Raw genomic sequence first — 57671 nt, 5'->3', positions numbered from 1 at the left:
AGCAATCAATCGATGGACATGCTTCTCACGAAGGATATCGTGCGTGAAGGGGAGTCTATTTTGCGTACGAAAGTCGAGCCGGTATGCTTGCCACTGTCTGAAGAGGATCTTCAACAGATGCAATGGATGCTGGATTATCTGAAAAATAGCCAAAATGAAGAGCTGGCTACCCGCTATGAGCTGCGTCCGGGTGTAGGGTTATCTGCGAACCAGGTAGGTCTGAACAAAAGAATGTGCGCTATTTATTATGAAGATGGGGACAAAACGGTAGAGTATGCGTTGTTTAATCCGAAGTTAGTCAGCCACTCCACGTCCATGATTTATTTGGAACAGGGTGAGGGGTGCCTGTCTGTAGATCGGTACGTAGCCGGATATGTACCGCGTTACGAAAAAATTCGTATTAAGGCCACTTTACCGGACGGAACACAGGAGCTATTGACGTTCAAAGGTTATGCGGCGATTGTTGTGCAGCATGAAATGGACCATTTGGACGGCATTATGTTCTATGACCGTATCAACCCGGAGGATCCGCACAAGCTGCCGCAGGGAGTGCATATCGAACCTTTTGTACGTAAATAGTTCATGATCCGTAAAGTGTGGTGACTCTGTTCGCCACATTTTTTAAATTTTGCAAAAAATATAGATAAAGAGGTTACGAAGCATTAAACTGGATACATACATATAGGTCGAGATGGAGGATGTGATAAGGCGCAAAAAAATGTAAGCGCTTATTTTGTGGGAGGGATGGCATGAATCGTGGAGTATGGCTTCTGATGAGTAATATGCGTATGCGGAATAAGCTGCTGTTCTCCTACGTACTAATTGTCATGATTCCGGTGCTGGTGGTTGGCGGCTGCGTTACTTTTTATTTGCGAGAGCAGGCATTGAATAGTGCAATTGCCCAGACGGTAAACAATGTGGAAAAGGTCAAGAGCCAGACGGCAAATTTACTGCGTGTGCCAACGGATATTTCAAATGGGCTCATGTTCGATAAAAGGCTGAGGGAGATGGCGAACCGACAGTATCCGGGTATGGTAGAGCTGATGAATGCGTACCATCAATACAAGGATTTTAATGAGTATACTCAGCAATATAGAGAAGTTGCTACTATCCGGTTCTATTCGTATAATCCGACGCTTGTCAATAATCTGGAGTTTATTCCAGTGGATTCTAACATTGAGCGGCAGCAGTGGTTCCAGACGGCTTTGCAGGGAACGGCGATTAACTGGTTTTACATTCAGGATAAGGAAGATAACCCGGTTAATCGCCTGAGCCTGGTACGGCAAATTCCATTTCCCGAATACAATACCAAGGGAGTTCTGATGATATCGCTGAGTCAGACCGAGTTGAATCATATGCTGAGCAAGGAGCCTTTTGAAACATTGATTGCAGATCGTAACGGGATTGTGGTCGCAGCTACTCGTCCGCAGTCGGTGGGCCAGACGTTGAGCGATTTACATTTGGGCTTTGACGTCCAGCGTGCGGGTAAGGGAATATATGAAGCGAAAATCAACGGAATGCCCTCCAACATCATCGTGGATGAGCTGCTGCCCGCCTCCAGTGTGAGCGGATTTACGATTATTTCAGTGTTTTCGACGGAGCATATTGTACAGGGAGCCAACCGAATCAGCCTGATTGGTGCTTTATGTGTTCTTGCAGTGCTGGTTATGGCACTGATTCTGATCACCATCATTTCCTGGCTGATTACCAAACGCCTACAGCGGTTGAGCTATGAGCTGGGTAAGGTAGCCGCGGGCGATTTTCATGTGGTATCGAGTGTGGAGGGAAGGGACGAGATCGGGGATTTATCCCGCCGTTTCAACTATATGGTGAGTAGTATTCGCCAACTCATGGCGCAGGTCTATGAGACGAGTGAGCACAACAACAGGCTGGAATTGGCACAAAAGGATATCAAGTTAAAAATGATGGCCAGCCAAATTAATCCACACTTTCTGTTTAATGCATTAGAATCTATTCGAATGAAAGCACATCTGAATGGGGAAGCGGAAATTGCAACGACGGTGCGTTTGCTTGGCAGGCTGATGCGCCGGAATCTGGAGATTGGCAGTGGTAAAACGACGGTACTACAGGAGCTGGATATGGTGCGATCCTATTTGCAAATTCAGCAGTTCAGATTTGGAAATCGCTTGATCTATGAAGTGAATTTGGAAGAAGATGCGACGGACATGTCGATTCCTCCCTTAATCATACAACCGCTGGTGGAAAATGCGGTCATTCATGGACTGGAAAATAAGGAAGAGCCGGTTACCGTGAAGGTAAATATTGCAATAGAACAAAGAAAGTTGAAAATTAAAGTAGAAGATGACGGGATCGGCATGGAAGCTGGGCAACTGACCCGTCTGCTAGCTCGGATCAGGGGGACGGATGAGCCAGAAGGGAGCAGTATTGGCCTGCGTAATGTACATCAACGTCTGACATTGATGTATGGTGAACGTTATGGATTGCATATTGAAAGCGCATTACAAGTAGGAACAACCGTATACTTTTCCATACCAAGGGAGGAAGAGTCGAATGTATAAAGCGATGATTGTAGATGACGAGCCAGCGATTCGTGAAGGATTGTCCTCCATTATTGACTGGGGGGATTGTGGCTTCCGTATTGTCGATACGGCAGGGAATGGACGCGAGGCTCTGGATAAGTTCGGAGAGCATCGGCCGGAGCTAGTCATTGTAGATATTCGTATGCCCGGGATGAGTGGACTGGAGGTTATACGTAGTATACGTGAAAAGAACGGGGAGCCGTATCATTTTCTCATATTAAGCGGATATGCAGACTTTGATTATGCACGGCAAGCCATGGGCTTCGGAGTAGATGGCTATCTACTGAAGCCAGTTGATGAGGAAGAAATGACGTCAGAGTTGAAACGGGTACGGCAAAACATTGAGGATGAGAAAGAAGTCGGCAAATGGGGAAGTCCACCTTCCCATGAGCGTAATTGGATCGAAGCGCTATTGTTTCCGGTTCATCGAGAGCATGCTCGTAATGCTGTGGAAAGCAGCGATTATCTGCACAGAGCATCCAAGCAAGCTGAACATCAAAGCGGTAACGGAAAACATGAACAACAGCCCGCGTTACCAGAGTTGGACTGGAGTAGCTATCAGGTTATTCTGCTGGATTTACGTATACCTGACTGGGATCGGCAAGCACGGCAGTCGGCAGCAAAGCAGCGGCTAACAGAATTGTTCCATGAGCAGGGCAGAGGTATCGTGTTTGAGGCTGGAATATATATGGGTCTTTTGCTTCCCGCCACGTTAAAAACGGAGAGAGATGCTGTTCAGTTACTGGCTGCTTGGCGACAGGAGCTAAAGGCGTGGGCTACGGAAATTTATGTGGCTGCCGGTGATCCTGTAGCCAGTCTTAGCGACATTCCCAGATCTTTTGAGCAGGCACTACGATTGTTAGAGCGTACGTTTTTGTTCCGGGCAGAAAGAGTCATGCTTTCCGGAGACCTACACAAATTGGAGACAGTCGAGACTGAAATGAGTGGAACGTCTGATAGTGTCACAGATGATCCCATACGTTATGCAGAAAAGCTGTACTATGCGCTAGATATGGCTAATAGTGAAGCTGCAACCCGTGTCATTAAGGAAATGGAAGGCCAATTTCCACGTATTTATCGTACAGAATCCGCAATCAAGGCGGCGTTCGCCCAAACATTCACACTGGCGTTGAACAAGTATGCAGCCGGACAGGATCACAGCCGAACCGTGCTGGAGGAGCACTCCAGCTTTATAACCGATGTATATGCTTATTCCACATTGGGCGAGCTGGTGGATCACTCGCTGGAGCATGTGTTGCAATGGATTGGACAGACTGATCCCGGTGGCAAGGACATCATCATGAAACAAATGATTGACTTTATTCATAGTCATTATGATGAAAATTTGCGATTGGAGTTACTGGCAGATATGTTTAATTACAATAGTGGCTATTTGGGCAAATTGTTCAAAAGTCATACTGGCGAGGCCTTTAATGCCTACCTGGATAAGGTGAGGATTGAGCGAGCAAGGGAGTTGCTTGCACAAGGAATTAAGGTACACCAGGTGGCGGAACGCGTAGGGTATGCGAACGCAGATTATTTTCATAGTAAATTTAAAAAGTATGCTGGAATGTCACCTTCCTCCTATCGTAATCGGGTTCAAAAGAACGGAGGAACAGATGGCTGTTGATAGAATCCCTAGGTTTAACGCTATGAAGTCTCTCTTGCAGATGTCGGAGGTACGACCTCCGAACGAAGAGAGGCTTTTTTTATGGCGAAAAAACAGATAGATCAATCGAAAATGTCACATTTATTATGGAGTTTAGGTCGTTTTCATCAAATCGCCATCATTATGACACAGCTTTGACACGATGTTCACATTTTCGATTCTATTTCATTTAAATTTATTCTATATAATGGGGATAATCTGAAGCCGGATCATGATAACCATAGTGAAGGTAGTTGAGTGAGTCATTTTCTAAAAAAGTGACCGCTGCATATGTAAGAATGTGAATACTATCACAAATGTAGAAGACTTCAGATTACAGACACTATAAATCAATGTTAAGAGAAGTGTAGGGGGAGGAGCAACATCATGGACGTATTGGATTTGGCACGGTTGCAGTTTGCAACCACAACGATTCTTCACTTTGTTTATGTGCCGATCTCCATTGGATTGTCGTTATTGGTGGCAATTATGGAGACTATGTATGTTATTAAGAAAAATGACTTGTACAAAAAAATGGCTCAATTCTGGGGAACGTTTCTGCTGATTAACTTTGCACTGGGCGTAGTCACTGGGATTTTGCAAGAATTTCAGTTCGGGATGAACTGGTCGGACTTTTCCCGTTTTGTGGGTGATGTATTTGGTACGCCGCTGGCGATTGAAGCGCTGCTTGCATTTTTCCTGGAATCGACCTTTATCGGATTATGGGTATTCGGTTGGGAAAGATTGTCCAAAACGGTCCATTTAATTTGTATGTGGTTGGTATCTATCGGTACGATGTTATCGGCATTGTGGATTCTAGCTGCTAATTCCTTCATGCAGCGTCCAGTAGGCTATGAGATTCAAAATGGACGTGCAGAAATGAAAGATTTTGCTGCTCTGCTAACGAATGAACAACTGTTATGGGAATTCCCACATACATTGTTTGCTGCTTTTGCGACAGGAGCATTTCTGATCGCGGGTATCAGTGCATGGAAGCTGATGCACAAAAAGAATCTGGACTTTTTTAAACCTTCTTTCAAATTGAGCATTATTGTTGCATTAATTAGTGCCATTGCTATTCCGTTGTTTGGTCATGGACAGGCTCAATATTTGGTGAAAACACAACCGATGAAGATGGCTGCCAGTGAGGGCTTATGGGAGAACAGTGGTGACCCCGCTCCTTGGACCGTTATCGCATGGATTGATCCTGGAAACAAGGAAAATTCCTTTGAGATTAAAGTTCCTTTTGCTTTGAGTTTTCTATCCTATAGTAAATTTACCGGCTCTGTGCCTGGTATGAATGAGCTGCAAGCCCAATATGAAAAAACGTATGGTCCGGGCGATTATATCCCGCCAGTACGTACCACGTTTTGGAGCTTCCGCATTATGATTGCGGCTGGATGTGGCATGATTGCACTCGCCTTATACGGGGCTTACCTGACGTTCCGTAAAAAGCTGGAAGGTTCACATCGCTGGTTCTTCCGTCTGATGATATGGGGGATATGCCTTCCATTCATTGGGAATACTTCAGGTTGGATCATGACTGAAATAGGTCGCCAACCGTGGACGGTATTTGGTTTGCTTCAAACGAAAGATTCTGTTTCGCCTACAGTTGTGGCAGGAGAAGTGCTATTCTCGTTCATCTCATTTACCACATTGTATTTAATTTTAACAGGTGTGCTGGCGTTTCTGTTTTACCGTACGGCTCGCAAAGGTCCAGATATTGAGCCACATCAGCAAACGGTAATTCATGATCCTTTTGCTCAAGGGGGTGACACCATTGTCGCTAAATGATTTATGGTTCTTATTGATCGCTGTGCTGTTTACCGGCTTCTTTTTTCTGGAGGGCTTTGATTTTGGCGTAGGAATGGCCACAGGATTGGTGCCGCGTAACGACCAACAAAAACGTTTGATGATCAATACGATTGGTCCATTCTGGGATGCCAACGAAGTGTGGCTGATTACAGCAGCAGGTGCAATGTTTGCCGCTTTTCCGCATTTTTATGCGACTATGTTCAGCGGATATTATCTCGTATTTGTGTTTATTTTGCTAGGTTTGATCTTGCGTGGAGTTTCTTTTGAGTTCCGCGGCAAGGCTGAAGGAAAATGGTGGACAGGAACGTGGGATGCCTGCATTCTGATTGGCAGCTTTCTACCGCCGATGCTGTTCGGTATGGCTTTTGCGGCTTTGGTGAAAGGTGTACCTATTCAGCAAAACATGGATTTGAAAGCTGGATTTCCCGATGTATTCAATGGATATACCGTATGGATTGGACTGACAGTGGTCGGAATGTGCCTAATGCACGGACTGACGTTTATTTCTCTGCGGACGATTGGAGAAGTACGGGATCGTGCTCGCGTGATTGCGTCCAAATTTCTTCCGGTATTGGGCATTTTACTTGCGGGCATGGTGGTATGGACTTATTTTGCAACGGATTTATTTGCGCGTCGCGGTCCCTTTATGTATGCTGCGGTAGCAGTCGGAATTGTCGCCTATGTGCTGACGTGGTACTTCCTGAAGCAGCGCCGCGAAGGATGGGCCTTCGGGATGACAGGTGCAGTGATTTTGCTGACCTTCGTTTCGTTATTCGTCGGTTTGTTCCCAAGATTTATGGTGAGCTCGATTAACAGTGCTTTTGATTTGACGATTTATAATGCAAGCTCCAGTCATTACACACTGAAAGCCATGACGATTGTTGCAGCAACGCTTTTACCCTTTGTGCTGGCTTATCAGGCGTGGAGCTATTTTGTTTTCCATAAGCGTCTCAGTGAGAAGGATCATTTGGAATACTAATGGATAAGGCATGGTTTGAATTAAAGGGCATTCGGCCAGTGATGCTGCTACTGGCTGCCCTTTCCCTGCTCCAGGGGGCCGCAGTGATTGCACAAGCAGTCTTCTTGGCAAAGGCTGTTACGATTTTGTTTGAACAAAATCCGCTGGTGATGGCTTGGCCGTCGCTGGCGTTGTTTTTCGCTGCTTTTGCAACGAGGCATACGGCGATCTGGCTGCAACGCCGGACAGCAGGCCGTTTTGCTGAAGCTTCAGGCGCTTCCTTACGGGAGCGTCTGCTTGCACGTTTGTTCGAACGGGGACCGGGTTTTGCAGCGCAGGAAGGTAGCGGCAAGTTGGTGACGCTAGCGCTGGACGGCATGGATCGTTTTCGCACGTATTTGGAACTGTCCATTCCTCGTATGATTGACATGATGGCTGTCACTATACTTGTACTTGTGTATGTTTTCACATTGGATGTCATTTCAGGTGTGATTTTGACGACTACGATGCCGATTCTGGTAGGCTTCTTTATTTTACTCGGCTTGGCGGCGCGGAAGCAGGCAGACAAGCAGTGGCGTTCCTATCGTCTGTTATCTCATCATTTCACGGATTCGCTGCGTGGACTTCAGACACTAAGGTTTTTGGGTCGTAGCCAAGAGCATGGGGAAACGGTTGGGAAGGTCAGCGACCAATACCGCACGGCAACGATGCGCACGCTGCGGGTAGCGTTTCTTTCCTCATTTGCCCTTGATTTTTTTAGTATGCTATCGGTCGCATTTGTTGCGGTAGGCTTGGGTTTGCGCCTGATTAGTGGCTCGGTGGGTTTGGAGGCAGCGCTTGCGGTGCTTATTCTGGCCCCAGAATATTTTATGCCCATACGCCAGTTGGGATCAGACTATCATGCTTCACTGGATGGTAAGGAGGCTTGGGGAGCAATCCGCTCCATTCTCAGTAAAGAAGATGACGCGACCGAGCCGAATAAACAGGCAGCTAACGATAAAGGATTGGACATCACGGGACAGGACATTCTCGAGCTGTTCGATGTGTGCCTCCTTAATGAAGACGGTTCGGCTCGGCTTGAACATGTGTCTGCCAATGTTGAACCGCACATGAACATGATCGGCATCGTTGGAGCTAGTGGAGCAGGTAAAACGACGCTGCTTAGTCTGCTTGGCGGTTTTGCTGATCCCACTTCGGGCGAACTGCTCCTGAATGGATGCAGATTGGCTGGGGATGCAAAAGCTGAATGGCAACGGCATATTGCGTATATTCCACAGCATCCATACCTGTTTAGCGCTTCTCTGGCAGATAATATCCGTTTTTATGAACCGGAGGCATCCAACCAGCAGGTGGAGTGGGCGGTTGACGCGGTTGGACTGCGTGAACTGGTAGACGGTCTTCCGGGTGGAATGAATGAGCCCATTGGTGAAGCGGGTAGGACGTTGAGCGGAGGACAGGCGCAGCGGATTGCATTGGCGCGGGCGTTGCTCAGTAACCGTCCGGTCATTTTATTGGATGAGCCTACGGCGCATCTGGATATTGAGACAGAGTGGGAGCTAAAACAGACGATTTTATCGGTTTTGAAACACAAAAGAGTGTTTCTTGCCACCCACCGGCTACATTGGATGCCAGATATGGACTGTGTCTGGATGATGAATCAAGGTCGTCTGGAAGAAGTAGGTTCCCATAAACAATTGATTGCCCGTAAGGGGGCATATTACCGATTGCTGACGGGGATGTCGGAAGGAGGGAACGGACGATATGAGAGTAACGGATAATAGCAGACAAGGCTGGTTTGTGACGTATCTGAGACAATATTTTTGGGCCTTTCTGCTAGCTGCTCTTTTAGGCGCGCTGGCCATTGGATGTGCGGGCGCGTTGCTTTTTACGTCCGGTCATCTGATTACCCGTTCGGCCTTAAAACCGGAAAATATATTAATGGTGTACGTTCCAATTGTGCTTGTGCGAACATTTGGTTTTAGTAAAGCGGTTATTCAGTACCTGGAACGCTTGGTAGGACATGATGCCGCACTGCGTCTGGTGTCCCGTATGCGGGTACGCTTATATCGGGCAGTAGAACCGCAGGCGCTGATGATCCGCAGCAAATTCCGTACAGGGGATTTATTGGGGTTGCTGGCAGAGGATATTGAACAGCTTCAAAACATCTATCTGAAGCTAGTTCTGCCTGCGCTATCGGCTTTGCTGATTTATGCAGCAGGCATCTCGGCGCTCGGACGGATGGACGGAACCTTTGCCTTGCTTATGGCGCTATATGGAGGATTTTTGCTTTTTATTGCCCCAGCTATCTCACTATGGACCTCACTCGCCAAACGGCGAATGTTCAAGCAGGAACGGAGTAAAGCCTATCAGGACCTGACGGATGCTCTGTTCGGCATGAGTGATCTGGTGCTGAGCGGACGGACTGGGCATTTCCTGAGTACCTTTACACAACGGCACAATAGGGCTGCCGTGATGGAAAATTCACTTCGCCGGGGCGAGTGGCGTTCTCATTGGATCGCACAATGCGTTGTAGGTGGCGGGGTTGTGATTATGACTGAGTGGGCCGGAGGACTGGTAGCACAGAATCTTATAGAAGCCACATGGCTGGCATCCTTTGCCCTTGTGGCTTTCCCATTGCTGGATGCCTTCGTTCGCGCTGGAGAAGCAGTGGTGCATGCACCGGAGTATCAGGATTCCCTTCGACGGTTGAAGGATTCGGAGAAAGACACACCTACACCTGTGTCATCATCGCTTCCGGTTACTGTGGATGCAGGACACCCAGCAGCAGGCGGCACAGCTGACACTATAGATGAGCAGGCTGCCGCTCTGGGATTGGGCCACGGAGGAGACCTGCTGCTGAACAACGTAAGCTACCGCTATGCGGCAACGCAGGAATGGAGCGTGCGTGATATCTCCTTGCACGTACCGCAGGGGGGCAAGGTTGCATTGCTTGGTCGCAGTGGTGCGGGCAAGTCCACGCTACTGAATCTGATTCAGGGAGCATTGCAGCCTGATGAAGGGAGCGTCACTATCGCAGGGATTCCCGTATATACAGGTGGAGCATACTCCAGTTTATTTGCGGTGCTAAACCAGCAGCCATATTTATTCGATACAACGGTAGCGAACAATATTCGGCTGGGACGACCCGATGCTACGCTGGATGAGGTGCGTGCAGTGACGAAGCAGGTAGGGCTTGGAACTCTAATTGATTCTTTGCCGGAGGGCTACGATACCCGAATGCATGAGACGGGCCTTCGTTTTTCCGGTGGAGAAAAACAGCGAATTGCACTGGCGCGGATTTTGCTGCAAAATCACCCGATTGTTTTGCTGGATGAGCCGACAGTGGGGCTTGACCCGCTGACAGAGCATGAGCTCATGCAGACGATGTTTCGTGTGCTGAAGGGCAAAACATTGATCTGGATCACGCATCATCTCACAGGAATGGAGCATATGGACGAGGTGATCTTTATGGAGCAGGGCACCATTTCCATGCGCGGCAGTCATGAGCAGCTGTGGCAGGAGCAGTCTCGTTACCGTAATCTGTATGAGCTGGATCATCCGAGCCTGTGAAATGAGGTATTTAAAATTTTGATTAACTTTTATATACTGGTTAGAGTTGATGCGTCACATGCAGACATTCAACTGGAGAGGCTGATATGAATGAAAACACTAATCTCTAAGCATTGGCATTTGATGCTGATTGGTTTTGTAGCCCTGAGCATGGGCGGGTTTGTCTTGTTTTATTTTCAGGGGAGCGTGTCGTCGTTTCCGGCCATTCAACCTAAACAAGCTCAGGAAGAGCCAGACAAAACTAAATATGAGATTGTTACAGTGGGTGTAAAAGGGGACGGTTTCTATCCTAAAAATATTGAAGTGAAAGCCGGCGTTCCAACCAAAATCAATTTCAAGAAAATGACATCCTTCACTTGCATTGATGAAGTGCAGTCGTTGAAGATCGGAATGGACGTTTACCTGGATCACGAAAATAATTATTTTACCGTCGAGGACTTGAAACCAGGCGTATATGAGTACAATTGCGGTATGTACATGTACTACGGAACCATCACAGTAAAATAAATCAAAAAAGCTTTCTGGCACATTGATGCCAGAAAGCTTTTTTTCCTTCAATCAATCATTAGGTTAATTGCGACAGTGTGTATATACCATCCACCACCTGTGGTGCAGTATGCATTATCCTTTTTGCATTATGCTTTATCCTTTACCCTTTACCTCTGATCAGCTTACATTGCTGATCTTTTGTTTTTTACAAGACTTCTTTCAGGGAATTTACATTAGAACGGAACAGGCGGAATGTGCTGGACAAGCGAAGCGGTCGCCTTAAAGCTTTCTGCAGGAAAGCTCGCATCGCAAGCATAAACTGTCCCCGGCTTTCTACCTTTGTGTGCTTATTCAAGAAATCCGGGGACAACAGCGATGGGAAGCACCATCCGCATGCGTAGTGGCACGAATGTAATTTTTTTCATCCCATATATCTAATTTTGAACTGATTTTTCTCCTAATTCGTCGGGTATCCGCTTCCAAGCCAGCAAAGTATGATAATAGTATCTAGAGATGAGGAGGAGCTTGTTATGGGATCTTCAACTGAAACCGCTTCCAACAATAGTGCTTTGATTCCTGAATCCAATAGGGGAAGACCACGCAAGGCTCGCGGCCCGAAGCCTGACCGTGGTAAAAAAGGCTTGTGGGACAGTGTGAAGCAGCAAAAGTATCTTTATTTTATGTCCATTCCTTTCGTCATATGGGTGTTTGTTTTCAGCTATCTTCCGCTTTGGGGCTGGACGATGGCGTTTCAAAATTATAAGCCAGCCAAATCTTTTACGGACCAGAAATGGGTAGGGCTGGATAACTTTATTGAGCTATTTCAGGATGAACGATTTTATCTGGTATTACGCAATACGCTAGCGATGAGCCTGATGGGGATTGTATTTGGTTTTGTCGTACCGATCTTCTTTGCAATTCTGTTAAATGAGCTGCGTGGTATGCTGTTCAAACGGTTTGTGCAGACAATATCCTACCTCCCGCATTTTGTATCCTGGGTAGTTGTGGCCGGCTTGGTCACCAAGATGCTGTCCATTGACGGAGGCATTGTCAACGATGTATTGGTAGCGCTTCATATTGTGGATGAACCGATTCAGTTCATGGCAAAGGGGAGCTGGTTCTGGTATATTGTAACCGCTTCCGACATATGGAAGGAGACAGGTTGGAATACGATTATTTATTTAGCTGCAATCACCGGAATTGATCAAGAACAGTATGAAGCATCGCGCGTGGATGGAGCGAGTCGTTGGAGACAGATGTGGCATATTACACTGCCGGGTATCCGCTCGACGATTGCCATTCTGTTCATTATGGCGATTGGACATCTGGTGAGCAACGGTTTTGAAAAGCAGTTCTTGCTTGGCAATAGTCTTGTGACGGATTATTCCGAGGTGCTGGATCTGTACGCGCTCAATTACGGGATTAATTTGGGTCGCTTCTCTTACGGGACGGCAATTGGTATTTTCAACTCGCTGGTTAGCATTCTGCTGTTGTTTACGGCGAACGGTATATTCAAAAAACTGACCAAAGAAAGCATCATGTAGGGAGGGAGAAGCGAAATGACGAATAAGGCATTTAATGCTACCCGGTCTGAGAAGCTGTTTGACCTATTTAACTATATCCTCATGGCTCTGATCGTGGTGTTGACGCTGTACCCATTTCTGAACGTACTTGCGATTTCCCTTAACAATTCAACGGACACGGTTCGTGGTGGTATTTATATATGGCCCCGCCAATTTACGCTCGAAAATTACAAAACGATTTTCCAGTACGATGGCCTTCTTCAGGGACTGCAAATATCTATTCTTCGTACTTTGGTCGGGACGGTACTCGGATTGATCTGCGCATCTATGCTTGCTTTTACATTGAGTCGGGTCGAGTTTCGTGCTCGTAAGTTTATTTCTACGTTTTTGGCGTTGACGATGTATTTTTCCGGCGGGATGGTGCCCGTGTTTATTTTGATGCGGGATTTGCATCTGCTAGGTTCGTTTTGGGTGTACATTTTTCCAGGCTTAATCAGTGCATTTAACGTGTTTGTCATTCGTTCCTTTATGGATGGTTTGCCGTATGCGTTGCAGGAGTCTGCCAAACTCGATGGAGCAAATGATTTTACGATTTACTGGAGAATTATTTTGCCGCTGTGCAAACCAGTATTGGCAACGATTGCTCTTTTTCTGGCAGTAGGTCAGTGGAATGCTTGGTTTGATACGTATTTATACAACGGTGGGGCGTCGCAATGGACGACGTTACAGTATGAGCTGATGAAAATACTGCAAAGTACGCAGCAAGGCGGCTCCAGTATGACGAATAGCAACGACATGGCTAAACAAATGGCTCAAATTTCACCAGAGTCGATCAAAATGGCAATCACGATTACGGTTACGCTCCCCATCCTGATGGTGTATCCGTTCTTGCAAAAGTATTTTGTAGGCGGTATGACGCTGGGGGCAGTGAAATCATAAAAGCCAGGATTCTGGCAGTAAATAGTAGTTATTTGCAGGAGAAGTCATCATAAGAATATAGGAGGATTTATACATGAAAAAACACTGGTCCAGATTTGCACTGATTCCCTTGCTCGCGGTGTCACTTACCGCACTCGCAGGTTGTGGGGGAAGCGATAAAGCAGCGAAGGAGAGCACATCCAGCGGTACAGACCCGATTACGTTTAGCTTCTTCGGAGCAGATACAAGCCCACAATGGAACGGAATGAAGGATGAAATAGGCAAGGAAATCACCAAGAAAACAGGTGTAACCTTGAATGCGGAATTTGATGTCAGCGGTGGAGGTGGAGATGACCGAATTGCTTTGATGGCAGCAAGTGGAGAATACCCGGACTTGGTTTCTCCTAAAGCGAATATTAATAAGCTTGTGGATGCGGGGGCCATGATTGATCTGACAGATCTGATCAACGATCACGCACCTAATCTCAAAAAGCTATATGGACCCTATATGGATCGTTTGAAATACAGTAATAAGGATCAATCCATCTATGTCCTTCCTACGTATGCAGGTGTGGGACAGGAAAGTTTTGACGCAACAGGGGGATTTGAAATTCAGCATAAGGTGCTCAAAGAGTTAGGTTATCCAAAGGTAAGAACGTTACAGGATTATGAAAACGTACTCAAAACCTATGCAGCCAAGCATCCGACGATCAATGGCAAAAAAACGATCCCACTCACGCTGGATGCAGACGACTGGAGAATTATGATTACCGTAACGAATCCTGCCTTCCAGACGACTGGAGCGCCGGATGATGGTGAATATTTTATTGATCCCAAAACGTTTGAAGCCAAGCTTCATTACAAACGTCCAGAAGAAAAGGAATATTTCCGTTGGTTGAACCACATGTACAATGAAGGACTGCTCGATAAAGATTCGTTTGTGCAAAAAAGTGATCAATACAAATCCAAAATTGCCAGCGGCCGTGTCCTCGGTCTGATTGACCAGGAGTGGGGTTATCAGGATGCTGAAAATGCGTTAAAAGCGTCAGGCAAGGCCGATTCCAGCTACGCGCATTTTCCAGTTACACTTTCGGAGGAATACAAGGATCGTTCCTTTCAGGATACAGGCTTCGCGTCAGGTTATGGTGTAGGTATTACGGAAAATTGCAAGGACCCAGTGCGGGCTATTAAATTCCTGGATTATTTAGCTTCCGATGAAGGACAGGTGTTAGTGAACTGGGGGATCGAAGGCAAGCATTACGAGATCAAAGATGGCAAACGCATCATTCCTGCGGATGTGCTGGAGCAAAAAACGAACAATGCAACCAACTTCAGTAAGTCTACTGGGATAGATTTGTACACGCTCATCAGCGGACACTACGGTGATGGCGTGAAGGACCCTACAGGTAACTACTATACTGCCAAATTCCCGGAGCAAATTATCGCGGCCTATTCGGAGCCGGAGAAAGAATCCCTTAAAGCATATGGCGTAAAAACGTGGAAAGATCTGTTCCCGGACAAGAAAGAATTTAATGTAAAGCCTTGGGGCGCAGCCTATAACCTGACAACAGACAATGAATCCAACTATAACGTTACATTCAAAAAAACGACCGACATTATCCGCAAACGTATACCCGAAGCTATTTTAGCACCAGCTTCCAATTTTGATACGGTATACGACAACATGATTAAAGAACTGGATGCCGCCGGAGCTGTCCAAATGGAACAGCAATACACGCAACTGGTGAAGGACAGAGTGGAGTTATGGAGCGGTAAGGCTTCTAAATAGCTGACTGCTTTTAACGAAATTTTGAATGTCGGAATGACAGAGCGCTTGTCCTTATGGTCCATACGGGATTAGCGCTCTGTTTGATCTTGATGGGGGAGGGTTTGATGTGACGAAAGGCGAAAGGCCACAGTCCCTGCGTTTATGGTATCGCCAGCCTGCTAAGGTATGGGAGGAAGCATTGCCAGTCGGTAATGGAAGGCTGGGAGCTATGGTATTTGGCGGAATCAGAGAGGAGCATTTGCAATTAAACGTGGATACGCTCTGGTCCGGATTTCCCAGAGATGGCGTTCAGTATGATGCATTGCGATATTTGCAGCCTGTCAGAAAACTGATTGCAGATGGAAAATACAAGGAAGCGGAACAACTGATTAATACGAATATGCTAGGTCGCGATACGGAAGCCTATCAGCCTTTGGGAGATTTGTGGGTTACGCAGGAGGGCCTAGGGGAAATTGTGCATTATGAACGGGAACTGGATTTGCTGACCGGAACGGCAGCGGTCACTTTTCAAAGTGATGGAGTCCGCTATACCCGTGAAGTTATTGCCAGTGCGCCAGATGGAATCATGATGGTGTCACTGACCGCGAATAAGCTTGGGAAGATCCATGCATCGGTGCGCATCACTTCCCCCCATCCTTGTGAAGACGAGGTTGGAGAGGATGCACATTTTGGTGATTCATCCAAATGGGATAGCGATAATGACGATCCATCCGATGAGTCGATCAGGGACTTTATTACGTTGGCTGGCCGAGTGCCCAGTCATGTCGAATCTAATTATCGCGGTGATCATCCACAGTCTGTCGTTTATGAAAATGATTTGGGGATGGCTTTTGCAGTTCAGGCGAGGGTTATTCCTGAGGGAGGAACCTTGACGAAGAGTGCTGATGGAGCACTGATCATCTCGGGCGCGGATAAAATCACGGTGTATTTGGCAGCAGCTACCGGATTTCAGGGATTTCATGCTATGCCGAATAGTGATGCAACGGAATCAGTAGAAGCATGTCAAGTCATTTTAGACGGAGTAATTTCGCTGGGAAGTGAGCAGGTGCGGCAACGCCATAAACAGGATTATCGAAAGCTGTTTGACCGCGTTGCATTAGAACTGGGAGATACTCTAACCGACGAGTCCGTTTTACCGACTGATCAGCGATTGGAACTTTATCAGAAAGGTCAGGCCGACCTGGGGCTGGAAGTGCTGTTATTTCAGTATGGCCGCTATTTGCTCATGGGCAGCTCGCGTCCGGGGAGTCAGCCTGCCAATCTGCAGGGCATCTGGAATGACCGGGTGCAGCCGCCGTGGAACAGTAATTATACAACCAATATTAATACTCAGATGAACTATTGGCCTGCAGAAGTATGCAATCTTGCCGAGTGCCATGAACCATTGCTGCACATGATTGGAGAAGTGGCTCGTACGGGACGGAGGGTAGCCTCCATCCATTATGGTGCTCAAGGGTGGGCAGCTCATCACAATGTAGATGTGTGGAGATACGCCGGACCTTCAGGGGGCCATGCCAGTTGGGCGTTTTGGCCGCTTGGGGGTGTATGGCTAACTGCTCACCTATGGGAGCGCTATCTGTTTACCCTGGATACAGCCTATTTGGCAGAACATGCTTATCCACTCATGAAGGGGGCGGCAGCCTTTTGCATGGATTGGCTCGTGGAAGGCCCGGAGGGCCGGCTTGTGACATCCCCATCTACATCACCTGAAAATAAATTCAAAACGCCAGACGGCGAGGAATGCAGTATATCTATGGGCTCCACCATGGATATGACGCTGATTCGGGAGCTGTTGAGTAACTGCATTCAAGCTGCGGATCTGCTGGAATTAGACGATGAGTTCCGCAACCGCTGCGAGGAGACACGGGCACGGTTAATGCCCTATCAAATCGGACGTCACGGCCAGTTACAGGAATGGTTTATCGATTTTGAGGAAGCGGAGCCTGGGCATCGACATGTTTCGCATCTATATGGGTTGTACCCCGGTCGGCAAATTCACATCCGTGATACCCCGGAACTGGCTGAGGCGGCCCGCATATCGTTGCGTCGACGGCTTGATCACGGTGGTGGGCATACCGGATGGAGCTGTGCCTGGTTGATTAACCTGTATGCTCGACTTGAAGATGGCGACGCCGCACATCGGTATGTTCGCACATTGCTGTCGCGATCGATCTATCCTAATTTATTTGATGCTCACCCGCCTTTTCAGATCGATGGTAATTTTGGTGCGACGGCGGGGATTGCAGAAATGCTGCTACAAAGCCGTCCGGGAGAGCTAACGTTACTGCCTGCCTTGCCAACGGCTTGGTCGGAGGGACGGGTCAGTGGATTGAAGGGACATGGCGGGATGACGGTTGGCATGGAATGGTCCGGTTCCCGGCTTGTCCGTGCTCATCTGGCCACATCCATCTCAGCAGGAAGCTGCACGATTCGCAGTGCACATCCATTTAGAGCAGATGCTCGTCAGGCTCTGCCTGATCCTGAGCATGGAGGATTCATTTTGTCATGGATTTTTACCAAAGAGCAGGAAACAACGAACGGACATACGATTATAATTGAAGGAGAGGAATAGATATGACCATTTTTCAATTTCCGCAGGACTTTATGTGGGGGACCGCAACGGCAGCCTATCAAATCGAGGGAGCTTATGAGGAGGATGGGAGAGGTTTGTCGATCTGGGATACCTTTGCCCATACGCCTGGTAAAGTGTTCAACGGTGATAACGGTAATGTAGCTTGTGACAGCTATCATCGCTACGAGGAAGATATCCGCCTCATGAAGGAACTGGGCATTCGTACATACCGTTTTTCAGTGTCCTGGCCGCGTATATTTCCCAATGGTGACGGTGAAGTCAATCAAGAAGGATTGGACTATTATCATCGCGTAGTCGATTTGTTGAACGAAAACGGGATTGAACCGTTTTGCACACTGTACCATTGGGATTTGCCTCAAGCGCTTCAGGATGCTGGAGGATGGGAGAATCGTCGTACGATTCAAGCATTTGTCCAGTATGCAGAAACGATGTTCCGCGAGTTCCACGGTAAAATACACCATTGGCTGACATTCAATGAACCATGGTGCATCGCCTTTTTATCCAATATGCTAGGAGTTCATGCCCCGGGTCTGACCAATCTTCAGACAGCCATTAATGTAGGACATCATCTGCTAGTTGCGCATGGTCTTTCTGTGCGCCGCTTCCGCGAGCTGGGCACCAGTGGCCAGATCGGTATCGCTCCCAATGTCTCCTGGGCTGTTCCTTACAGCACATCTGAGGAGGATAAAGCCGCTTGTGCGCGCACCATTTCCCTGCACAGTGACTGGTTTCTTCAACCTATTTATCAAGGCTCGTATCCTCAGTTTTTGGTAGACTGGTTTGCGGAGCAAGGAGCCACCGTGCCTATTCAGGATGAGGATATGGATATTATCGGCGAGCCTATTGATATGATCGGTATTAATTACTATGCTATGTCAGTTAATCGTTTTAATCCTGAAGCCGGGTTTCTTCAATCTGAAGAAATCAATATGGGGCTACCCGTAACGGATATCGGTTGGCCAGTGGAGTCGCGTGGGCTGTACGAGGTACTGCATTATTTGCAAAAATACGGTAACCTCGATATTTATATCACAGAGAATGGAGCTTGTATCAACGATGATGTCGTGAATGGCAAGGTTCAGGATGACCGTCGCATTTCGTATATGCAGCAGCATTTGGTGCAGGTACACCGGGCTATTCATGACGGTCTTCATGTCAAAGGATATATGGCATGGTCACTTATGGACAATTTTGAGTGGGCAGAGGGATATAATATGAGATTTGGTATGATTCATGTCGATTTCCGCACACAGGTCCGCACCCCGAAGGAAAGTTACTATTGGTATCGAAATGTAGTAAGTAATAACTGGTTGGAGACCAGACGTTAAACGAAGATCGATTAAAAATATAGCAAAGACGGATTTGTCTTCACTCCCTTTTGTTTGAACACTGGGTCTTCCGGGGTAATAATAGTCAAGATATGCAGAGGGTTGTTTTAGGTATGTAGAGACCAAAGGGAATAAAGAAGCAAGATATGTGCATACTGACAAAAATACCGGACGAGGACGTTAAAAATTAATTTAGAACGAAGGGAGTGGAGGGTATGGCTGCAAATTTTAGGAAATCAGGATCAACTGACGGGCAAATGAGCCGGACGGTATCTGTTATCGCTTGGATCGCCTGTATTGCAGGTATTATCCTTATTTTGCTTGATATAGGTAATTTAACTGATCGGAATATATATTTAATGACAGGCATTGGCTGCGTTGTTGCCGGGATTTTTATTTTTCTCGTTGGGAAATCATTTGTCATTGCACGCAAGAAGGAAGACCAGGAAAACGGCCGCAGTTAATACAATTTAAAAATGATTTAAAGCGAATATATGCTGAAAACAACAATGTGGGGCTTCGAGCAGTGTAGGATGATAACTGTAAGGAGTCCCGCTTTTTTCTTTAATATAACTTCTTTAAGATACACAAATAACGTTTTTATTATGTCATCTTTGTATTAATAAGAAATTTTGAATTTGCAAGAGAAATTTTATTTTTAGAGATGTTTTTCACAAAAAACGGACAAATAATCGACAATTCTGTTAACAATAAAAAAAGAGGCCACTTTTCTGCTATCTTATATAGGGGCAACATTACAGGAGTTCGTAAAGTTTTGAGTAATTTATTATTTAAGGAGAGGGGAACAACATGAACAAAAAACCAAAAGCGATTATTGCGTTGGTTTTGACCGTGCTCACGGTAGCATTGCTCATTTGGACGTGTTTTTATGCTGGCGGAAAATACGTTGTTTTCGATCCGAAAGGACCCGTTGGGCAAGCACAAAAAGAGCTGATCATTCTTACAACGGCATTGTCTGCGCTAATAATTGTACCGGTCATGATTTTGACTTTCTTCATCATTTGGCGGTATCGTGATACACCGACAAACAAGGTGAAGTATCAACCCCACTGGGATGACAGCAAAAAGCTGGAGACTACATGGTGGGCTATTCCAATTATCGTTATCTGTATTATTGCGGTCATTACTGCAAGATATACCTACTTGCTGGAGCCTTCCAAGCCGTTGGCAAGTACGCAAAAGCCAGTAACCATTCAAGTGACTTCACTGGACTGGAAATGGCTCTTTATGTATCCAGAGGAAGGTATAGCTACAGTTAACCAAGTTCACATTCCTAAAGGTGTTCCAGTCCGTTTTGAACTGACTGCTGACGCCCCGATGAACTCGTTCTGGATTCCGCAATTGGGCGGACAAATCTACACCATGTCAGGCATGGCTATGAAACTGCATTTGCAGGCCGATCACGAAGGAACTTACTTTGGTTCGGGTGCAAACTTTAGCGGTGAGCATTTTGGACAAATGCGTTTTGATGTAGAGGTCCAGTCGGATGAAGAGTATAAAAACTGGGTCGCTGACATCAAGAAGCAGTCTAAGCCGCTAACGAAAGACGGCTATTTGGCGCTTGCAAAACCAGGTTTGTCCCAGCCTGATGAGTATTCTTCGATTCCAGATGGCTTGTTCAAAGACATTGTTAACAAGTATGTAGTGGAGGGTGCTTCTAACCCACATGCTGGACATGGTGAAGCTACATCCACAGAAGGTTCTTCTCAGTCCGGCACAGAAGATCATGCGGCAATGGACATGAGTCATATGAATATGAGCGGACACAATTAAATGATTATAGGGAAGGAGGCCCCCAATGCTTGACAAAATAAAAGAGTTTGCATCCACTTTCTTCGTTACTGGAGACCCAATGATCTATGGAGCGGACGTCTCCATCGCTTTAGCGACGATCGGGATCGTGTTTGTGCTCACTTATTTCAAAAAATGGGGCTGGCTTTGGAAAAACTGGTTGACTACGGTTGACCATAAAAAAGTCGGTATTATGTATATTCTTGCGGCCATCTTGATGTTATTCCGCGGAGGCGTGGATGCATTATTGATGCGTGTTCAACTGGCTACACCGGATGTTACACTTCTGCATCCGGAGCATTACAACCAGATTTTCACAACTCATGGCACGATCATGATCCTGTTTATGGCGATGCCGTTGATGTTTGGTTTGTTTAATATCGCTGTACCTCTTCAAATTGGTGCGCGTGACGTTGCGTTTCCTTTCCTGAACGCATTGAGCTTTTGGCTTTTCTTTATGGGAGCGATGTTGTTCAACCTGTCCTTCGTTATCGGCGGTTCGCCAGATGCAGGTTGGTTGAGTTATCCACCGCTTTCAGAACTGCAATTTAGTCCAGGCGTCGGTCAGAACTTCTATATCTGGGGTATTCAGATTTCGGGTATAGGTTCCTTGGCTACGGGAATCAACTTTATTGTGACCATTATTAAAATGCGTGCACCTGGTATGACTTGGATGAAAATGCCTGTCTTTACGTGGTCTGTATTTTCGTCATGTGTTATTATCATTTTCGCATTCCCGATTCTGACGGTTACTTTGGCATTGCTGTTCCTTGACCGCTTCGGAGGAGGACACTTCTTTACGCTTGATTTTGGCGGTAACCCGATGATGTATATCAACTTGATCTGGATGTGGGGGCACCCTGAGGTATACATTGTAGTTTTGCCTGCCTTCGGTATTTATTCCGAGGTTATCAGCGTATTCTCCAAAAAGAAATTGTTTGGATACAAGTCTATGGTTTACGCCATGTTCATTATTGCGATCTTGTCCTTCTTTACGTGGGCGCATCACTTCTTCACGATGGGATCAGGCGCAGATGTTAATGCATTCTTTGCGATTTCGACGATGGTTATCGCAATACCGACAGGGGTTAAAGTATTTAACTGGCTGTTCACAATGTATCGGGGTAAGATTACATTTAAGACTCCTATGATGTGGTCAATTGCTTTTATTCCGAACTTCTTGATTGCTGGTTTGACGGGCGTCATGTTGTCTGTAGCGCCTGCTGACTTCCAGTTCCATAACAGTTACTTCCTGATCGCTCACTTTCACTCCGCTCTGATTGGTGGTGTAGTGTTCGGTTACTTGGCAGGTCTGTACTATTGGTGGCCTAAAATGTTCGGTTTCACATTGCCTGAAACGCCTGGTAAATGGGCTTTCTGGTTCTGGAACATCGGTTTCTATGTATGTTTTATTCCGCAATATTCCCTCGGTCTGATGGGTATGACGCGTCGTCTGAGCACTTACGGCTGGGATACCGGCTGGCAGCCGCTTAACCTCGTTTCAACCGTTGGGGCATTCCTGATGGGAATTGGTTTCTTGTTCCAGGTTCTTCAAATTCTTCTGGGTATCAAGAATTATCGCAAGCTGAAGGATACAACAGGCGACCCTTGGGGTGGTCATACGTTGGAATGGTCGATTCCTTCACCTGCACCAGAATACAATTTTGCTACCATTCCACAAGTAGAAGAACGTGATGACTGGTGGGCAGAAAAAGATAAACGTGCAAAAGGTATTTTCAGAAAGCAACCGCCAATTGAAGCGATTCATATGCCGAAAAACTCGGCGATTCCATTCATTATGTCGGTATTCTTTTTCATTGCAGGTTTCGGGTTCGTATTCGGATGGTCGTTCTTCTATATTCCAGGGCTGATCGGTGTGGCAATTTGTATGATTTGCCGTTCGTTCTTCTCCTATGATGGCGACTACTATATCCCTGCGGATGAAGTAAAACGCACGGAAGCGGCAATAAGGGGGTCTGTATAATGGCACAAGCTACAGCACATCACAGCCATGATCATGACCACGGGCATCACGATCCGCAAGAATTGAAGATGCTTGGTTTTTGGATCTTCCTCGTTACGGACGTAATCCTGTTCAGTACCTTGTTCGCAACCTTCGTCGTCCTTCGGAACAACACAGCCGGAGGACCGGGTGGCGCAGAGCTGTTTAACATGACGGGCGTTATTATTGAAACGTTCCTCTTGCTCACGAGCAGCTTCACAAGTGGTCTGGCTGTGTTGGCCATGAACAAAGGAAGCATGAAGGGATTAATTAACTGGTTAATCGTGACGGCGATCCTGGGTCTTGGTTTTATCGGTTTTGAGGTTTACGAGTTTGTTGAGTTGGTACACGAAGGAGCCAATTTTGGAACCAGTGCGTTCTTGTCGGCATTCTTCACTTTAGTTGGAACGCACGGACTTCACGTTTCGTTAGGTCTAGTTTGGATGATTGGACTCATGTTCCAGTTGAAAAAACGGGGGCTTACACCAGAGACGAAGGGGAAAGTTTCGGCATTGAGCTTGTACTGGCACTTTTTGGACGCTGTCTGGATCTTCTTGCTGACAGTCGTCTATTTGATGGGGGTGATGTAGATGGCACAGCATCAAACAGGAGCGGGTTCGCATGGTCATGATGATTCTCACGGTTCAGTGAAATCCTATGTTATTGGGTTTATTCTGTCCATCGTACTGACCATCATTCCTCTCGGTGTGGTTATGAATCATATGTTGAGCCGCACTTCGACCATGGTTGTTATTTTAGCCGCGGCAGTGCTACAATTTCTGGTTCAGCTTTTCTTCTTCATGCACATTCGTGAAAGCAATGGACCACGTTGGAATGTCATGACTTTGATTTTCGGTGTAGTTATCCTGTTGACCGTCGTTGGTGGTTCTGTATGGATTATGGAATACAACATGGTAGCACACTAATAAGTCAGGATTTTTGCAAAATCACTCAAGTACAAACGAATTAGGAAAGAGGAAGCGGACGTAGAGCCGCTTCTTCTTTTTTTTGTGTAGCTTATTAAAATTAAAACTGTGGCTTCTTGAACTCAAGTTTACATATGTGTAAAATGGAATTGTATAACAGTAGAGTGAAAACGATAATACTAGTGGAGAGCGGAGGAAAAAGTAATGAACACAGAAATACTGTTTAAACCTTTTAAGGCAGGTAATTTAACTCTTCCCAATCGAATTGTTATGGCGCCCATGACACGAAATTTTTCTCCTCAAGGTATTCCAGGGCCTGACGTGGCGGTGTATTATCGTCGGCGTGCAGAAAATGCGGTTGGTTTAATTGTTACGGAGGGAACTGCTATTAATCATCCCGCAGCTGTAGAGCACACCAGCATTCCTAATTTTTATGGTGAGGGATTAAAGGGGTGGGCCAAGGTAGTCGAGGAGGTTCATGCGGTAGGTGGCAAGATTATACCGCAGCTCTGGCATGTGGGTACAGCTCGCCAAATAGGTGCGGATAACCAACCGAATCCCGAGGCATTGCCTGTCGGTCCGTCCGGTATTTCTCCTGCCGGTGAAAAGGTAGTTGAGCCGTTGACCGAGACCGAGATTGCTGATATTATCGCAGCCTATGCTCAAGCCGCTGCTGATGCCCAGCGAGTGGGTTTTGACGGTATTGAGCTTCATGGAGCACACGGCTATTTAATTGATCAGTTTTTCTGGGACAAAACGAATAAGCGTACCGATCAATATGGAGGCAATTTGGTCCAGCGTACTCGATTTGCGGTGGAGGTCATTGAGGCTTGTCGTCGTGCAGTGGGGCCGGATTTCCCAATTATACTGCGATTCTCCCAGTGGAAGATGTACCACTATGAAGAAAAGCTGGCACAGACACCCCAGGAACTTGAACAGTTTCTCGCTCCATTAGTGAAGGCAGGAGTGGATGTGTTCCATTGCTCAAGCCGCCGTTTTTGGGAACCGGAGTTTGAAGGGTCCGATCTAAACTTGGCAGCTTGGACCAAAAAGCTAACAGGCAAGCCAGTTATTACTGTAGGCTCCATTGGCTTGGAGAAGGCGTTTTTGAGTGATTTGGAAAAAAATAATAATCGTCAAACCGATCAATCCAGTAGTGTAGAGGCAAGATTAGAACAACTCGTGGGGCAGGTAGAACGAGAGGAAGCTGATCTAGTTGCGGTTGGGCGTGCTTTGCTGGTTGATCCAGCGTTTGCGGTGAAGTTACGTGATCAACAAATAGAAGAAATTATTCCTTACAGTGATGAAGTATTAAAAACGTTGAATTAAGCTTTATTAAGCTCTATGTAGTGTAAAGCTATAGCGTTAGGCAAGCATTGAGACTTGGAAGTTTTCTGTTACAGGGCAAGCTGTAATATAAGCTATTCGTAAACTCTACGAATTTGCTATAATAGGAGCATCAAGTCGAAATACACGGGGTGAAAAGGATGAATTCTGAAACGGAAGCTTTGGATTGCGAGCCGGCTTGTCACGGTTCAGATCAGGAAATCGAGCGCATAAAATCTTCCCTAGTTGAGGATTCCATCGCATACAAAATGTCGGAGCTGTTTAAAGCACTGGGTGACCCGACACGAATTAAGCTGATTTATGCCCTGGCACAAAAAGAACTGTGTGTCCATGATCTGACCCAAGTGTTGAACATGGGCCAATCTGCGGTATCCCACCAGCTTCGTTATTTGCGCAATCTGCGTATTGTCAAACGACGCAAGGAAGGCAAAACGGTGTTTTATTCACTGGATGATAATCATGTGGAGCAGATCTTTTTGCAAACCCATCAGCACATATCACATCAATAATTTTTTGGGATAAAGCAACCGAGGGCGCCAAGCGATTGGCGCTCTTTTGGCGTTTGTCCGTTGAGGTCGATTTTTTTGTTAAAAAGGGCTAGATGTCATTGACTTTTGACCCTGATCCTGAATATAATGGCCTTAACAAATAATATATGAACAGTTGCTCATATATAGTTAATTGGAGGCCAATGACTATGGATGCTCTAAAAAGAACGGAACGGCATGAATGGATTTTGGAAGGTTTGGATTGCGCCAACTGTGCTCTCAAGATTGAAAATGGAGTCAGTAAAATAGAAGGGGTCATGGATTGCTCGGTCAATTTTGTTACGAAAACGTTGACGATGACCACAAGTTCGGATCAAAAAGAAGAGATATTTCGCCAAACGGAACGAAAGGTTCACAGACTCGAGCCACATGTTCGGATGGTGGTAAAAAGTGCCCGTGGACGCCTGCGTGAAGACAGCCCAAGCGACGCTGGTACAGTACAGACTGGTAGCACAGATGATTGTGCATGCGGTCATGAGCATGATGGTGAAGGACATACACACGACGGCGGGCAAGATGCAGCTTACAGCCGTGTCGGTCACCGTCATGAAGCACATGGCGAGCAAGCCCATACGCACGATGGACACGACCACGGCGATCATGCACACGAGCATCACAACCACCATGCAGAGCACAAACATGGTGAATCCACCCATGCTCATTCACATTCGCATGGAGATGATAGCCACGCTGGGCATACGCATGATCACGGTACGGACGGTATGCGCCGCATGATTGCGCGTTTGGCTATTGGTGCGGTCGTTGCGGCTGTTGCCTGGTGGTTACCTGTCGAAGGTGTAGGCAAGCTGGCCCTATTTTTACTGGCATATATCATCGTTGGCGGTGATGTTGTCTTGCAGGCTGCACGCAGTTTGGTGCGTGGAATGGCCTTTGACGAGTACTTCCTGATGACCCTGGCTACTGTTGGTGCATTTGCGATTGGTGAATACCCCGAAGGCGTAGCTGTCATGTTCTTTTATCAAATCGGAGAGCTGTTTCAAGGCATTGCAGTTAACCGTTCACGTAAGTCCATCAGTGATCTGATGGATATTAGACCGGACTATGCCAACCTGAAGACGGCTGAGTCTGTGCGGAGGGTGTCCCCAGAAGACGTTCGCATTGGGGATTTGATTGTGATTAAGCCAGGCGAGAAGATCCCGCTGGACGGTAAAGTTGTAGATGGTAAATCGCATGTGGATACTTCTGCGTTGACTGGTGAATCGGTGCCTCGTACTGTGGAGCCGGGAAGTAGCGTGTTGAGTGGATTTATCAATACGAACGGGCTTCTAACGGTAGAGGTTAGCAAAGAGTTTAGTGAATCCGCGGTCTCTAAAATTTTGGAATTAGTGCAAAATGCGAGTGCCAAAAAAGCGCCGACTGAAAAGTTTATCACGAAATTTTCCAGATACTATACTCCCGTAGTGGTTATTGTAGCGCTGTTGTTGGCGGTTGTTCCACCGCTTGTTGTGCCAGGTGCACAATTTGCAGATTGGGTGTACCGTGCGCTTGTTTTCCTCGTTATTTCTTGTCCATGTGCGCTGGTAGTATCTATTCCACTGGGCTTCTTTGGGGGAATCGGGGCAGCCTCCCGTTCAGGTATTCTGATCAAGGGCGGGAATTATCTTGAAGCTCTGAATCATGTAAAATACGCTGTTTTTGATAAAACAGGCACACTCACCAAAGGTGTTTTCCGTGTAACAGGGATTTATCCTGCCGGGGATTTTACAAACGAAACCCTGCTCGAAACCGCCGCTTTGGCGGAGCTGCATTCGACACATCCTATTGCTGCATCTTTGCGTGAATCCTACGGTAAAGAACTCAGAGCAGAACGGGTTCAGCAGTATAGTGAAATATCCGGTCACGGGATTCAGGCACAAATAGATGGTCGTCTGGTATCGGCCGGGAACGCCAAGCTGATGGAGCGGGAACATGTTGTTTTTAACGTGGCGCAGCAAGCAGGGACGCTGGATGAAGGAACGGTCGTACATGTGGCGGTAGACGGAACGTATGCCGGGTGCATTCTGATTTCAGATGAGGTTAAGGAAGACGCAGCCCAAACGGTTACTTCACTGAAAAAGTTGGGTGTGGTGAAAACCATCATGCTGACGGGTGACAATCGGACAGTTGCCGAGGCTGTAGGACGACAGCTGGGTTTGGATGAAGTAAGGGCAGAGCTGTTACCTCAGCACAAAGCCGAAGCCATCGAGCAGTTGTCTGCAAGTAAAAAAACGAGCGACAAAATTTTGTTCGTGGGCGATGGAATCAATGATACACCCGTACTGGCGCTGGCCGATGTCGGTGTAGCGATGGGTGGCTTGGGTTCGGACGCTGCGATTGAGGCGGCAGATATCGTAATCATGAACGACGAGCCTTCAAGGCTGGTTACGGCCATCCATATCGCCAAGCGCACACGTCGTATCGTATGGCAAAACATCATTTTTGCACTAGGTGTCAAAGCTGTGTTTCTTACGCTGGGAGCATTCGGTATTGCTACGATGTGGGAGGCTGTATTTTCCGATGTAGGTGTAACATTGCTAGCCGTATTGAATGTGATGCGTGTATTGAAGGTTCGTTCTTACGAGTAAAAAATAAACACCCCCGGGTTAACATCGGATGTAGGCATCCTGTGAAAACCGGGGGTGTTTATTTTATAGGTTCCTTTTTCGAGAGGTCACGTGTCAGCAGTATACTGAGGTTTTTTATGATGTATGGTAGTTGTGCTGAGATGTATAAATGCGAGGCGTGCCTAATACGTTAAGGTAGGGGCTTTACAAGTAAGGCCCATGTAAGATTCGGTTGCTCCATTATGAGTAAGCGTTTTCTTTATTTGGAGGGGTACTCGAATTCGTGTGTGCCAACTTGCTGACGGAAGAAAGGATGGATTAATAGCATGGAGGCTAAACTGATGCATGTATTCGCAGAACTGTTGGGTGGCAAAAATAGCCGGGATCTCAAAGTTCCAGGGCCCGTTATGGAGGCTGCTGCACAGAGGTTGGCTATGGAGACGCTAAGGGCAGGCAGCCATGAAGTATCTGCTACGCAGGAGGAAGATCCGTTGAGCTGGCTGGTTGATTTAGCTGAGCAGGGCGTAATCAGTCGAGCGGAGGCTTTGATGGCTGCGAATCCGGAATTACTTGGGGAAACGATGCTGAATAACGGCAACGGTAGGGGGCATGCAATGGACACACTCCTAGAATGGAGCGATGAATACAGACGCACCTCCATACGGATTTATGCCGATGCTCCTGCAGGTATGAGTCGTATAAGTACAGAGACAGCATCAGGAATACGTGGTCTTGACGGTTATAGTCTTCTGCATGGTCCCTTGTCACAGGCATCTGGACGCGTGGGGGAACTATGCTATGCCTATCTGGACGTAGCAGAGTCTGGACAGACGATTCATGCTTCTGACGGGGAGCCTGATCCCATCCTTATTCCCGGATCACGTGCATCTGACACGTACAAAACCTTTAACCAGGCATCTGGCTTGCCTGGATTGTGTGAGCATTTGTCCCGCCGAATTATCAGTTTGCTGGAAACAGAATATGAAAGCTTATTCGAGTCTTTGAACGGATCACCAATCGCTATAGCTCTAATTGAGCAGAACAATGCAGTGGGTATTGGAAGCTTGCAAGATATGCAGCTGGAGGCATTACTGCGTGCGGCGTTGCGGAGCGTGCGGCAGGGGGGAGAACCCAAGCTGGAGATTATAGTGCGCAATCCGGCGGACGTGGACGAATTCCGGGCAACGCGAGACTGGATTGACGGCGTTGCAGAGCAGACTTTATGCGGGCGCCTTCGGTGCATTCCATATCGGGTAGGCGTGCTTTTGACAGTTGACCCGTCTTTGGTGCCTAACGTAAGCCAAACAGGGAACAGGCAAGCCGCACGGTCGGGGGAGTCAGCCAATTCCAATAACATGTCCGAAGTGAGCGCACGACAGATCAAGCAGGTGGCTCAAGCTGCCGATCTGGCACGTTTTGCCGATACGGTCATTTTAGAAGTCATACCAACTCCATTTGATGGCATTAGGGCTGAGGATCAGTTGATTCCATCCGGTGTCGATGGTCATGAGGATACTAGTGATACGATAAAATGCATAATGGAAGCTGTTCGGCGTGTAAAGCCTGAGCTTCCTTTATGGGTAGCAATAGATGAAGTTGACCATTCTCTGGATGGGATTTCGATCTGGGAGAATAAGCTGACGGGGGTCATTTGCCCGGACACAGCAGTTCCCGCCGCACGCCTTGCAGCTGCGCGTTTGGGACTGCAACAGCCCGCAGATCGTCAGCACACTTCTGGGGCTGCACACAACCATGCGTGGAAGTTTCCTTTAGCCTGAAGATAACCTGAATTCATGTAATAGAGGATTTTGCAAAAATCCAATAAGCGATTTTCAAAGAACAAAATATAGATCGAAATGGCCTAGTTCGTCTATATATTACACTTTGGAGCGACTGGAATCGATTTTTGCAAATCCTGAATCGGATGCTCTAAATATGGAGGATACCTGCGGTGTTTGCGCGGGTATCTTTTTTTATTTAGGCCATTACTGGTTTACAAGTGGAAAAGAAAAGGTATATAATATAACAAAAGTTTCTCTAAACCAAAATAATTGTATAAATGCAAAAATGATTATCATTCTCATTGCTAAACATGCTGCTTCGGGCTTCCCGAAGCAGCATGTGCTATTTTAGGGCACTTAACAATGGATATCATTCTCAATGAGATGCTAGTACAAAGAACAAAATACGGAAAGGAACGTGACATGATGCAAGCTGTTCAACGATTACAAGATACATTGTCTTCCTCTAACCGAACCTTTTCAAAAAACGGCAGCGGACGCCCCGGTCCGAATCGCAAGCCGCAATTTCAGCTTAAAAGCATGCTGAAAAACAAGGAGATGCAAGCTGCTCTAGGTAGTGGATTGCTGATGCTGATGGCATGGGGGGTCTCACATTGGTGGCAATGGCTATCGGTCATTCTTTATGTAGTATCCTATGCCCTTGGGGGTTGGTCCAAAGCCAGAGAAGGGGTTGAAACACTAATCCGAGAACATGATTTGGATGTTAATCTGCTCATGATCGCTGCCTCCCTAGGAGCTGCGGCCATTGGCTATTGGAATGAAGGAGCCATGCTGATCTTTATTTTTGCACTCAGCGGTGCGCTGGAGAGCTATACCACCGAGCGTAGTAGTAAGGATATCTCTGAGCTTATGGCGTTGAAGCCGGAAACGGCTTTGCGCTTGTCTCGCGAAGGGACGGAAACGGTCGGCATTGAGCAGCTATTGCCAGGCGACCTGCTGCTGGTGAAACCGGGCGAACTGATTCCGGCGGACGGCCGAATCTCCAAGGGCGTTTCGGCTGTGAATCAGGCATCGATTACCGGGGAATCTGTTCCGGTAAATAAGGTGGCAGGTGACGAAGTATATGCGGGTACCATTAATGGAGAAGGCGTGCTATATGTAGAGGTTAGCCAGTCCTCCGAGGACACTTTATTTTCAAAAATCATTCGTATGGTGGAAGAGGCTCAGACCGAAGTTCCTGATTCCCAGCGGTTTATTAAAACGTTCGAATCGGTGTACGCCCGAATTGTTGTTGCTGTCACGCTGATCGTCATTGTCGGTGCACCCATAGCATTAGGCTGGACTTGGGCAGCAGCGTTCTACAAGGCTATGGTGTTTCTCGTCGTGGCCTCACCCTGTGCACTCGTGTCATCCATTATGCCAGTGATGCTATCAGCCATTTCCAACCGTGCCCGACGGGGGATTTTGTTCAAAGGTGGCGCACATGTGGAGAATATGGCATTGACTTCTGTTGTTGCTTTTGACAAAACAGGCACGTTAACGATGGGGTCACCTGTCGTCACAGATTGGATTACCGCCGCAGAATATGATGCCGATGAGCTATTGCACATTGTCGCCACAATTGAAAGTTATTCTTTGCATCCGCTGGCGCGAGCGATTGTAGCCAAAGCCGAAACTGAATTGGGACAGAGAGAGCTTCTCCCAACTGAGCAAGTGCAGGCACTCACTGGATGGGGGATGGAAGGCATAATTGGCGGGGTGAAGTGGAAAATCGGTCGCACAGATGTGCTGGATGTACCTGGTTCTTTGGTAGAGCCAGAGTGGGTGGAATGTCGGGCCCAGCTGGAAGCTGAGGGCAAAACCGTATCCATCATCCTCGCGGATGATCGGATTGCCGGAATGCTGGCACTACGCGATGAGCTGCGTCCGCAGGCTCAAGAGTCCGTGAAACGCCTGCAAGCGCAGGGTATCCGGGTCGTCATGCTGACCGGAGACCGCCCAGAAACGGCCGCTGTGATCGCGGAGCAGGCAGGAGTCGACGCCGTATATGCTGGCTTAATGCCGGAGGACAAAGTCAGCCATATTCGCATGCTGCGGGAGCAGTACGGGCATGTCGTCATGGTCGGCGACGGTGTAAACGACGCTCCTGCGTTGACAGCGGCAACCGTAGGACTAGGCATGGGGATGCATGGCAGCGGAGCAGCGCTAGAGGTCGCTGACGTGGTGCTGATGAACGATGGAATCGAGGAGATTGCTCCGACGATAGCACTGGCGCGCAAGGCACAGCGGGTAGTCAAACAAAATATGGTCTTCGCAGTAAGTGTCATTTTGCTGCTTGTAATCAGCAACTTTGTGCAAGATATCGCCCTGCCATTTGGGGTTATTGGGCATGAAGGTAGCACATTACTGGTCATTTTGAATGGCCTGCGCTTATTGCGGTCATAGGCATAATTATAAGATGACAAACAGGAAGGAGCATTCAACCCTCTTAAAATCCAAGGGGGTGAATGCTCCTTCTTTGCAGACTCGCAATGCTGTACACCTATCTTCGGCGTGGCGTAGACCGTCGTAAGAACAAGGAAAACAATAGCCCCGCTAGTGCAATCCCTGTAGCAATGATAAAGGCATCATTAATGCCATGGATCGTCGATTCGGTAACGGCACTTCGGTACACCTGTTGTAGTGCCAACGATGAACCAGCTTCTGTTGAAATGCCCGCCGTTTGCGCGAGAGTTTGTCCCAACTGTGCTACCCCTTCGGTTAAAGGAACATTGGCGGTGGTAGCGACATTCGCATAATCCGCTACATGAATCGTGGTCCGGCTGCTCATAACAGTAATGAGCCAAGCGGTACCGATAGACCCAGCAATTTGCCGCACTGTATTGGACATGGCTGTACCATGGCTGCCGAGATGGGCAGGTAGCTGGTTTAACCCTTCCGTCTGGACCGACATCATCAGCAATGACATTCCAAAGCTGCGAATCGTATAGATGATCATAATATGTCCGTAGGTGGTGGCATCGGTCAGCAGACTGAATTCCCAGGTCGTGACTGCCGTAATGATCAGCCCAATGATCGCCAACGGCCTTGCGCCTATACGGTCAAATACTGCCCCTGATATGGGTGACATCACACCCATCAGCAGTGCACCCGGCAACAGCAGCAGACCGGATTGCAACGGTGTAAAGCCGCGTATATTTTGCAAATAGATTGGCAGCAGCAGCATACCGCCAAACATCGTCATGTTGACGGTAGCCCCGACTAAGGTTGATACAGTAAAAATATCATATTTAAACACACGGAACTCCAGCATCGGCTGTAGCATGTTCAGCTCGCGCACGATAAACAATACAATAAACACAATCCCGGCAGCGAGTGTGAGTATTACTGTATTGCTACCCCAGCCTTTGTCCCCAGCTGAACTAAAGCCATACAGCAGGAAGCCAAACCCAAGGGTGGAAAAGATGGTTCCCAGCAGGTCAAAGTTCGGTTTCGTTAGCTTGGATACATTTTTGAGCCAGCGTATGGCAAACAGAATATCAATGACCGCCAGCGGAATAACAAGTAAAAATAGCAGCCGCCAGCTGTAATGCTCCACAATATAGCCGGATAAAGTTGGTCCAATCGCCGGGGCAAACATCATGGCGATTCCCATAGTACCCATGGCAGCGCCCCGTTTTTCTGGAGGAAACACAGTCAGGAACACGTTCATCACCACAGGCATGATGATGCCTGCTCCGCTGGCCTGGATAACACGTCCAACCAGCATAGGCGCAAAGCCGGTACTGGCAGCACAGACGACAGACCCGGCAGTAAATAACCCCATCGCGGAGATGAACAGCGCACGTGTTCCGAAGGACTCAATCAGAAAAGCAGTGATAGGAATCAAAATCCCGTTGGTTAGCATATATCCGGTGGAAAGCCATTGAACGGTTGTGGCAGACACATTGAAATCATTCATTAAGTGTGGAATGGCCACGTTAAGCAGCGTTTGATTCAAAATCGAAATGAAGGCGCCTAGCAGCAGCACGGACAGAATACGTCCGACGGACATTTTTTGATCCATGACAGCCCCCTACTTGTGAACTCTGATGGTCGCACTCATTCCCGGGATAATGCCCAGCCCCTTGTAACCTTGAATGGAAATATTGACAGGCACGACCTGCGTCACCTTGGTATAGTTGGCAGTGGTATTGGAAGTGGGCAGTAGTGAAAAGGTCGATGCGGTCGCCAGGCCGATCTTTTCGAGTTTACCGCTCAGGGACGTATCCGGGTAAGCATCAATATATACATCTACGGTTTGTCCTACTTGTAGATCCTGTACTGCTGTTTCGTCTATATTGGCGGTAATCCATAAATTGTTTAGATCAAAAGCCTTCGCTAAAGGCGTGCCTGCCCCAACAATCGAGTTGTTGACCGCAGATTGCTGCACGATGGTACCATCGGTTGGAATCGTAACGCTAATTCGGCTTCCGCCTCCTTCTACATTACCCAGTGTGCTTCCAGCGGTGTAGGTTTTACCAACTTCAGCATTCCAGCCTGTGAGCTTGCCAGCGCCTGGAGAGGCAACGGTAACCGCTTGTCCACTCACTTGGGCGTTATCGGTTTTTATGTAGTTGGCGGATTGATTGTAGTAATAGGCGGCGGCTCCACCTCCTGCCAGAATAATGATAATAACTAGCAAGTTGACTAATATGGCGCGTGAATTCATGTGTTAACATGCCTCCCTAGTTCTTGGATTTTCAAAGTATGCGTCAAACGATTCATAATATTCAGATGGATTTTGGGCAAGGTTAAGAGCGCATGCGAAAAGGATGATTTTGCTGACAAAGGATGATGCGCATAATGACGACGACCAGAATCATGATTGTATATGACAGTGAAAATGGGCATACCGAACGTCTCGCACGCTCAATTGCAGAAGGAGCACACCTTGAGCACACGGAAGTGTTGTTAAAGCATGTAAATGAGGCCGATGTGAATGAGCTAGTGAGTGTGGATGCGATCCTATGGGGTTGTCCGGGGCATTTTGGTACGATCAGCAGCGGTCTGAAAAGCTGGATTGATAAGCTGGGGTATCTGTGGGCGCAGGGCAAGCTGGTGGACAAAATCGGCGCTGTGTTTTGCACAACCGCTACCGTTCATGGTGGATTGGAATCCACACTTCTGAATTTGATTACTCCAATGCTTCATCAAGGCATGATTATTGTAGGACTGCCCGCCAATATTACGGAAAATGCATTATACGGCTCCTATTACGGCGTAGGGATAACATGTCCGGTGGAGACTGACCCCAATGGACCACCTAATCTTCCAACGGGTGATGATCTTGCACTAGGCCGCTCTTTGGGCAAACGGGTCGCTGAAATAGCGGGACGGTACCGTAGCGCTGAAAGAGAATAGGAGGCCGTCGATGACCATTGCTTTTATCGTAGTAGCTGCGGTTGCCTTTATTTTTTTGCTGGTATTTAATACGAAGATGACGCGCAAGTCCTCTTCCAAGACTCGCTCTACCGAAGAGGACTCACGGCAAAGAAGCAAACGTCCTTATCCTGTACAGGTGGAACCCGAGGCGCGTGAATGGATAGATCCTGCGCAAGAGACGCCTCCTAAGGATATCGATGTCGAAGAGCATCATGCGGAGGAACAACACAAGGTGCCTGATATCCAGACGGATAAGAAGGTGGAAAAAGATCGCGAGAATATTAAAGATGCTTACGGAGATCAGGATTATCGTGCGGCTTTACGTGGTTTTACCAAAAAGGACGAAGAAAAGGAAAGACGTTCTCCAATATCCAATGGAGAGAAGGAGACTTACAAAAGTGAGGACGAGCAGTACCGTGAAGCACTGCGCTCCATGAACCAAAAAAAATGACGTATCTCCATATGAACATGCCAAAAAGGCTGCTTATCTGTCTGGATTACAGGCAGATAAGCAGCCTTTTTGTGTTGCTCGGCTATAGCCATTCGGTTAGCCCAATCATCGTAATTAAGCCGAGAATAAAAGAGAATGTGGCGATCCGCTGGTTGCCATCCCCGTGACTCTCGGGAATCAGTTCCTTGTAGACGATAAACATCATGGCTCCGGCGGCAAAAGCAAGGCCGTAAGGTACCAGTCCGTTCACCCAGCTACTCAAATAAAAGCCGATCAGACTCGTAATGATTTCCACAGCTCCGGTGAGGGTAGCAATGCCCAAGGCCTTGAAACGGCCGATGTTTTGATTCACAAGGAACAACGCTACGATAAAGCCTTCCGGGGCATTTTGCAGGCCGATAGAGAAGGCGATCAGATTGCCGAGATTGTGAGTCTCACTCGCATAGCTGACCCCAACAGAGAGTCCTTCCGGTAAATTGTGCAATGTAATAGCTGCGATGATGAGAAAAGATTTGGATTCCAGTTGAAAGGTCTTGGAATCTGGGTCCTCCAAATCCGCATGGGGAATGTACATCTCCATCACCAGTAATACGAGGCAGCCGAGCAGAATTCCCGCAGTCAGCACGAACCAATTGGAATGCTGGATCGCTTCGGGAATGAGGTTATACACGGAGGCAGAGGTCATAATTCCTGCGGCATAAGCCAACAGAACATCGCGAAGCCGATGCGTGATATTACGCATAAACAGTATGGGCACGGCGCCGAGTCCAGTGGACAGGGCAGAAATAAAGCTACCTACAAAAACGTCATTCATAATCGGGATAATCCCTCCATACCTGATTTATCTTTAAGCTTCGCTTCATGAAAACTTCATTTGACTGTTTACAGCTATTTCCGCATAATGAAATTAGGATTTAGAATCAGTCTAAGTCATAAAAAGCTACAAAACAAGTGATTCGTTTTTGTAATATCCGGGTGTCCACATTTTGGGATAAGCTTCTGGCGGAATTACTTTTACAGTATATGCAGTTGCCCAGCGCCCGGTTCCGAAAACTCGTTATATAATACTTATGATATTTTAGGAGGAACCAAGATATGTACAAGTCCATTATTATAGGTACCGGCCCTGCCGGTTTGACCGCTGCAATTTATCTGGCACGCGCTAACATGAGCCCACTGGTGATCGAAGGACCACAGCCAGGCGGACAATTAACTACGACTACGGAAGTTGAAAATTTCCCAGGTTTTCCTGAAGGAATCATGGGACCCGATTTGATGGATAATATGCGTAAGCAAGCGGAGCGTTTTGGCGCTGAATTCCGCACAGGCTGGGTAAACAAAGTAGACACAACTGCTCGTCCATTTACTTTGGATGTAGAGGGTTTGGGTGAACTGGTTACCGATACGCTGATTATTTCCACAGGAGCGACTGCCAAGTACCTGGGTATTCCCGGTGAACAGGATAATATCGGACGTGGCGTAAGCACTTGCGCAACATGCGACGGCTTCTTTTTCCGTGGCAAAGAAATTGTTGTCATCGGCGGCGGAGACTCTGCATTGGAAGAAGCCAATTTCCTGACTCGTTTTGCCTCTAAAGTAACGTTGGTGCATCGTCGTGAAGAAATGCGCGCCTCCAAAATTATGCAGGATCGTGCTCGTGCGAACAACAAAATTGAATGGGCACTTAATCGTACTCCTGTAGAAGTGATTGCGGACGAGAACGGAGTCACTGGCTTGAAAGTGCTGAATAATGCAACAGGTGAAGAGGAAGTTATTACGGTTAGCGGCGTATTCGTGGCGATTGGTCATCATCCGAATACAGGCTTCCTCGAGGGGCAAATTAAAACGGATGCGAACGGTTATATCGTCGTAAATCCGGGGACTTCCGAAACAAACGTGCCTGGCGTATTCGCTTGTGGTGACGTACAGGATACTCGCTACAGACAAGCAATTACCGCAGCAGGAAGTGGCTGCATGGCTGCTATGGACAGCGAGAAGTACATCGAAAGCTTGGAGCACAGCGCACTGGCTCTGTAATGATTCTTGGAAATATGAATAAATATGATGTAACAAAATAAATGATGAGGTGATATTCATGGAAAAAGCAATCGTATACACATCTACAAACTGCCCGCATTGCCGTCAAGTAAAGAGCTACTTGAGTGAAAAAGGCGTAGAGTACGAAGAACGCAACATCGAAACGAATGAAGCTTATGCGCAAGAGGTTTGGGATATGGGTATTCGTGCCGTTCCATTGACTTTGATCGGGGAAGAACGTATTTCCGGTATGAACAAAACCAAGTTTGAAAAAGTGTTGAACGCTTAATCCAATCTAACAGCAGACGACGGTCCTATGATCGTTATATGGTTAAGAAAAGGCACCCATCGCAGCTAATACTGCAATGGGTGCCTTTTTACTTATAAGGACACACGTACTCGCCCGAGAAAAGGAGCGGTTGCCGCATAGGCGGCACCTAGCATCGTCGAACGGCTGCCAAGCGTGGAGAAACGAATCTGTAGTTGCCGACGATGATAGGGCAGGGCACGTTCGTCAATCACATCACGCATACTTTGCTCCAACCAAGGTCTGGCTTCCGCCAGTGGACCGCCGATGATAAGCATTCCGGGGTTGAGGCTGTTCACAATGTTGGTAATACCCACACCCAAATATCGCCCAATATCATCAAGGACGCTTAATGTACTTACTTCACCTTGCTGAGCAAACGGCAGTAATTCCGCTGTATTATGTGCAGGTAGTTTCAATGTGGATGCTACATACGCCTTCTCTGAAGCATAGAGCTCCCAGCAACCGCGACTACCGCAGGAGCAGAGTCGTCCGTTCCAATCAATAGTCATATGACCCGTCTCTCCGGCGTACCCCCAAGCTCCTTGATACGGTTTGCCATCAATGATAATCCCGGCCCCGATCCCGGACCCTGCACTGATGTAGACCAGATCCCGCACCTGCTGTCGGTGATCGCCGTCCATACCATAGTACAACTCGCCCTGTGCGCCGACGTTAGCTTCGTTATCCACTACGACGGGCAGACCTAGCTCGGCCTCAAGCTGCTGCCGCAGCGGAACCCCTTCCCAGCCCAGATTGGGTGCGAACAGCACGGTTCCGGTCTCATCCACCATACCCGGTACCCCCAGTCCAATGCCGACAATACCATGAGGGGAGGGAGGAGTGACCTGCATAAGCTCCTGAACGAGCTTTCGAATCTGTTCCATAACAAAGGCGGGATCATGCTGGGTTAGAGAAAAGGTAAGCTCCGTTTCAATGGTACCTGCCAGATCGGTCAGAGCGCCCTTGATGTACTGTACGCTGACCTCAATACCGAGTACAAAGCCTGCACGGCTATTGAACAGCAGCATTAAAGGCTTACGCCCACCGCTGGATTCTCCTAATCCTGTCTCATACACCAATCCATCGGTAATGAGCTCTGCCACCAGATTGGAAACGGTTGCCTTGTTTAATCCAGTTTGACTGGATAACTGTGCCCGGGATAGCGGAGCATGAAGGCGAATACGCTCCAGCACAATGGATTTATTCAGCTTTTTGACAAGCGCCTGATCGCCAGTGACATTCATGGTTCATTCACTTCCTGTTGGTGTAATTCCTGATATTATATCATAAAAACAAACTTAGTTTAAGCAATAGACAAAGTCTTTTGGCTGTGCTAGAATCGTTTTTGTAAACGTTTACTATAAAGGAGGAACTTATAATGGCTTATTTCGAACAGGTATCTAAAATTAACTTTGAGGGCAAGCAATCCGACAATCCTTTTGCGTTCAAATTTTATAATCCACAGGAAATTGTAGCGGGAAAAACGATGGAGGAGCATTTACGTTTTAGCATGGCCTACTGGCATACACTGGTTGCAGGCGGCTCCGATCCTTTTGGTGTAGAAACAGCGGAACGTCCATGGTCCAAGTTTACCGGGCTGGATTTGGCGAAGGCACGTGTGGAAGCTGCCTTTGAACTGCTGGATAAGCTGAATTTACCTTATTTCGCTTTCCACGATGTGGATATTGCACCGGAAGGCGCGTCATTGAAGGAATTTTACAGCAATCTGGATACCATCGTGGATCTGATTGAGGACCATATGAAAGCTACGGGGAAAAAACTGCTGTGGAACACGGCGAACATGTTTAGCCATCCACGTTATTTGCATGGTGCTGCCTCGACTTGCAATGCAGATGTATACGCACACGCAGCTGCTCAGATTAAAAAAGGACTGGAAGTGGGCAAACGTCTGGGCGCAGATAACTATGTTTTCTGGGGAGGCCGTGAAGGCTACGAAACACTGCTGAACACGGATTTGAAGCTGGAGCAGGACAATTTGGGACGTATGTTCCATATGGCCGTAGACTATGCGCGTGAAATTGGCTTTGACGCTCAGTTCCTGATTGAGCCAAAACCGAAGGAGCCAACGAAGCATCAGTATGATTTTGATGCTGCGACGACGATTGCTTTCCTGCAAAAATATGATCTGGATCAACATTTCAAGCTTAATCTGGAAGCTAATCATGCCACCTTGGCGGGTCATACTTTTGATCATGAAGTGCGTGTAGCACGGATTAACGGCATGCTGGGATCACTGGATGCAAATCAGGGAGATTTGCTGCTGGGCTGGGATACGGACGAATTCCCGGTTGATCTGTATGATGCGACCCTGACGATGTATGAAGTGCTGCAAAATGAAGGCTTGGGCCGTGGTGGTATCAACTTTGATGCCAAGGTACGCAGAGCATCGTTTGAGCCAGAAGACTTGTTCCTCGCGCACATCGCAGGTATGGATACGTATGCGAAGGGGCTGAAGGTAGCTGCCAAACTGATCGAGGATCGTGTGTTTGAGGACTTTATTGAGAAGCGCTACAGCAGCTTTAAAGAAGGTATTGGAGCAGACATCGTATCCGGAAAAGCAACGCTTGCTTCTCTGGCTGAATATGCTCTGGCGAACGAAACACCACGTAAAAACGTATCCGGTCGCCAGGAATATCTGAAAGCAACATTAAATCAATACATTTTGGCTGACTAAGCATATATAAAATAAGGAATACACGATAACAGGGAAGGAGGAACTCCGATGCAGGAGAAGCTAAATCAGGAGCAGGAACGCTATGTCATCGGCGTAGATTTGGGTACCAGCGCGGTCAAAACGGTGCTGGTTAACCTCAAGGGTCAAGTGGCTTATGAAACCTCCCAGTCTTATCCACTCCATCAGCCGAAGGCAGGATATAGCGAACAGCATCCTGAGGACTGGGTCAGTGGCACGTTAGCATCACTGAAACAGCTTGTGGAGAAGGCCGGAATCGGCGGCACAGATGCCGTAGACGGTATTAGCTTTTCGGGACAGATGCACGGGCTTGTGCTGACTGACAAGGAAGGCCAAGTGCTTCGTCCGGCTATTCTGTGGAATGACACGCGTACGACAGCACAATGCCGTCGTATTGAAGAACAGCTCGGGTCGGACCTGCTGAATATCGCACGTAATCGCGCGCTGGAAGGCTTCACGCTGCCCAAGCTGCTGTGGGTGCAGGAGCATGAGCCAGACGTGCTGGCCCGTGCGGCACATTTTATGCTACCCAAGGATTATGTGCGCTACTGTCTGACAGGAGAGCTGGCGACGGAGTATTCGGATGCGGCGGGCACGCTGCTGCTGGATATAGCGAACAAGCAGTGGAGCGAAGAGATCGCTGCCGCGTTTGATCTTCCGTTGTCGCTGTTCCCATCGCTGGTGGAATCCTTTGATCAGACGGGTACGCTATTGCCGGAGATTGCGGAGCAGAGCGGGCTTTCGCCTGAAACGAAGGTCTTTGCAGGTGGTGCGGACAACGCATGTGGCGCGATTGGTGCCGGCATTTTGAGTGAAGGCCGCACCCTATGCAGCATCGGCACCTCAGGGGTTGTACTTTCTTATGAGGAACGCAAGGATATTGATGTGCAGGGGCGGGCGCATTTTTTTAATCATAGTGAGCAGGATGCTTATTATATTATGGGGGTTACGCTCGCGGCCGGATACAGCTTGACTTGGTTTAAGGATACCTTTGCACCACAGCATTCTTTTGATGCACTATTGGCAGATGTGAACTCTATTGAGCCAGGCAGCCGAGGGCTACTGTTCACGCCTTATATCGTCGGCGAGCGTACACCTCATCCAGATGCAACCATTCGAGGCAGCTTTATCGGGATGGATGCGGGGCATAAGCTTGCGCATTTTACACGAGCGGTACTGGAAGGAATAACGTTTTCGCTCAAGGAATCTATAGATATTCTTAGAGGGACGGGCAAAACGGTGAATGAAGTGATTTCCATCGGCGGCGGTGCGCGTAATGAGGCATGGCTGCAAATGCAGGCAGATATTCTTAACGCGGATATCATCAAGCTGGAAAGCGAGCAGGGACCTGCCTTGGGGGCGGCCATGCTGGCTGCTTATGGTAGTGGCTGGTTTGAATCTCTGCAAGCGTGTGCTGAAGCATTTCTGCGTGAAGCAGCGAGATATTCGCCGAACCCGGACCGTGTGGCACAGTATGAAGGCCTATACGAGCTGTATCGTGAAGTTTACTTGCACACGCGAGAGCTAAATGAGCATTTGGCAGTGTATCGCTGAATACGGTGAGCTTTAAGCGTAAATAAGAAGCGGCTTCGGGTGTAAGAAACCCCCGAAGCCGCTTTTCATGTGATGATGAGTTGGAATTAAATACTTTTCTTGATTTTCGCATAATCTTCATGCATAGAGCTCGCCGCACAACCCGGACATGACTTGCTCGACGAACACCCCGCACAGGCGCCTTGACGGCTTTTTCGCAAAAATCGTACCAGCACCCACGCACTATAACCGAGGATCGCCAATAAAATGATGATATTGATCACGAAATCCACTTCCTTTTATTTACTGTAGGGCCTGACTTAACCCCAACCTAATAATCTGCCACACTGATAGATCAAGACGGCGATGATATATGCGACGGTCAAAGGATAGATCACAGAAAATGCGGTCCAACGCCACGAAAGGGTTTCTTTACGAATGACCGCTACCGTAGCCAGACACGGAACATACAACAGAATGAACACCATAAAGCTAAAAGAGGCAAGCGGTGTAAAGGCATGTCTGACTTGTAGTTCAAGTCCCTGCATATCAGGAACGTGGTAAATAATATTCATCGTTGATACGACAACTTCCTTGGCCATAAAGCCTGTGAGCAGGGAAGCGCCTGCTTGCCAGGTGCCAAAACCGAGAGGGGCCAGTAATGGAGCGAACCAACCTCCAACGGTGGCAAGCAGGCTGTCATCCATTTCTACCCCGAAGCCCTGCGGACCGAAATTGGACAAGAGCCAGATGCCAACGGAACCTGCAAGAATAATGGTTCCGGCTTTACGGACGAAGCCTTTAACCTTCTCCCATGTGCTGCGGAATAGTGTAAGAGCCTGCGGCACTCGATAGGGAGGAAGTTCCACGATGAAGAGGGAGGGCTCACCCGACAAAATGGATACTTTGGAAAAAATTTTGGCAAGTATAAGTGAAACGACGATTCCTAACACATACATCAGCATGATGATGCTTGCCGCATGTGTTGGGAAAAACACACCCGCAAACAACGCATATACCGGCAGGCGGGCCGAACACGACATAAAGGGCACCAGCAACGTGGTAATGAGACGCTCTCTGGGCTGTTCAATGGTGCGTGCTGCCATAATCGCAGGGACATTGCAGCCAAATCCGATGATGAAGGGAATGAAGCTTTTCCCGTTCAAGCCCACGGCTTGCATCAGACGATCCATTAGTATCGTGACCCGTGCCATATACCCGGAGTCTTCGATCACCGAGATAATCAGAAATAAAATAGCAATTTGAGGCAGAAAAACAAGCACACCCCCGACTCCAGCCACGATGCCGTCCACGACTAGACTTTGCGTAAAGGCAGACGCGTTCAAGTGAACGAGTAATTCAGAAATCCAACTGCTGAGTGCACCTGAAAAAAATCCATCCAGCATATCTGAAAGGATCGTACCCGCCCAATCGAAGGTGAACTTGAAGGTAGCGTACATCAGCAGCAAAAAGATCGGAATCCCCAGATACCGGTGAGTTAATAGTGCATCTAGCCTATCCGTTAGGCTGTGCGGCTTGAGCTTGGAGGTGTCGAGTGCCTTGGTACACAGATCAGCAATCCATGCTGTTCGTACAGAACGAATATGCTGAGCAGGCGTGATGGCACAGCCTTCACTGAGCAGGTCTTCTTCGCAATGGCGAATACGCGCAGTTACTTGTTCACGCTGCACCTCATCTGTCATCCATTCCATGACGACAGGATTGTTTTCCAGACATTGCAGTGCGGCCCACCGGAGTTGCGGTACAGATGCATCCGGCAGTAAGTTGCAAATATCATGAATAGCCGCTTCGACGGCAGGGCCGTAATCCAGTTGAAAAGTATTGGATGCATGTCTTACTTCTCGAAGAGATGCGAGCATTTGCTTACTTCCACTACCTGTGCGCGCCACCATAGGAATGATGGGAACGTTCAATTGTTCAGCCAACAATTCCTTGTTTACGCGAAGACCCGTGGCATCAGCTACGTCAGTCATGTTTAAGCCAAGTACAAGGGGACGGCCATATTCCAGTAGTTGTACGGTCAGATAGAGATTACGCTGGAGCTGGGAGGCATCCACGATATTGATCAGGGCCGCAGGCGGCTCTTCCAGCAAATATCGGGTTGCGACACCTTCATCCAGCGAAAGAGGGAGTAAAGAGTAGGCACCTGGCAAATCCACCAATACGGCAGACTTGTCACGCAGGAGCCCTGTTTTCTTTTCCACGGTGACGCCGGACCAGTTCCCTACTTCTGCATACGTACGAGTCAGCTTGTTGAATAATGAGGTTTTTCCTGTATTGGGATTGCCAAATAGAGCGATCATGTCCATGTCGGAACGACCTCCAGTTGTTTCACTTGATTTTGACGGAGGCCGACCAGTTGGCCGTTGCATTCAATGACGATCGGGCCGCCCAATAAACTGATTTTTTTTAAGCGTATGATGGAACCTTCGTTGATGCCCATGTCTGTCAAGCGGCGGCGCAATGATGGATGAAGAGGGTCAAGGGATTGCAAACGCACAGTCTGACCTAGTGGCGTACGAAGAAGTGAAATACATTCTGGCATGGTGTTCAGCCTTTCTGATCTAGAATGAGAATCAATATCATTTACTTCCGATGCCAGTACCATATCATGAGGATACTTAGATTGCTGTGATAAAATTCGCTGCGAACGACATGTTTGCCCCTTGCTCCCATCTGTTATATCGCCGAGTATGTGTGTCGCAACCTGTCTTTTTAACGGTCCCATTACTCGTCTGCAACCGACAAAACTAGAGCGTTTGGGGCAACTGTTTTTATGGTAAGATAGAGCTGTTTATAACTATGCTAAGAAGGGCAGGAACGCTCTGTATGAACAGAAAAATCGGGGTTAGGCTTGTAAAATGTCTGGTTGCGGGTGCAGCGCTGGCTGTGTTGCTGCCGCAGGCTGTGGAGTGGGGCAGCAATGTGTATGCGGCGTCGATCAAGCCGGCTCCATCGGTATCATCGCAGCAGCTTCAGAACAAGCTTTTACAGGCAATGGCTACGCGGAGTGAAACGCTGACCTTTACATATCAAGGGCGAGTGAACGGTCTCAAACAGCAATTACAGACGGCCATCCAACAGGCCATGGAGAGCGATCCGTATGTGAATTATACGATCAAAAGCTACGCATTCAGCTATACAGGCACAACGACCTCCGCTCAGGTTACGATTCGTTTAAGCTACCGGGAGACGAAGGAACAGACAGCTTATGTGGATAGCACAGTTAAAGCGGTGCTGGGGGATATTATTACGAAGGGAATGACGGATCATGAGAAGGTGAAGGCCATCCATGATTGGATCGTCGTTCGCCTGAAGTATGATGAAGCACAGCAAAAGTACACAGCCTACGATGGCCTGAAAACGGGAAGCACGGTCTGCCAGGGTTATTCACTGCTAGCCTATAAAATGCTGGAACGTGCAGGCATTACGAATCGGATTGTGGAAGGTAGAGCAGGGGGACAGCTGCATGCATGGAATCTTGTTTTATTAGATGGTCGATGGTATCACATGGATACGACATGGGATGATCCAACCCCAGATCGCGCGAACGAAGTAAGCACTTCATATTATCTGCTGACGGATACCGAAATGCGGCGGGATCACTCATGGGTGAAACCGTATCCTCAGGCGAATACATCGTATCGGGAAACCTTATCAGCACTGGTAGCTGCCGGAGGATCAAAGGCTGCTGTGTATCAAAAACTGTACAATACCCTCGAATATCCGCTGCAAGATGGTAAGGGTCTGGTTAAATCATCCGCCGACATCAAGGAACAGGTGCGTAAGATTGTAAATAAGGGAGGGACGACGCTTACCTTCGCCTATCAGGGAACAGAGCGAAGTCTCAAGGAGGATTTACAGTCCTTATATCAACTCGGCTTAAAATCCATTTCTTATCAGATTACGGACCTTGGAAGTACCGGCAATCTTCGGGTAACCCTGAAATGGACCTAATCATCTGCTGTAAAAAGCTACATTAACAAAGGAGTATTTTATTTATATGCACAGGCGTTCCTTTACCTATTTGCTTGGCACGCAGACCATGTCCAATGCGGCCGACATTCTTTATATTATGGCACTTGTGTCTTTGGTTTTTCATGAAACAGACTCCATCTTCTCTTCGGTGCTCGTTCCGTTGCTGCGAATGGGGGCACAGATGATCAGCGGCTTTTTAGCACCGCTCATTTTGGCCCGATTCCAGCTTCCTTTTATTTTATTCGTTTCTCAGTTCGGGCAACTGGCTTTCTTTGCTGTTCTGCTGGGCCACTTGTGGTCAGCAGGCACGGAGCCGATATGGGTGATTGTGTTTACGTTGGTGGCAGCCATGTCCTTTCTGGACGGATGGACTACGCCTGCGCGTAATGCGCTGATTCCTCGCCTTGCGTCCGGGGAAGGACTTATGCGGGCAAACAGTCTGGTATCGGTCAGCGATCAGACGGTGCAATTAGCGGGGTGGGGGCTTAGTGGTGTGCTCGTAGCCATGCTAGGTTCGGAAAAAACACTACTGGTTGCTGGCGGATTATATATGATAGCCATGATCTTCACCAGCCTGATTCGAGATCCACTAGAGGGCAAAGCTCATTATTTGCTGCAACCTGGAACAAGGGTGCGAGGTGGAGATGTCTCAGTTTTCGAAGCTCTAACTGAACCCGGGCAAGGGCATCATGACTTGCCTCCTGCACAGTTGGAAGATACACTATATGGCCCGGAATCTGAGAGCCCCACACTACCTCCCAAGCGTAAAAAGGAAATACTTCGTGAAGGCTGGAGCCTCATCGGAGCCAGTCGCAGACTGAAAGCTCTTATTTTTATGGATATGATTGACCTTCTAGGGGGTTCGGTTTGGGTAGGCGCGTTCACGCTTGCTTTCGCTCAGCAGGTCTTGCACAAAAGTGAGGCATGGTGGGGATACATCAATGCAGCGTATTTTGCAGGAGCGATTGGCGGCGGTATCGTGGTCCTCGCCTGCGTCAAGTATTTGCAGCGCAGACTGCTGCCCGCCATGTTGGCGGGGATGGCAGGTTATGGGCTGCTGACAGCTTGGTATGCACTGAACACATTACCGCCACTAACGCTGCTTATCGTGCTGTTGATGGGACTACCTGCGGAAATGTCCGTCGTATCCCGCCGTACGATGATGCAAATGAGTGTGTCTGTACATGATTTGCCTAAGGTGCTGTCCGCCCAGGCTACGCTGACAAGCCTAACGTTTTGTATTTCGCTGCTTTTAATGGGCTGGATTGCAGATCATTTGGGTATCGTTAATTTGTACTTGTTTTCAGCAGGGTTGACGCTGATTGCTGTCATATACGGTATTTTTAGTCGTCGTGCCTTATCTATGTCTTTATCAGCTGAAGTAGCTGCTTCTTCCAAATAAACAGAAAAAGAAATAGAAAAAGAAAAGGCCCGTCTCCGGGCATATACAGGTGAACATGCGGATAAACAGTCTTGGACCAGGTTTACCAGCGTGTTCTCCCTGATATGTGGAGACGGGCTTTTTTTAATGTCTTCTATTATTTATCCGAAGAAGCATCCGGGCTCAAATCACATTCTTTTAATGGCACGATTTTAGTACGTTTGGTCCATTTGTAGCCGAGCCACAGCAGAAGGAATAGCGGCACACTCATGTACGTAGCGATCATCGTTTTCCAGTCAATCTCCTGTCCGGTGAAGGCATCCGCCCCTTGCCCGATAATGACAATGATACACAGAGCGAAGGCGAATAACGGGCCAAATGGGAACCAACGGGCTTTGTATGGAAGCTCACTCAGACTGTGACCCTGTGCATTAAAGGCACGGCGGAAACGATAATGGCTGACTGCAATTCCGACCCACGTAATAAATCCGCACATTCCAGAAGCATTCAGCAGCCAGTTATAGACTACACCGTCTCCATACAGGGAGGCGAGAAAGGCTAGCATACCGACAGCGGTCGTGATCAGCAGCGCGTTCATAGGAATGCCGCGTCTATTGATACGTCCGAGGAAACGCGGGGCTTTACCTTCTCGTGCCAAAGCGTACAGTACCCGAGTGGCCGCGTACATACCCGAGTTACCTGCCGACAATACGGAAGTCAAAATAACGGCGTTCATAACAGAGGCAGCAATCGCAAGCCCTGCTTTTTCAAATACGAGCGTGAACGGGCTGACCCCGATATCACTGATATCTCCCCGCAGCAGATTCGGATTGGTGTACGGAATGATCAATCCAATCACGAGAATTGCGAGAATATAAAAGAACAAGATGCGCCAAAAGATTTGACGGATGGCGCGCGGCACATTTTCACGCGGATTTTCGCTCTCTCCAGCGGCTACCCCAATCAGCTCCGTTCCCTGAAAGGAAAAGCCCGCTGCCATGAATACGCCCAGTACAGCAAAGAATCCACCATGGAACGGGGCGTCTCCTACCGTGAAGTTGGCAAAGCCGACCGCAGGACCACCCATAATGCCGAAGATCATCAGCACACCTACAGTCAAAAAGATGACCACAGTCACAATTTTAATCATGGCGAACCAGTATTCAGACTCACCGTAGCCTTTGACGGTCAACGCGTTCAGTGCGAAGATTACGGCCAGGAATAACAGACTCCACCAGGCAGAGTGACTTTCCGGGAACCAGTATTTGATCAGCACGGTCGCTGCTGCCAATTCGGCAGCAATCGTCACCGCCCAGTTGTACCAGAAGTTCCAGCCCATGGCGAAACCAAAAGCCGGATCGACGAAGCGACCTGCATAGGTGTTAAAAGAGCCGGATTCAGGCATAAATGTAGCCAACTCACCGAGGCTGGTCATAAGGAAGTAGACCATGAGGCCAACTGCTGCATAAGCCAGCAGGGCACCACCGGGTCCAGCTTCGGCAACTGCGCCTCCACTGGCGAGGAACAGACCTGTTCCGATAGAACCGCCGAGGGCGATCATCGTCATATGGCGGGCTTTGAGACTTTTACGCAAGGTTCCGTCAGATGTTGCTCTGTGTTGCACGTTCAAACACTCCTTCATGAAATTGTATTTCATGTCAGGGCAAGAGCTAGAAGGAGGGGGAGTATATAAATCAAAAAACCGCAGGGAATACGCCTGCGGTTTTGTCTATGCATTCCGCACCATACCTTCTTCTATAACAAGATAGCTCAACACACGTGTCTGTGTTAGGACAGCGTGTGACAGTTCTGCTCCTTTCGGTTAGCAGCCCCAGCATTCGGAGTATTTACAAAGAGTCAGCTCCGCATACTTCGGCGGGTGTACCTTTCCACTGGAATCTCAGACGGCTCTTATCGTCTCCTCCGGTGTACCGATTACATCCGCGACCTCTACCTCATCATAAAACAGGGTTGATGAGGTGTATGACATGATATTTTATTGTATAGCGAATTACAGTATATCGTACCTGTACATCTTCTGACAATCGACAATTTTTTGAAAATCACTCGTAGAATCTTAAATTAAGAGTTCCGCTTGGCCATCTGCTGCCAAACTGTGCCCGCGGCTTGTTCGCCTGATTCGATGCGTTCCAGCGCCATTTTAGCCTGTAGACTGACCTCGAATTCGGGATCATCGACCGCCTTCTCCAACGCATCACGCGCATCCTCGGTTCCCACCTCGTATAAAAAACGTGCCGCCCGCCAGCGTACCAACTTGCTGCTATCCGACAGGGCTCCGATCATTGCACTGGTAGCGACCGGATCGCCGATGTCCGACAACGTGTCGCCTGCGGTGCGGCGTACTGCCGCTGAAGGATCGCGCAGCGCCTCGGCTAGCAGTTCCATCGCTTCCGGAGAGCGAATATCGCCCAGATAGACCACGCCCAGCCGCCGCAGCTGCATTTTATCGTCATGCAGCGCTTGCCGGATAAGCGGCAAATGCTCGGGCGTCGGTTCCAGCCGATCCAGCGCAGCGTAGCGTGTGCGCCAATCCCCGTGCTGCAGGGCCTGCTCCAGCTCGGCATCACTCCACTCGCGGCGTTCCTCCACGAATTCGCTGTTGTTTGCACCGTGGGCAATCGCTTGTTGGATAATCTGCTCCAGCCGCTCTTGTGGAAAGGCTGCCTCCAGTTCCTGCTCAACCTCACGTGCAATGTCCGGCAGTTCACCATAGCGGACGCCGTAATCACTCAGCTTGCGTTCCTTAATCAGCGTTGCGCTCGCTACACGGGTAACGGCTTGCACAAAGCGGTCGGACAAGGAGATTCGTTCCTCCTGCTGCCCTGCCTTGACTCGAATTTGCATAGGAAGGCCGCGAAAAAATTGCACAAAAACCTGTGCCTCGCCAAACGCTTCTCCAGAGGTTTCCTCTGGCAAATCCCAATTGGCGTCAGCGCCTTCCTCGCCTAGCTGATCTCGGACTTGACCCAGAATGGTAGACCAATCTGCATTCCCTTTGCGGTCAAGGGCTACGAAGTCGGTTGTGTGAAACACGCTTTTGACCCCTTCAATGCCCAGCATGCGCCGGATAAATGGGGGAGCGGAACGCTCATTGTCTCGTGTATATGTTCTGCGGATACCCGCTTCCAGTCGCTCATCCAGATGCAGCATCATGGTGTTCGGACTGGGAGTTGGCTCGATAGATGTTATTTTCATAGCTCAGTACAGCCTCCTGTTCAAAAGTTCTCCATATATAGCTTATCTGTATTGTAACTCATTCTGCGAATGTCTCCAAAGAGAAGTTCGCGTTTCACAGGAAAATGCAATGACATATATCACGATGATTCATATAAACATGGCTGATGAATATGGAGGTTTTTTTAATAAAAACAGGATGCTATATAAGCCGAACTCGAAAAATTAACATGAAACGGAGTAGGCGGAATGGTGCTGTACAAGCGTAGCGGTCGCTTTTGTCCCCGGATTTCTACCCTAATCATAGGCTTTATTCTAGAAATCTGGGGGCGATGGGAAGCACCATCCGAATGCGCAGGGAGGCGATAAATCCCACAGACAGAACTGCCGCCAGCAGCATAAATGTAGTCATCTGATTGCCGCCATTCCCCATCAAACGAATGGAGAGCATAGGAGCTAGACTTGTACCGGCAAACAGGATGAAGGTATATAGTGAGACAGCTATAGCCCTCGCTGCACCGCCGAGCTGACCCACGATTGCTATGAGTGAAGGAACACTCAGGGCAATGCCGCTGACAAAGCATACACTCAACACCACGATAGTCATAAGAGAGTGTGTCATTCCCATCAGCGCCAAACTCAGAATGGAAAGAATAAGAGCTGTACGTAATATAAGGTGCACACCGTATTTCTGGGCTAGCTTTCCGGCGAATGGTGAAAGGAGCATGCCGATGATACCAGCGGATCTGACATAAAGCATCTGTCGGCTATTCAGGCCAAATTCAGGGCCGCCAAGATAGCTACCCAAAACCGTATACATGCTCACAAAGGACATCAGGAGAACAAAAGCAACCGTGTAGCTTAACCATAAAGGATACGAGCGCAGAACGGTCTCCAACTGACTGAAAGCTGCCCAAATGCGAACATCTCGTTGAGGGGAGGGGGTTTTAGGTAGGAAAAAAAGGACGATTAGGAAGGTAATTGCATACAAAATGCCTAGCATCCGAAATACCGTATTCCACCCCATTTGTTCGCTAATGACAATACTAAATACCTGACCAGCAATACCCGCTACTAGAAAACCGGTGCTGATAAAGCCGATAGCTGTTACCCGTTTTTCGGCCGGAAACATATCGACGGCGTATGCGAGAGCAACAGGGGAAAAGGTGGCTGCCGCCAAACCCTGAAGCAAGCGCAACACAACTAATACAGAATACTGATTGGTTAAGCTGAGGGATAACGAAAGGATCGTCAATGCGAGCAGTCCGGCAACGATAACCTGCTTGCGTCCAAAGCGATCAGACAATCCTCCATAAATAAGACATCCCGCCGCAAATCCTAAGGAAAAGATACTTCCCGGCAGAGCTGCTTCAGCAAGCGTTTTTCCAAATACTTTAGCAAAGAGAGGGACCAAAGGGATCGTTACATACAGGCTGGTCATCACGGCAACCGCTGACCAGCATAGGATTACAATCATCCATGCATAAGGGAGAGCAACATTTTCCTTCTGTATAACGCTATCATTAGTTCGTAATTTACTCATCAAGGGAACACTCCTTAATCATCAAATAAGTAACTCATTAAATATAAACAATTAAATATATTAGATAACCTAATTATATGTTTAAAAAAAATTTATCTGCCCACCCCCAGTTTGTCTTCCATATGATGATGGATTTTTTCTATAATCCGCGAAAAAACGACCTGCTCCTCAGGCTCCAAAATACTCGCTAGAGAAGCACAGGAAGACCAAAATACAGGAAGCACTTGCTGTACAAGATGAGATCCCCCTTCTGTAATGCGCACATGAATTTTGCGTCGATCTGAGGAATTATGTTCTCTGATAATCCAGCCTCGTTGCTCTGTCCAGTCTAGGAGAGATGTAACAGATGCACGACGAATTCCCAGACGGTCGGCAATCATTGAAGGGCTCATCTGAGCCTGGGATTGGTGTAGTGTCAACAGCAACAATAAATCTAGCTTACTCTCTGTCAGGCCATAAGCAGCTAGATCCAAATCTATTGCGTCGAGCGTATTATCACCCGTCCATAGCAAGAAGAGACCAATACGGGCGAGTTGTCGATTCGTTTCTGCAAGAGCAGTTTGATCCATTAGCTCCAGATAAGGTTCTGGACCCAGACGGGGAAGAGGTTGCTGGACGGTGTCCCGCATACTTTGTTTTGGTGGCATACATTCACTCTTTTCATATAATTAGGTTATCTAACTATATATCAATATAGCGTATTGAAATGCATAAAACAATATCTAAAAAGAAATACTGCTACATTCAATGCAGAAGCAGGGTTAAAACTCGACAGAATGAACCAAACTGTGAATAGGTTACCAAAATGCGCCAATAGATAAGTGAAGGAGGCGTTCCTATGTTCCGCAAGCAGGAAAGAACGCTCATTATTGTATGTATAGTAATTGCGGCCATTATGCTATATGCCGTAATTAAAAGCATAGCTCGCTTGACTCCTTAGTTGGTAATCCAGAGTGATCCGCGATGTTTAAAATGTGAAATGAAGGAGTGAAACCCATTTGTCTTCACTGGACCCTGTATTACTAAGCCGGATGCTGACCGGAATTACCCTGTTTGTTCATATCGTATTTGCATCTATCGGCGTCGGCGTACCCTTAATGATTGCACTAGCAGAATGGCGCGGGCTGCGAACTGGTGATCCGCATTATACCCTGCTGGCCCGACGGTGGGCGCGAGGGTTTGTCATTACCGTTGCCGTGGGTGTCGTAACAGGCACCGCCATTGGTCTGCAGCTCAGTTTGCTTTGGCCCACCTTTATGCGGGTGGCTGGACAAGCGATTGCGCTGCCCCTGTTTTTGGAGACGTTTGCTTTTTTCATCGAAGCTATATTCCTAGGCATCTATTTGTATACTTGGGATCGGTTTAAAAGCAAATATTTTCACCTGATGCTGCTCATCCCGGTAGCGATTGCCTCATCTGCATCAGCGGTTTTTATTACGACTGTGAACTCGTTCATGAACCAACCTCAAGGCTTTACACTCAAAAATGGAGTCATGACAAATATTCATCCCATCGAGGCCATGCTAAATCCGGCTACGCCGACCAAAGTTTCTCATGTACTGGCTTCCTCGTATACATTGAGCGCTGGGGTGCTGATGGGATTGGCTGCTTACAGTATGCTGCGGGGACGTAATCACCCTTATTTCAAAAAAGCGCTGAAGCTGACTGCCACCTGTACCATTGTGTTTGCCATCAGTACTGTGATGATTGGAGACGCATCCGGTAAATTTCTAGCCAAATATCAGCCGGAGAAGCTGGCCGCCGCCGAATGGCATTTTGATACGATGACGCACGCACCCTTCGTATATGGCGGATACATGGATAAGAACGGTGAAATCAAATATGCCCTGAAAGTGCCTTATGCACTTAGTGTGTTGGCCGGGAACCTGCCCAGTACGGAGGTCAAGGGATTAAATGATTATCCCGTAGATGAGCGTCCGCCCCTGTCTATCCATTATATGTTTGACCTCAAAATCACCACAGGGGTGCTGATTCTCGTCATTCCGCTGTTGTATCTGATCCGCAAGCGTTTGCCAGGTCGCAAACCATACCCCAGATGGCTGCTGTTGGCGCTCATTCTGGTGGGGCCAATGGCGATGGTAGCTATTGAGCTCGGATGGATGTTCGCGGAGGTCGGTAGACAGCCGTGGATTTTACGCGGATATATGAAGGTGTCCGAAGCAGCAACCACTTCTACGAGTGTTGGGTGGATGCTGGTGTTGTTTGTTATTTTGTATCTGGTGTTGTGCTTCTCGGCCATTAAGGTACTCAGCAAGCTATTTCGCAATAAGGATGCGGTGGAAGAGATAAGACAGCTCGGCCTGGAAGGGGCTGATGGTAAGTGAGCTATGAAATTGTAGGCATCGCCATTTTGTGGACGTTCCTGTTCGGATATTTGCTTATAGCATCTATTGATTTTGGTGCAGGGTTTTTCAGCTTTTACAGTGTGTTAACAGGCCACCAGAACAAAATCCACAATATTATTCAACGGTATCTATCCCCGGTGTGGGAGGTAACAAACGTATTTCTCATCTTTTTTGTGGTGGGATTAAACGGGTTCTTCCCGGATGCGGCATATTACTATGGTACGGCGTTACTCGTTCCCGGCAGTATTGCGATTGTACTTCTCGCCATCCGGGGAGTGTATTATGCATACAATACGTATGGGCATTCCGGCACCAATAATATCGTCTACATGGCGTTGTACGGTGCGACAGGGTTACTGATTCCGGCAGCACTGTCGACGGTCCTCGCTATATCGGAAGGCGGCATTATTGTGGAGAACAGTACAGGTGTGCACCTGCAATGGGGGCAGCTATTAAGCAATCCCTACACGTGGGCGGTTATTTTTCTGGCGTTGGTAAGCGTACTGTATATCTCAGCGATGTTTTTGGCCTATTATGCCAAAAGGGCAGGAGACAAGGTCGCTTTTGAAATCGTACGAGGATATGCACTGCTTTGGAGCGGTCCAACGATTGTTGCGAGTCTGCTCGCATTTTTTCAGATTAACAAACAAAATCCAGATCATTTTACCAATATGCTGAACATAGCCTGGATGTTTGTCGCATCCTTCATATGCTTTGCGGGAGCAGTTTATCTGGTATGGCAGCGGCGGCATCTAGGGGTTTCGTTCATATTGGTGATGCTGCAATTTGCATTTGCCTGGTATGGCTACGGCCGCTCGCATCTCCCGTATGTTCTGTATCCCTACATTAATGTCTACGACAGCTTTACAAATTCTACGATGGCGTATGCGTTGATTACGGCGTTTGTTGCGGGTCTGCTGGTGCTGATCCCTTCGCTGATCCTGATATTAAGATTGTTTCTGTTCGATGCAAAATATGTGCGCGGACATGAAGGAAAGAAAGGGTGAGTTAGAGTGGCTGCTTTCGAGCATTTTACAATTATGTATGAGTCACCTATCATTATTGTCGTGGCGATTGTGTTTTTGTTTATTTATTCGGCACGCTTTAAAAATCCACAAGATTGACAACAACAGGTGGAACAGGCCTTCCTGATTGATCCGGGAGGTCTGTTTTTGCTGTATTATCGCAGAATTTCCTTTACAGACGTGATTGAATTATACTTTACATATATCAGGATGTTGCATCATTTTATGTTCACACTCGAATGACAATATATAGTTAAATTGAACCGCTGCATTTTTTGGAGAACGGGTTCATCAGGGAGGGAGCTGCATCATGCCCAAAGTTCGTTTTAACAATATGGATCATGTAAATACCGATAAAACCATCAAGCAATTCAGACAATGGCGGCAGGAGCGACGCAGCAAAATAAAGGATTATACGTTCGTTGTGCCAAACCATCCCCCGGAGCTGGAGTTTCTGCATAGCAATCGGGAGATGGCGACAGCCACCTGGGTGGGACATTCCACCTTTTTCATCCAGTATCTTGGGCTGAATATCGTCACCGATCCGGTATGGGCAGAGCGTATGGCTTTTGATAAAAGGTTGGCGCCACCCGGCATTCGTATTCAGGATGTACCCCCACTGGACATCATTCTGCTGTCTCATTCCCATTATGATCATTTACATTTAGAATCGTTGCGGAAATTATATCGTGCAGATACGCTGATGCTTGTACCCTCAGGGTTAAAGGCGAAAATGATCCGCAAAGGTTTTCGCAACTGTCATGAGCTGCAATGGTGGGAGCATTTTACGGTAGGAGGGATACGCTTCACATTTGTTCCAGCCCAGCATTGGACACGACGCACACCGTTTGATACGAACACTTCGCATTGGGGTGGATACGTTCTGCAAAATGAGCAGCAGGTGATTGGCTCTGCCACGTCCGTCACGGAATCTCATTCTCATTCGAATACAGACTCAGAGGATGCACCAACGTTGTATTTTGTGGGAGACACCGGATATTTTCGTGGGTTTAAGGAGATTGGCGAGCGCTTTGCCATTGACCTGACCTTTATGCCGATTGGCGCGTATGAACCGGAATGGTTCATGACCTCGCAGCACGTGACACCGGAGGAGGCATTGCAAGGGTTTGTAGATTGCGGCGCAGATCAAATGATTCCGATGCACTACGGAGCCTTCAAACTAGCGGATGATACGCCAAGAGAGGCGCTGGATCGTCTCGAAGCGGAGCGTGAGCGTATGGGTATTGCGAAGGAACGCATTCATGTTCTAGGGCACGGAGAGACGCTGAAAATTGGACGTCGCTGCTCAACTACAATCTGAGAGATTCGACATCATCCTTATATAAGAGGATTTTGCAAAATCCTGATAAACCAAGCGGCTCGGCGGACAATTAATTTTGCCTGCCGAGCCGCCTTTTTTGGTTTTTAGCTATAATGCAGGGTTAAACTGCTTCGGAATCACTTGCCAAAGAGGAATCGCTGTTGGCGATGGGATGACGAACGATTTTAACTTCATAGAACGTGATTTTATTTTCAATAATATAGTCCGGAATTTGACGAT

Annotated in this window: 49 protein-coding genes and 1 riboswitch (2 of these 50 only partly in view); of the genes, 36 read left to right on the top strand and 13 right to left on the bottom strand. The window is 47.8% G+C overall.

Going from position 1 to position 57671, the window contains the following annotated elements:
- The 8 genes from def to MKY75_RS21005 all read left to right on the top strand — a co-directional run.
- Window positions 1–579: the 3' portion of a peptide deformylase gene (def, locus tag MKY75_RS21040; RefSeq protein ID WP_103048278.1), read on the top strand. 3 nt of this gene lie to the left of the window's left edge; the window shows 579 of its 582 coding nt (coding positions 4–582); its start codon lies off the left edge, out of view; the stop codon is at window positions 577–579.
- 170 nt (window positions 580–749) lie between these two features.
- Complete coding sequence (locus tag MKY75_RS21035) at window positions 750–2540, top strand: cache domain-containing sensor histidine kinase (RefSeq protein WP_340886415.1); 1791 nt, start codon at window positions 750–752, stop codon at window positions 2538–2540.
- Entirely contained in the window at window positions 2533–4191 is a 1659-nt protein-coding gene (locus MKY75_RS21030) for a response regulator transcription factor (protein WP_340886413.1), read from the top strand. Before MKY75_RS21035 ends, MKY75_RS21030 begins: the two co-directional genes overlap by 8 nt.
- A 405-nt stretch (window positions 4192–4596) precedes the next feature.
- Window positions 4597–6003, top strand: a complete 1407-nt coding sequence (locus MKY75_RS21025; protein ID WP_165149462.1) for a cytochrome ubiquinol oxidase subunit I — start codon at window positions 4597–4599, stop codon at window positions 6001–6003.
- A complete protein-coding gene (gene cydB / locus MKY75_RS21020; protein WP_165149460.1) occupies window positions 5990–7003 on the top strand; it encodes a cytochrome d ubiquinol oxidase subunit II in 1014 nt (337 codons plus the stop codon). Before MKY75_RS21025 ends, cydB begins: the two co-directional genes overlap by 14 nt.
- Window positions 7003–8760 carry a thiol reductant ABC exporter subunit CydD gene (gene cydD / locus MKY75_RS21015; RefSeq protein ID WP_340886410.1) on the top strand — a complete coding sequence of 586 codons (1758 nt, stop codon included), beginning with the start codon at window positions 7003–7005 and terminating at the stop codon, window positions 8758–8760. Before cydB ends, cydD begins: the two co-directional genes overlap by 1 nt.
- Window positions 8744–10552 carry a thiol reductant ABC exporter subunit CydC gene (gene cydC / locus MKY75_RS21010; protein WP_340886408.1) on the top strand — a complete coding sequence of 603 codons (1809 nt, stop codon included), beginning with the start codon at window positions 8744–8746 and terminating at the stop codon, window positions 10550–10552. Before cydD ends, cydC begins: the two co-directional genes overlap by 17 nt.
- 90 nt (window positions 10553–10642) lie before the next feature.
- Window positions 10643–11059, top strand: a complete 417-nt coding sequence (locus tag MKY75_RS21005) for a cupredoxin domain-containing protein (protein WP_340886407.1) — start codon at window positions 10643–10645, stop codon at window positions 11057–11059.
- A 187-nt stretch (window positions 11060–11246) separates the two neighbouring features.
- On the opposite strand, the gene MKY75_RS21000 is transcribed toward MKY75_RS21005, so the two are convergent.
- A complete protein-coding gene (locus tag MKY75_RS21000; RefSeq protein WP_340886406.1) occupies window positions 11247–11396 on the bottom strand; it encodes a hypothetical protein in 150 nt (49 codons plus the stop codon).
- A gap of 175 nt (window positions 11397–11571) precedes the next feature.
- Here MKY75_RS21000 and MKY75_RS20995 point away from each other — a divergent pair, with 175 nt between their 5' ends.
- The 16 genes from MKY75_RS20995 (at window position 11572) to MKY75_RS20920 (ending at window position 32578) form a co-directional block, all read left to right on the top strand.
- Window positions 11572–12585: an ABC transporter permease gene (locus MKY75_RS20995; protein ID WP_029519240.1), complete on the top strand. Its 1014-nt coding sequence runs from the start codon at window positions 11572–11574 to the stop codon at window positions 12583–12585.
- 15 nt (window positions 12586–12600) lie between these two features.
- The gene (locus tag MKY75_RS20990; RefSeq protein ID WP_029519239.1) at window positions 12601–13503 is read left to right on the top strand and encodes a carbohydrate ABC transporter permease; all 903 of its coding nucleotides are present in this window, start codon (window positions 12601–12603) and stop codon (window positions 13501–13503) included.
- A gap of 73 nt (window positions 13504–13576) precedes the next feature.
- Window positions 13577–15271, top strand: coding sequence for an ABC transporter substrate-binding protein (locus tag MKY75_RS20985; protein ID WP_340886404.1), 1695 nt, complete (start codon window positions 13577–13579; stop codon window positions 15269–15271).
- Between the two features lie 106 nt (window positions 15272–15377).
- Entirely contained in the window at window positions 15378–17843 is a 2466-nt protein-coding gene (locus MKY75_RS20980; protein WP_340886403.1) for a glycoside hydrolase family 95 protein, read from the top strand.
- Between the two features lie 2 nt (window positions 17844–17845).
- Window positions 17846–19192, top strand: coding sequence for a GH1 family beta-glucosidase (locus MKY75_RS20975; protein ID WP_340886401.1), 1347 nt, complete (start codon window positions 17846–17848; stop codon window positions 19190–19192).
- Window positions 19193–19407: 215 nt separating this feature from the next.
- Window positions 19408–19656 carry a hypothetical protein gene (locus MKY75_RS20970; protein ID WP_061828909.1) on the top strand — a complete coding sequence of 83 codons (249 nt, stop codon included), beginning with the start codon at window positions 19408–19410 and terminating at the stop codon, window positions 19654–19656.
- 346 nt (window positions 19657–20002) lie between these two features.
- Window positions 20003–20986, top strand: a complete 984-nt coding sequence (gene cyoA, locus MKY75_RS20965) for a ubiquinol oxidase subunit II (RefSeq protein WP_061828908.1) — start codon at window positions 20003–20005, stop codon at window positions 20984–20986.
- Window positions 20987–21011: 25 nt separating this feature from the next.
- The gene (locus tag MKY75_RS20960) at window positions 21012–22988 is read left to right on the top strand and encodes a cbb3-type cytochrome c oxidase subunit I (RefSeq protein WP_013311982.1); all 1977 of its coding nucleotides are present in this window, start codon (window positions 21012–21014) and stop codon (window positions 22986–22988) included.
- Window positions 22988–23596, top strand: a complete 609-nt coding sequence (gene cyoC, locus MKY75_RS20955; RefSeq protein WP_165149452.1) for a cytochrome o ubiquinol oxidase subunit III — start codon at window positions 22988–22990, stop codon at window positions 23594–23596. The genes MKY75_RS20960 and cyoC overlap by 1 nt, the downstream gene beginning before the upstream one ends.
- Entirely contained in the window at window positions 23597–23932 is a 336-nt protein-coding gene (gene cyoD / locus MKY75_RS20950; RefSeq protein WP_013311980.1) for a cytochrome o ubiquinol oxidase subunit IV, read from the top strand.
- 204 nt (window positions 23933–24136) lie between these two features.
- Window positions 24137–25261 (top strand): NADH:flavin oxidoreductase, encoded by a 1125-nt coding sequence (locus MKY75_RS20945; protein WP_340886399.1) that lies wholly within the window; start codon window positions 24137–24139, stop codon window positions 25259–25261.
- Window positions 25262–25419: 158 nt separating this feature from the next.
- Window positions 25420–25788 (top strand): ArsR/SmtB family transcription factor, encoded by a 369-nt coding sequence (locus tag MKY75_RS20940; protein ID WP_007432172.1) that lies wholly within the window; start codon window positions 25420–25422, stop codon window positions 25786–25788.
- Window positions 25789–25976: 188 nt separating this feature from the next.
- The gene (locus MKY75_RS20935; RefSeq protein ID WP_340886397.1) at window positions 25977–28412 is read left to right on the top strand and encodes a heavy metal translocating P-type ATPase; all 2436 of its coding nucleotides are present in this window, start codon (window positions 25977–25979) and stop codon (window positions 28410–28412) included.
- Window positions 28413–28717: 305 nt separating this feature from the next.
- Window positions 28718–30169 (top strand): PEP-utilizing protein, encoded by a 1452-nt coding sequence (locus tag MKY75_RS20930; protein ID WP_340886394.1) that lies wholly within the window; start codon window positions 28718–28720, stop codon window positions 30167–30169.
- A 106-nt stretch (window positions 30170–30275) separates the two neighbouring features.
- The gene (locus tag MKY75_RS20925) at window positions 30276–30524 is read left to right on the top strand and encodes a hypothetical protein (protein ID WP_340886392.1); all 249 of its coding nucleotides are present in this window, start codon (window positions 30276–30278) and stop codon (window positions 30522–30524) included.
- 74 nt (window positions 30525–30598) lie between these two features.
- The gene (locus MKY75_RS20920; protein WP_340887110.1) at window positions 30599–32578 is read left to right on the top strand and encodes a heavy metal translocating P-type ATPase; all 1980 of its coding nucleotides are present in this window, start codon (window positions 30599–30601) and stop codon (window positions 32576–32578) included.
- 97 nt (window positions 32579–32675) lie between these two features.
- Here the strand turns inward: MKY75_RS20920 and MKY75_RS20915 are convergent, their stop codons facing one another.
- Window positions 32676–34199, bottom strand: coding sequence for a DHA2 family efflux MFS transporter permease subunit (locus tag MKY75_RS20915; protein WP_340886389.1), 1524 nt, complete (start codon window positions 34197–34199; stop codon window positions 32676–32678).
- A gap of 9 nt (window positions 34200–34208) precedes the next feature.
- Entirely contained in the window at window positions 34209–34844 is a 636-nt protein-coding gene (locus MKY75_RS20910) for an HlyD family secretion protein (protein WP_025724158.1), read from the bottom strand.
- A 134-nt stretch (window positions 34845–34978) separates the two neighbouring features.
- Between MKY75_RS20910 and MKY75_RS20905 the strand changes: the two genes are divergently transcribed.
- Window positions 34979–35536 carry an NAD(P)H-dependent oxidoreductase gene (locus MKY75_RS20905; protein WP_165149444.1) on the top strand — a complete coding sequence of 186 codons (558 nt, stop codon included), beginning with the start codon at window positions 34979–34981 and terminating at the stop codon, window positions 35534–35536.
- A gap of 10 nt (window positions 35537–35546) precedes the next feature.
- Window positions 35547–36008: a hypothetical protein gene (locus tag MKY75_RS20900; protein WP_165149442.1), complete on the top strand. Its 462-nt coding sequence runs from the start codon at window positions 35547–35549 to the stop codon at window positions 36006–36008.
- 82 nt (window positions 36009–36090) lie between these two features.
- On the opposite strand, the gene MKY75_RS20895 is transcribed toward MKY75_RS20900, so the two are convergent.
- The gene (locus tag MKY75_RS20895; RefSeq protein ID WP_013311970.1) at window positions 36091–36822 is read right to left on the bottom strand and encodes a ZIP family metal transporter; all 732 of its coding nucleotides are present in this window, start codon (window positions 36820–36822) and stop codon (window positions 36091–36093) included.
- 281 nt (window positions 36823–37103) lie between these two features.
- Between MKY75_RS20895 and trxB the strand changes: the two genes are divergently transcribed.
- Together trxB and MKY75_RS20885 are read left to right on the top strand one after the other, a co-directional pair.
- Window positions 37104–38045: a thioredoxin-disulfide reductase gene (trxB, locus tag MKY75_RS20890; RefSeq protein ID WP_340886386.1), complete on the top strand. Its 942-nt coding sequence runs from the start codon at window positions 37104–37106 to the stop codon at window positions 38043–38045.
- A gap of 58 nt (window positions 38046–38103) precedes the next feature.
- Entirely contained in the window at window positions 38104–38334 is a 231-nt protein-coding gene (locus tag MKY75_RS20885; RefSeq protein WP_069012164.1) for a glutaredoxin family protein, read from the top strand.
- Between the two features lie 92 nt (window positions 38335–38426).
- Here MKY75_RS20885 and MKY75_RS20880 read toward each other — a convergent pair whose 3' ends face one another.
- Window positions 38427–39599, bottom strand: coding sequence for an ROK family transcriptional regulator (locus MKY75_RS20880; RefSeq protein WP_340886384.1), 1173 nt, complete (start codon window positions 39597–39599; stop codon window positions 38427–38429).
- Between the two features lie 134 nt (window positions 39600–39733).
- Here MKY75_RS20880 and xylA point away from each other — a divergent pair, with 134 nt between their 5' ends.
- Entirely contained in the window at window positions 39734–41050 is a 1317-nt protein-coding gene (gene xylA, locus MKY75_RS20875; RefSeq protein ID WP_039273722.1) for a xylose isomerase, read from the top strand.
- Between the two features lie 48 nt (window positions 41051–41098).
- The gene (gene xylB, locus MKY75_RS20870) at window positions 41099–42622 is read left to right on the top strand and encodes a xylulokinase (protein ID WP_340886382.1); all 1524 of its coding nucleotides are present in this window, start codon (window positions 41099–41101) and stop codon (window positions 42620–42622) included.
- An 86-nt stretch (window positions 42623–42708) separates the two neighbouring features.
- Here xylB and MKY75_RS20865 read toward each other — a convergent pair whose 3' ends face one another.
- The 3 genes from MKY75_RS20865 to MKY75_RS20855 are packed head-to-tail and all read right to left on the bottom strand — an operon-like array spanning window position 42709 to window position 45167.
- Entirely contained in the window at window positions 42709–42885 is a 177-nt protein-coding gene (locus tag MKY75_RS20865; RefSeq protein ID WP_080658679.1) for a FeoB-associated Cys-rich membrane protein, read from the bottom strand.
- Between the two features lie 36 nt (window positions 42886–42921).
- A complete protein-coding gene (feoB, locus tag MKY75_RS20860; protein ID WP_340886380.1) occupies window positions 42922–44931 on the bottom strand; it encodes a ferrous iron transport protein B in 2010 nt (669 codons plus the stop codon).
- Window positions 44922–45167, bottom strand: coding sequence for a FeoA family protein (locus MKY75_RS20855; protein ID WP_029519210.1), 246 nt, complete (start codon window positions 45165–45167; stop codon window positions 44922–44924). The genes feoB and MKY75_RS20855 overlap by 10 nt, the downstream gene beginning before the upstream one ends.
- Window positions 45168–45451: 284 nt before the next feature.
- Here MKY75_RS20855 and MKY75_RS20850 point away from each other — a divergent pair, with 284 nt between their 5' ends.
- Window positions 45452–46579: a transglutaminase domain-containing protein gene (locus MKY75_RS20850; protein ID WP_029519208.1), complete on the top strand. Its 1128-nt coding sequence runs from the start codon at window positions 45452–45454 to the stop codon at window positions 46577–46579.
- Window positions 46580–46625: 46 nt separating this feature from the next.
- Window positions 46626–48002 (top strand): MFS transporter, encoded by a 1377-nt coding sequence (locus tag MKY75_RS20845; RefSeq protein ID WP_029519207.1) that lies wholly within the window; start codon window positions 46626–46628, stop codon window positions 48000–48002.
- Between the two features lie 136 nt (window positions 48003–48138).
- Here the strand turns inward: MKY75_RS20845 and MKY75_RS20840 are convergent, their stop codons facing one another.
- From MKY75_RS20840 to MKY75_RS20825, 4 genes are all read right to left on the bottom strand, one after another.
- Window positions 48139–49605, bottom strand: coding sequence for an amino acid permease (locus MKY75_RS20840; protein ID WP_029519205.1), 1467 nt, complete (start codon window positions 49603–49605; stop codon window positions 48139–48141).
- Window positions 49606–49739: 134 nt separating this feature from the next.
- A riboswitch (Lysine riboswitch) is annotated at window positions 49740–49942 on the bottom strand.
- A gap of 121 nt (window positions 49943–50063) precedes the next feature.
- Window positions 50064–51197, bottom strand: a complete 1134-nt coding sequence (locus MKY75_RS20835) for a virulence factor (protein ID WP_318628076.1) — start codon at window positions 51195–51197, stop codon at window positions 50064–50066.
- Between the two features lie 289 nt (window positions 51198–51486).
- The gene (locus MKY75_RS20830; RefSeq protein WP_340886379.1) at window positions 51487–52719 is read right to left on the bottom strand and encodes an MFS transporter; all 1233 of its coding nucleotides are present in this window, start codon (window positions 52717–52719) and stop codon (window positions 51487–51489) included.
- A gap of 92 nt (window positions 52720–52811) precedes the next feature.
- Window positions 52812–53366, bottom strand: coding sequence for a MarR family winged helix-turn-helix transcriptional regulator (locus tag MKY75_RS20825; RefSeq protein ID WP_165149428.1), 555 nt, complete (start codon window positions 53364–53366; stop codon window positions 52812–52814).
- Between the two features lie 351 nt (window positions 53367–53717).
- Here MKY75_RS20825 and MKY75_RS20820 point away from each other — a divergent pair, with 351 nt between their 5' ends.
- The 4 genes from MKY75_RS20820 to MKY75_RS20810 all read left to right on the top strand — a co-directional run bounded on the left by MKY75_RS20820 (window position 53718) and on the right by MKY75_RS20810 (window position 57431).
- Window positions 53718–55064 (top strand): cytochrome ubiquinol oxidase subunit I, encoded by a 1347-nt coding sequence (locus tag MKY75_RS20820; protein ID WP_039273701.1) that lies wholly within the window; start codon window positions 53718–53720, stop codon window positions 55062–55064.
- Window positions 55061–56092 carry a cytochrome d ubiquinol oxidase subunit II gene (locus MKY75_RS20815; protein ID WP_029519198.1) on the top strand — a complete coding sequence of 344 codons (1032 nt, stop codon included), beginning with the start codon at window positions 55061–55063 and terminating at the stop codon, window positions 56090–56092. The genes MKY75_RS20820 and MKY75_RS20815 overlap by 4 nt, the downstream gene beginning before the upstream one ends.
- A gap of 6 nt (window positions 56093–56098) precedes the next feature.
- Window positions 56099–56209 (top strand): cytochrome bd oxidase small subunit CydS, encoded by a 111-nt coding sequence (gene cydS, locus MKY75_RS25635; protein ID WP_007432143.1) that lies wholly within the window; start codon window positions 56099–56101, stop codon window positions 56207–56209.
- A gap of 211 nt (window positions 56210–56420) precedes the next feature.
- The gene (locus tag MKY75_RS20810; protein WP_340886377.1) at window positions 56421–57431 is read left to right on the top strand and encodes an MBL fold metallo-hydrolase; all 1011 of its coding nucleotides are present in this window, start codon (window positions 56421–56423) and stop codon (window positions 57429–57431) included.
- 121 nt (window positions 57432–57552) lie between these two features.
- Here MKY75_RS20810 and isdG read toward each other — a convergent pair whose 3' ends face one another.
- On the bottom strand, window positions 57553–57671 hold the 3' end of the coding sequence (gene isdG, locus MKY75_RS20805) for a heme oxygenase (RefSeq protein ID WP_029519194.1). 232 nt of this gene lie beyond the right edge of the window; the window shows 119 of its 351 coding nt (coding positions 233–351); its start codon lies off the right edge, out of view — the gene reads right to left on this strand; it ends in the stop codon at window positions 57553–57555.

Source organism: Paenibacillus sp. FSL L8-0663 (genome assembly GCF_038008125.1).
GTDB classification, from domain to species: domain Bacteria; phylum Bacillota; class Bacilli; order Paenibacillales; family Paenibacillaceae; genus Paenibacillus; species Paenibacillus polymyxa_D.
Note: the sequence above shows the minus strand (reverse complement) of the source record. Positions and strands in the feature narration are given on the sequence as shown.

Excerpts from the sequence above, each read along its gene's own strand:
- MKY75_RS20935 (WP_340886397.1), top strand. The coding sequence starts at position 25,977 with ATGGATGCTCTAAAAAGAACGGAACGGCATGAATGGATTTTGGAAGGT.
- MKY75_RS20900 (WP_165149442.1), top strand. The coding sequence starts at position 35,547 with ATGACCATTGCTTTTATCGTAGTAGCTGCGGTTGCCTTTATTTTTTTG.
- MKY75_RS20910 (WP_025724158.1), bottom strand. The coding sequence starts at position 34,844 with ATGAATTCACGCGCCATATTAGTCAACTTGCTAGTTATTATCATTATT.
- MKY75_RS20850 (WP_029519208.1), top strand. The coding sequence starts at position 45,452 with ATGAACAGAAAAATCGGGGTTAGGCTTGTAAAATGTCTGGTTGCGGGT.
- MKY75_RS20905 (WP_165149444.1), top strand. The coding sequence starts at position 34,979 with ATGACGACGACCAGAATCATGATTGTATATGACAGTGAAAATGGGCAT.
- MKY75_RS20915 (WP_340886389.1), bottom strand. The coding sequence starts at position 34,199 with ATGGATCAAAAAATGTCCGTCGGACGTATTCTGTCCGTGCTGCTGCTA.
- MKY75_RS20985 (WP_340886404.1), top strand. The coding sequence starts at position 13,577 with ATGAAAAAACACTGGTCCAGATTTGCACTGATTCCCTTGCTCGCGGTG.
- MKY75_RS20995 (WP_029519240.1), top strand. The coding sequence starts at position 11,572 with ATGGGATCTTCAACTGAAACCGCTTCCAACAATAGTGCTTTGATTCCT.
- MKY75_RS20885 (WP_069012164.1), top strand. The coding sequence starts at position 38,104 with ATGGAAAAAGCAATCGTATACACATCTACAAACTGCCCGCATTGCCGT.
- MKY75_RS20855 (WP_029519210.1), bottom strand. The coding sequence starts at position 45,167 with ATGCCAGAATGTATTTCACTTCTTCGTACGCCACTAGGTCAGACTGTG.
- feoB (WP_340886380.1), bottom strand. The coding sequence starts at position 44,931 with ATGGACATGATCGCTCTATTTGGCAATCCCAATACAGGAAAAACCTCA.
- MKY75_RS20970 (WP_061828909.1), top strand. The coding sequence starts at position 19,408 with ATGGCTGCAAATTTTAGGAAATCAGGATCAACTGACGGGCAAATGAGC.
- MKY75_RS21035 (WP_340886415.1), top strand. The coding sequence starts at position 750 with ATGAATCGTGGAGTATGGCTTCTGATGAGTAATATGCGTATGCGGAAT.
- MKY75_RS21030 (WP_340886413.1), top strand. The coding sequence starts at position 2,533 with ATGTATAAAGCGATGATTGTAGATGACGAGCCAGCGATTCGTGAAGGA.
- MKY75_RS20960 (WP_013311982.1), top strand. The coding sequence starts at position 21,012 with ATGCTTGACAAAATAAAAGAGTTTGCATCCACTTTCTTCGTTACTGGA.
- MKY75_RS20990 (WP_029519239.1), top strand. The coding sequence starts at position 12,601 with ATGACGAATAAGGCATTTAATGCTACCCGGTCTGAGAAGCTGTTTGAC.
- MKY75_RS20920 (WP_340887110.1), top strand. The coding sequence starts at position 30,599 with ATGCAAGCTGTTCAACGATTACAAGATACATTGTCTTCCTCTAACCGA.
- cydC (WP_340886408.1), top strand. The coding sequence starts at position 8,744 with ATGAGAGTAACGGATAATAGCAGACAAGGCTGGTTTGTGACGTATCTG.
- MKY75_RS20895 (WP_013311970.1), bottom strand. The coding sequence starts at position 36,822 with ATGAATGACGTTTTTGTAGGTAGCTTTATTTCTGCCCTGTCCACTGGA.
- MKY75_RS20930 (WP_340886394.1), top strand. The coding sequence starts at position 28,718 with ATGGAGGCTAAACTGATGCATGTATTCGCAGAACTGTTGGGTGGCAAA.
- MKY75_RS20825 (WP_165149428.1), bottom strand. The coding sequence starts at position 53,366 with ATGCCACCAAAACAAAGTATGCGGGACACCGTCCAGCAACCTCTTCCC.
- MKY75_RS20880 (WP_340886384.1), bottom strand. The coding sequence starts at position 39,599 with ATGAATGTCACTGGCGATCAGGCGCTTGTCAAAAAGCTGAATAAATCC.
- MKY75_RS21005 (WP_340886407.1), top strand. The coding sequence starts at position 10,643 with ATGAAAACACTAATCTCTAAGCATTGGCATTTGATGCTGATTGGTTTT.
- MKY75_RS20940 (WP_007432172.1), top strand. The coding sequence starts at position 25,420 with ATGAATTCTGAAACGGAAGCTTTGGATTGCGAGCCGGCTTGTCACGGT.
- MKY75_RS20835 (WP_318628076.1), bottom strand. The coding sequence starts at position 51,197 with ATGAAAATAACATCTATCGAGCCAACTCCCAGTCCGAACACCATGATG.
- xylA (WP_039273722.1), top strand. The coding sequence starts at position 39,734 with ATGGCTTATTTCGAACAGGTATCTAAAATTAACTTTGAGGGCAAGCAA.
- xylB (WP_340886382.1), top strand. The coding sequence starts at position 41,099 with ATGCAGGAGAAGCTAAATCAGGAGCAGGAACGCTATGTCATCGGCGTA.
- MKY75_RS20810 (WP_340886377.1), top strand. The coding sequence starts at position 56,421 with ATGCCCAAAGTTCGTTTTAACAATATGGATCATGTAAATACCGATAAA.
- MKY75_RS21025 (WP_165149462.1), top strand. The coding sequence starts at position 4,597 with ATGGACGTATTGGATTTGGCACGGTTGCAGTTTGCAACCACAACGATT.
- cydD (WP_340886410.1), top strand. The coding sequence starts at position 7,003 with ATGGATAAGGCATGGTTTGAATTAAAGGGCATTCGGCCAGTGATGCTG.
- cyoA (WP_061828908.1), top strand. The coding sequence starts at position 20,003 with ATGAACAAAAAACCAAAAGCGATTATTGCGTTGGTTTTGACCGTGCTC.
- cyoD (WP_013311980.1), top strand. The coding sequence starts at position 23,597 with ATGGCACAGCATCAAACAGGAGCGGGTTCGCATGGTCATGATGATTCT.
- cyoC (WP_165149452.1), top strand. The coding sequence starts at position 22,988 with ATGGCACAAGCTACAGCACATCACAGCCATGATCATGACCACGGGCAT.
- MKY75_RS20830 (WP_340886379.1), bottom strand. The coding sequence starts at position 52,719 with ATGAGTAAATTACGAACTAATGATAGCGTTATACAGAAGGAAAATGTT.
- MKY75_RS20975 (WP_340886401.1), top strand. The coding sequence starts at position 17,846 with ATGACCATTTTTCAATTTCCGCAGGACTTTATGTGGGGGACCGCAACG.
- MKY75_RS20945 (WP_340886399.1), top strand. The coding sequence starts at position 24,137 with ATGAACACAGAAATACTGTTTAAACCTTTTAAGGCAGGTAATTTAACT.
- MKY75_RS20845 (WP_029519207.1), top strand. The coding sequence starts at position 46,626 with ATGCACAGGCGTTCCTTTACCTATTTGCTTGGCACGCAGACCATGTCC.
- trxB (WP_340886386.1), top strand. The coding sequence starts at position 37,104 with ATGTACAAGTCCATTATTATAGGTACCGGCCCTGCCGGTTTGACCGCT.